This is a genomic window from Paenibacillus sp. W4I10, assembly GCF_030816325.1.
In the GTDB taxonomy this organism is placed as follows: Bacteria; Bacillota; Bacilli; order Paenibacillales; family Paenibacillaceae; genus Paenibacillus; species Paenibacillus amylolyticus_B.
In genome coordinates this window covers 5,363,448-5,421,118 of the sequence record NZ_JAUSXX010000001.1, presented here as the reverse complement: position 1 = coordinate 5,421,118, position 57,671 = coordinate 5,363,448, and the positions used below count along the sequence as shown (strand labels likewise).

Genomic DNA, 57,671 nt, shown 5'->3' with positions numbered 1-57,671 from the left:
CAGTGTAGACGTGATCACAGGATGTTCTACCGAAAATACAACTGTCCCGTTCTCTTTCAAAGTATTGTATATGTTGCGGAACAGGCTCTCCAGATCTTCAATATAGTGAACAGCCAGTCTTGATATAACCAGATCGTACACTTCGGCCGGGTAGGTCCAATCTTCCATGAACGCTTGCTCAATCCGGGCATTTAATCCTTTTACGGATTCGTTAGCCGCCTGAATCATATTCACAGAACCTTCAATTCCCGTATACGTCGCACCTTCGCGCTCCCGACTCAGCAATTCTGCGGCGAACCTTGCATCTCCACAACCAAGGTCCAGTATGTTCTTGCCGGCAACATCTCCAATTAACTCCAGTATCACCGGCTTCTCCAATGTATCATTGGCGTTCTCCTGCCACTTGCGACGTTCCATATACTTCTCGAAATTCGCCTCATCATCGTAAAAGTCTGATCCTCTGTCCTTCATTCGGTGACCCTCCATTTCGGGTAAGCATGATCCTCTTTACAGCCTGTATGAGTATACAGAATATGGATGTGTCTGGCTATAACAAAAAAAGCTGTTGTCTGGAGTTATCCAGCAAACAGCCTTTCTGCCTTACACTTCTACAATTTACGCCGCTTAGCCAAAACGTTCTGTTTTGTACCATTTGCTTTCGCGTTTCCGAATCTTGTCCATGATCAAGGAGTAAAATGCCTTGATCGAGATCAGGATGAACAGCTGTGCATACGTAAAGTAGGACACGCAGGCATAGATGAAATTACGGGTATTGCTCTGTCCAATATCTGCGGCAAGTGCCAGATTGATCTGTAACACGTAAATAAAGTACATTAGTGCCCAACCAATGACCAAGAACACATACGCATCGCCGGCAAACTGGAACGGTGAACTTACCTCTGGCTTAAATATAGCAATGACCTGATAGACCAGATTCACGAGAAATATAATATCCGATACAATGATCGCAAGCATAAACCAGAAATAACTGACGGCATAATAGATGACCAGCAACTTATTACGCCAACTGGAACGGTTAAACAGGTTATGAATATTATCCAGTACCACCTGGTAGTTCCCCTTGGCCCAGCGTTCGCGCTGCTTCATATATACACTAAGCTGTTCCGGCTCCTGCTGATAGGCTTCCGCTTGCGGCGCAAGTGCCACAAACTGTCCGCGATTCAAAATCTCGAATGACAATGCCGTATCTTCTGTAATGGCTGTCACATCCCAGCCACCAATCTCCCGAATCAATTTGGTTTTGATAATGTAATTCGTTCCCGGAATGGAACCGAGCTGAAACAATTCCCACAGGCCAGTGTGATACACACGTTGCGAAGTGATGATCTCCAGATTGATGCATTTGGAGAGGAAATTCTGACCTCTGTTGCGTGCTTTGTTTCTGCCAAAAACCACGCCATATTGTTCAGGGTTCTCAAGCGATTTTTGCGCCAAAAACATTAATGAATTCCGTTCAGGTGCGGCATCTGCATCGAAGATACAGATCCAATCGCCCATGGCTATTTCCAGTCCATCATTTAAAGCCCCGGACTTGCCACCTGTTCCTTTTCGCTCCATTACCGTCACATTGCGATGCATATAACTGGTCTGACTGAGGAACGATCTCAGCTTCTCTGCGGTATCATCTGTACAGTTATCCGCGATCACGATGACCTGAACTTTATCCTCCGGATAATTCAGGCGCAGGATGTGCTCTACCGTCGCAACAATGACCAGACCCTCGTTATGCGCAGGTACCATGACCGTGACTGTTGGATAATGATCCATATCTTCAGGGATCTGAATCCCTTTTTTGTCCTGTTTATTAATAAAACGAATCGCACCTGCCATAATAACAATTGACTCGAATACGGCAATCCAGATACTAAATATGGATAATATTAAAATAAAATCAGCCACTTACTTTCCTCCGATCATACTTGCGAATAACTTTCGACCGAAAGCGAAGGGTTGCAATTGTTAACCAAATCGTGAATACCGCAAATAAAGAACTGACGGCGATACAGATCGGGATGAACCAGGACATATAGTCCACAGCGCCTCTCTCCTTCCCGTTATATATATTCTCCGATGAGATCGGTCTCTGTGTTTCGTTCAAGGGCAGCAATAACCGCATCAATATCATCGTATTTGCTGAATTGCTCCTTCTGAAATACCAGAGCACCGGAGCGTATCACCGTTTGCAGCTCATTTCCCTTTTTATCAATAATTTGAAGATCCATAATGGCTTTTTTGATCCGTTGTGTAAGAAGTGGAAGATATTCCACATTCACCATTGGACATATGATGACAAAACGCCCACGATCCACGAAAAATTTGTAATCCTCATACCGAATCTGCTTCTGGATCGTACCCGAGATTTCAAGCAGAAACTGTGCATACCGGACAGAACCGAGAGATTCCATCACAAGTGGCAAGAATTCAATCTTGAACATGGCAATGCTGAATCCATACTTTTCGGAGTACCGACGAGCAAGATTACTGTGTTTGATTAACGTATCTGCCAGAGCTCCCTTATTACCAAGCGTAGTATCCAGATCGATTTCCGGGTTACGATCCTGCATATCCTGGAGACGTTCAACTACACGCGCACTGCGCAGCAGACTTGCCTTGATGAACGCAGCCACGGCAACGTTGGCAGGGATGAGCAACCACCAGGAGAATACAAGCACATTTGCATCAGCGTAAGTAACAAGCCACACAAAATAAGAGACCAGATATACAAACCCCGTCACGACGGATACGCCAACAGGCAGAAAAAGACCAAAAACCAATGCACCCAGCGACACGATACTAAAAATCATATCCCCTGTAGTGTAGCTCTGATTCATGTAAACTTTAAGATAAATCATCAGTTGCTGCATGAGGGCTAGTCCAATTAAAAGGGCATATCCCCATGCAATACGGCGGGTAGGTGCTTTATTCCTCATAGTTCCTTCTCTCCGTTGAATTTATAGTACTCTTGTTCATACTCACTTCTTTTATATTTCAACAATTTATGACATCATTAGACAAAACTATGCTACCACATTGAACAATTCATGAAATGACAAAATCCTTACTTTTTAATGCTTTTCTGTAAATTAACTTCTCCCAATAAAGGAAAAAGATTATCAAACAGATGTGTGTTACCATCAAATACATATCCACCTGGATAACGAGAGTCCTGACCACGCAACGTAGTCATATGGTTATACAACTGTTTGGCCCATTTTGGATCACCTGAATGAACAGCAAGTAAGATGGCGAGGCCATATACTGAGGAAGATTCATAAGAGACGGCAGGTGTGCGTGATTCTCGCTTATACTGTCCGGGCAGCTGATGCCGGGTGTTGAACTCCTTTTTCAAAAAAGAAATGAGCTTGTCCGGTTTGCGGTCGGTCACGGTTAGATGATTCGCCACAATCAACTGGTCGATCAGATTCACTGTATCATCATACGCATATTTTTTATGGACCACATCGAAGGTCTTCGGATAGAACAATCCATCGTCAGGCATCTTCTTCAGCAAAGCTTCGTACTTGGCATAGGTTCCCGGTTCCACCATCTGATGTTTATCCATCAATTGAAGAGACGGGAGATCAACATAAACCAGGCTTAATGTATCTGTGGAGTGACCACTCGCAAAATCGTGAAAATCCACATAATATCCTTTATTCTGAACCGATTGCGAAAGTGTACGGGATATTTCCGAAGCCGTTTCCAGTTTGGCTTCTCTTCCTTGTTTCCATTGATCTGCTGCCTTTAATAAAGCACCGACAATTCGAAAATCATCGCCAAGCGCGTTGGTAGTCACTTGAGATTCACCTTCGGCATCCAGCTTCCAGGCAATATATTTTTGCGGCATGAGGAAATAGGTGGTCAGCAGTTCATAGCTTTCTTCGAATAACGCCTGATCATTCTTGGCCACAGCATATTGCATCCAAAGACCAAGTGACTCAGATAAAGCCTCTCTGCCTGCTACGATATCCGCTCTCTTTGAGGTAGCATCTTGCAAATAGGTCGCAATTGTACCATTGGGATTAGTCATATGATCTTGAACAAAGGATACCGTAGGGGATGATTCATTCATCACAAACCGCTCCTTCACAAAAATAATTAACGCTGCCGTGATACTGACTGCCAATATGATCCACCACGTAAGCCTTTTCCTGTTTACCCGTTTCATGACTCCCTCCTGTACTGATGCTGCTCTGGCATAATGGCTCTTCTTCTTTGGATAGGTTCGGCTAGAGTCTGGGATGGAGGGGGCAAGGTTCGTTCCTCTGTTCATTCCGAAATATCCATGTAGGATCTTCGTCCACCCTTTTTGACAAATTTCCAGTCTACTTCAATGTTATGACGCATCCGTCTGAGAAGATGAATGGCTGTCTCGATCTCTTCCTCCGTCAGACCATCCAGAGTCACCTGATCCGAATGCACGCCCTCTTTACGAATGAATTCCCATGCTTCAAGCCCAGCTTCGGTGGGATACAACACCTTATTCTTCTTATTACCCATTGCTGGCTGTTTAATAATGAATCCATCGGATTCGAGTTTGCTAATAGCTCTGGCCGCCGTCGTGCGATCCACTTTGATCAGTTCAGCAAGCTGATTCGGAATAATGCCCGGATTCTCACAGATTCGATACAGATATAGATATTGTCCACGGGACAGGTTCAGATGCTGAAACTCGACATTACTGATTGAATCCAGACAGCGGGCAATCATACCAATTTCACGCAGCACTTCTTTTTTCTCAGTCAACACACTCACGCCCCTATAAAATTGTTGCATTCGCAACATAATTGATGGTATAAATACAGTTGAATTGGTTTTAATTTTAGCTATATAACTTAAAGCGTGTAAAAGAACGAGATTCGTTCCACATTCCTGTTATGTACCAGTTTATCACGTCAGGATAACATTACGATCACCCAAAGGAGAAACATTCATGAATACAACGATTGTTGAAGTTAATAATCAGGAATTGCTCGATGCCTGCTTCGCCATCCGTACCGCTATTTTCGTCGAAGAACAAGGCGTGCCCGCAACGGATGAATTCGATGCTTATGATACATTAGAAGCGGAGGCGCGCCACATTCTGCTCTACGTAGACGGTGTACCTGCTGCTTCCTCCAGACTGCGCATTGTGGAACAGGTCGCCAAATTGGAACGGATCTGTGTCATGCTTGATTACCGCAAACACGGCCTGGGCCGTGTTCTGATCGACAAGCTGGAGCAGATGGCTATTGCTGATGGTCTTGAGAAGGCCAAGCTGCACGCACAGGTACAAGCTTCCGGGTTCTACGAACGTCTCGGCTATGCACCCGCTTCGGAAGTATTTATGGAAGACGGCATTCCCCATCTGCTAATGACCAAAAAACTGAAATAATGACACTCCAAAAAACGCCTCCGTTATCACTTCTCAGTGATATACAGAGGCGTTTTGCATTCAGGCAACACATTCATGAGTGACTCAACAACGGTAAATGGCACCTACAAAGTACAGGCACTGATTATAACAACCAAGTATCCTAACTTACTTGCCAGATCCGCGTTGTATCTTATCCCAGTGCCAGACGGTCTGGCTCGGATTCGGCAGCGCTGTTCTTCATTTGTTTACTGCGCAACTGTCCGCAAGCAGCATCGATATCCGTACCATGTTCCATACGTACAGTGGAGTTGATGTGGTTCTTTTTGAGCGTATCATAGAAGCCCAGAATCGATTCTTCTGTACTCCGTTGATACTGACTGTGCTCATCCACCGGGTTGTATGGGATCAGATTCACACTGACCATACTTCTGCGACTGGACAACAGTTCAGCGAGCTCCGCGGCATGCTCACGTTGATCGTTAACATCACGTAACAGGATGTACTCAAACATGATGCGTTTGTTCGTTGTAGCCAAATAATAATCCACAGCATCCATCAATTGCTCGATTGGGAAAGCCCGGTTGATCTTCATGATGTGTGTACGCAGTTCATTATTAGGTGCATGCAGAGAGATCGCCAGGTTGACCTGCAGACTGCTGTCTGCAAATTCCTTGATTTTGTCCGGAAGGCCACTCGTGGATACAGTTATCCGTTTGGCGGCAAGTGCCAGTCCTTTGCGATCCTTAATGACTTCGATGAAATCACTCATGTGCTGGAAGTTATCGAATGGTTCACCAATACCCATCACAACCACGTTGGTTACCCGCTCGTCTTGACCCGCTGCATCCAGATGTCGCTGCACATGCATAATCTGTTCCACAATCTCTCCGGCGGTCAGGTCACGACTCTTCTTGATCAGACCGCTTGCACAGAAGCTACAGCCAATGTTACAACCCACTTGTGTGGTCACACAGACGGTAAGTCCATACTTTTGCCGCATCAATACCGTCTCAATCAGGTTGCCGTCCTGCATCCGAAGCAGAAACTTCACGGTACCATCTGCCGATTCCTGCTTCACATGTTCGCTCAGCGAGTTCATGGTGAAATGCTCGGAGAGAACGTCCAGACATTCCTGACGGACATCGGACATTGCGGGGAAATCGTGTACACGCTCTTGATATAACCATTCCCAGATCCGGGATGCACGGGATTTTTTCTGCCCGTGCTCCGGCAGCCAGGAACGTAATTGCTCTAATGTTAATCCATATATGGATGATTTGTTCATTGTATAATCCTCTTTTCGCAAGAAAGCATATGGCTTATCGGTCCTACCCAAAAAACCTCTACTCCGTATTGTCCCAAAATTGACGAGGGAAAACAAGGGCTTTTGCATTTCTTCCAAGAGGTTTTATCCATGGTAAATCTGCACAACAGACCATATTTAACCCTATCGGGCCTTCACCATTAGAAGTGAATGATACCGGATGTGTGCAGTAGAACCAGCAGAACCAGGATCGGAGCTACATAACGCAGCATGAACAGCCACACCCGGAACCATCCGGAACGCAGGCCGGAAGCTTCCGCAGCCGTTTTCCAGAAGTATCCGGCAAAAATCGTCACAAGCAGTCCACCGACAGGCAGCAGGATATTGGATGCTACAAAGTCCATCCAGTCGAACACACTCTTCGATCCAATCGTCCATTCAGGCAGCAAGCCGAGCGACAATACCGAAGGGAGCCCCACGATAAAGACCGCTAGTGAAATAACCCATACCGCACGACTGCGGCTCCAGGACAAACGTTCCATGAAATATTTCACCGGAACTTCCAGCAAGGATACTGCTGAAGTCAATGCCGCAATAGCTAACAGGATGAAGAACAGTCCACCAAACAAGAAGCCTAGTGGCATCGCCGAGAAAGCCGCCGGAAGTGCCACAAAGATCAGTGAAGGTCCTTGGTCCGGTGCAATACCAAACGAAAATGTTGTTGGGAAGATGATCAGACCTGCAATGAATGCATAGATCAGGTCACCTGCACCAACGGCGACGGTTGCCGCACCGAGGGATTGGTTTTTATCCACATACGAACCGTAGGTTACAAGAATACCCATCCCGAGTGACAGGGAGAAGAAGGCATGTCCAAGCGCTACCAGTGCGGATTCCGTTGTAAGCTGTGAGAAGTCCGGATTCAGGAAAAAGGAAACCCCAGCTCCTGCACCCGGCAATGTAACTGCACGAATCATCAGGATAATGAGCAGTACCAACATCGCTGGAATCAGTACCTTGTTGAACTTCTCGATTCCGTTAGATACCCCTTTGGCAACAATCCAGCCTGTAATCAGAACCGAAACCAGTTGCCACACGATCGGCATATACCCGCCTACAAAGGAGCCGAATTGTCCGGCATAATCCGGATTGTCAAACAACGTGCCGCTGAAAGACGTAATCGCATAATGCAATGTCCAGCCCGCAATAATGACATAAAAGGACAGGATGATAAATGGCGTTAATACTTGCAGCAACCCGGCCGCGAGCCATCCCTTATGTCCACCTGCTTTAATAAAAGCAGTAGCTGCACTACCTCGGCCACTGCGACCAATCGCAAGTTCAGCGAGAAGAACTGGCAAACCAATCAGCAGCAAACAGACGATAAAGAGCAGGAAAAACGCAGCCCCTCCGTTCTCACCCGTAATGTACGGGAATTTCCACATGTTCCCCAGACCAACCGAACTACCAATGGCCGCCAGGATAAATCCAGCTTGGGAGAAACGTTCTCCTTTGCCAGCGTTGTCTTGATCTAGATTAGGCTTACTAAAATTCATCGTATCTACTCCATCACTTTAAAGTTTTCCCGTAATTATATACTACTCACCTTGTCAGGTCATTCGAAATTCGAAATTTGTCGAAATGTTATTTTTTTACATATAAAATACACGTAAATCTTCATCTCATAAGTTCCTTAAACACAGTATGTGATAAAGTCCGTTAGTCCAACCGTATGAAGTTTCAACAAATCCATATTCCCAACCGTTCAAAGCCCAATCGAATCAAAAAGAGGTGTCCCCTCAGCCACTTGGATGACTGCGGAGCACCTCTCTTTTTGAATTACACTTTAATTTGAAGTAACTCGTACTTGATAACGCCCATCGGAGCATTGACATGAATGACGCTGCCCACTTCTTTGCCCATTATCTCTTTGCCCAGCGGGCTCTCGTACGAAATTTTATTATTCGCAACATCCGCCTCGGCAGGGCCAACCACTTTATATTCAATCTTCTCGGCGAACTCAATGTCATTAAGCAACACCGTCGATCCAATGCTCACTTTGTTGGAGTCTATATTGTCTGAAGTAATGACTCTTGCTTTTGTCAGCATCTTCTCCAAGATCAAAATTCGGGTCTCCATAAAGGCCTGATCATCTTTGGCTGAATGATACTCACTATTTTCCTTCAGGTCACCGTAACTGATCGCGAGTTTCAGACGAGCTGCCAATTCCTTACGCTTCACCGTCTTCAAATCCTTCAGTTCGTCCTCCAGCTTTTCCAAGCCTTCCTGTGTCAAAATCACTTCATCATTAGCCATTTTTCCATCTCCTAATCCTGCTATCTATCTATATTCTAACCTATATCCACTCCAAAGGGTTAGCATACCCCGGAAAAAGAAATAGCTCATCCATATATTGTATTTCAATGACATCAGAACCATGTCCATCTCTTGAGATGATTTTAAAGTTATCCTATGAATTGTACCGTTACAATCGGCTCAATTGATCATGTTGTTTTCACCCGTTGACTTTTACAATGGACTCAGGGCAGCAGAAGTTTTATAACCATCGCTTGCAGTCCACTATATGACGTGAGGTGATCTGAATGATTGAACTATTGAATACAGCTGAAATACAGGCCTATCTGAAACGGATCGGCATAGATGATATAAAGGAACCTACACTGGAATTCTTATTTGAACTCCAGCGAGCACATGTGCAATATTTATCCTGGCAAACGGTCGATATTTTTGCAGGTCGTCCTGCGGGAATCAGTCTTCAAGAATCGATTCAACTTATATTACAAGGCCGCAGCGGCTACTGTTTTCATCTAAATGGTGCATTTAGTGTTCTTCTCCGCTCGCTGGGTTATACGGTTGATTGGCATCGCGGGGGAGTACAGCCTCATGGGGAACAACCCCGTGTGAACTCATTTCATCTTGGTCTGTCTGTCCTTTTGCCGGATGCTGACCCGACAGTTGAACGCTGGATTGTGGATGTAGGTCTCGGCGGAATGCCCTTTGAACCTCTGCCACTTCGTTATGGAATCTATGGTTCAGCTCCATTCACCTACCAATTGATGCAATCATCTGTTGCTGCTGGGGGATGGCGGCTTGAGTACGAGCCGAATGGACCAAGTGAAGGAGTCGACTATGCTCCCGAGGTAGTCCACGATCTGGGGGAGTTCATTCCCAAACATGAATTCTACAGTCGGGCGGCCGAATCACCTTGGCATAACGCATTTTTGCTTCGTCAGCGAGATGAGATCCGCGGTCATGAACTACGTGGATGTATGCTTCGAACACATGATATCGAAGGAATCCGGAAAACGGAGATCCAGAGTTATACCGAATGGCGTAACGTATTAACTGAAATATTCCATGAACCATTGGTGAACTACAGCGAACTGGAATGCCAGGACATGTGGGAACGAGTACAGGCTGCGCATACGGAATGGAAACGAGTACAGGAAGCATGAAGAGGAGGATGAAGAACCTGAGGCCTTAACATTAAAAGCGAGACAACCGGCTTTCTTGTTAGGGGCATCCGTATAGTGATGATTTAGGAGGAAGAGTTGAGGGCCCGTTCCATATAAAGGAAAGTTATTGATCCACGCCGAATACGTACTCAGGTGATTAATGATGCTAACTATTCGTGTGCTCCAAGTTCCAGAAGTATTGCCCGAGGCGTACTGGAACCAATTGCTGTCGCAAGTTTCTGCCGAGCGTCGTGCCCAGGCTTCACGTTTTGTGCGTCAGGCTGACGCGTATCGCTCCGTGCTGGGAGAGATATTGACCCGTGTGACTTTGAGCAAGTTAACTGGACTGAGACCTGCTGAGCTTTCTTTTACCCGTAATTCCTACGGCAAACCTTCACTCAGTCACCATTCAGATGTACAATTCAACGTCTCCCATTCTGGTGATTGGATTGCTCTAATCTCTGGCAGTACAGATGAACTGGGCGTGGATGTGGAAAAAATAGCTCCAATTGACATGCAGATTGCAGAGCGTTTCTTCTCTCCTAAGGAGAGCCAGTTCTTGGCCGCCGAGCCTGACGATCTTCGGCTGGAAACCTTCTACCGTCTATGGACGCTGAAGGAAAGTTATATCAAGGCAGTAGGTATGGGCTTGTCCATACCTCTGGACTCCTTCGCCATCCTTCCCAATGAGCGGGAAGATTGGCATTGCGAGCAGGCCGGGGGCTATCGCTTTCACAGTCAGCGACTGGATGATGGACATATGCTTGCGGCATGTTCGGCTGGGGGAGAACTGCCGAACCAGCCCGAGATCATCACCTTGGAGGATCTGTATACAGCGTTAGTATAGAGTGGTGCTGGGCCTCAACGAATTGGAATCAGTTGAGTTTTGTAAGAGGCTTCCATTAGAAGAATCTTGCTAACGTTAATCAAAAAAGCTAACGACGTGAGTATCACGCGTTAGCTTTTTAGCTTTAAATTCACACTCCGTTTACGTCTATCTGACGTATTGAGTAGGACTAGTCCCGGCTCCGCAATTTGCCAAGCAGACGGATGATCTCAATGTACAGCCATACCAGTGTAACCATCAATCCAAATGCACCGTACCACTCCATGTACTTGGGCGCCCCACGTTCAGCACCACCCTCGATGAAATCGAAATCAAGGACCAGATTGAGGGCAGCCACAATGACGATAACGACCGAAATACCAATGCCGATCAAGCTGTTATCATGCAGATAAGGAATCGAAATTCCGAAGAAACTCAGTACAAAGCTCAGCAGATACATGATCATGATACCGCCGGTTGCAGCCACGACCCCAAGCTTGAAGTTCTCCGTAGCTTTAATCAATCTGGTTTTGTATGCCATCAGCAGGGCGATGAATACAGCCATGGTCAACAGGGCCGCCTGCAAGGTAATTCCGTTATACAGTGACTCATAGGTTGCTGAGAGTGCGCCCAGGAATAGCCCTTCTGCCACAGCATAGACCGGTACCAAATAAGGTGCCGCTACGGGTTTGAACGAAATCACAAGTGCCAGAATGAAACCAACGATTAATCCGCCATAAGCAAGCGGCATTACTTGTTGTCCGTTAAAGAACATCATCCAGGTTGCAAATGCACTGCCCAGTAGGATCACAAGCGTAATAAACGCTTTGTTCACCGTGCCGTTGATCGTCATGTAATTCTGATACCGATCTTCTCCATATCCTCTGTTTTCAAACGTGCTGTCTTTAAGTGTAGGGTTACCGCTACGACCGATCAACACAATCACCTCTTCATATGTATTTGATATATCTGTGATACTAAGCTTGGGTTTACTACGTTTCAAATTCTACAAGCTACTCCCTCAAAAAGATCGGGATGGCACCAGAAGGAATCGGATGTAATCCTTCGATTACATCCTTACCCACTGGCGCAACACTTAGGACATATGTCCCAGACATTTCATGTTCATGTGCTTTTTAAGCGTCTTATTTGTACAAGACTTTATCTACATTGTATTTCGCACGCATCGTGTTGATGATATACGTCTCGTAAATTTCACGATCTACCGGATCTTCAACCAGGCATACTTCAATCTTCGTTACTTCCTCGCGGTGATTCTTAATTGGTGATACCGTGTCTTCAAAATGCTTTTTGATACGTGGTCTTAATTTACGCGCTTTCCCGACAAATAACAACTCTCCAGCGGCATTGTAAAACATGAAAATCCCGCCTAGTTCCCGGGTAATCAGGTGAAAATCAGTAAATCCATAAATGTGGCTAAGCTGTGGATCAACCTGCTTTGTAATGGTTACATCCGGTGTTGGCACGGTAATATTAATCAATAGGCTCACTTCCTCATTATCTATAGGTTTACATCCTATCACATATTATAAACGGACACCATTTCATTCTATATGAAGTACAATTCACGCAATTTTCGCTATTACGACAAATATTTCAAAAAAAAGGTTAACTTCCCTGATTCAAAGTGGTACTATAGGGGTATGAGGAAGAAATTGGGCACTGAGACATACGTCTTTATATCTACCTCCGTCTATTGTACCCTATGATTGAAACTCTTTTTCATGCTGAATTCTGTTACGTGATCACGACAAGAGTACAGTTAGCAAGAACCCTAGCTTATAGATTGTGGATTCATCATCTAATCGACCCTTGCAGCAAGCAAACCTAGAAAGACCTAGATTCATGATTCACTGTAGATTTTAAGTATCACCTAGAAAGCCTGCAATTATAGTCGTACTGAAGTTAATAGACACACGTAGAAGGTCAGATAGCTATCGATCCTAGAGAGACTAGTCATGCAATACAACTGTAGAAATTATAGCAGCAGTACTATAGAAAATGGATCAAGTTTCACCACAAGGCCCCGGCATACTGCCAGGGCTTTTTTGCGTTTGTGCGAACAAGCAACCACACGCTCAGGGAAACAGAGGTATCGTGGTTCTTTCTGTTGGGTTTATAATATGGCAAGATACCAATAGAGGGAGTGATGGGATGTATTCCGATCTGCAACTGACGGAGGACCGCCCTGTATATATACAAGTCAAAGATTATATGAAGCGATTGATGCTCAAAGGCGGCCTGCAAGCCAAACAAAAGCTGCCCTCGACCCGTGAACTCAGTACACTCATGAAGGTTAGTCGCAGCACGGTCCTGCTCGCTTATGCCGAGCTTGAAGATGAAGGTCTGATCTATGCAGTCAAAGGCAAGGGCAATTACGTCAGTGCCTCCATCGAAACACCTGAGGCAGCAGCAAGCTGGAGACTGGACTGGACGACAGAGGTAAGCGAGTATGCCATTCAGGCAGAACAGTACGATCTGATGAAGCATGGCTCCGGAGCAGAGCGCGGCGAGATATCGTTTACCAGCATAGCACCGGATGAAAAGCTGTTTGATCTGCACAACGTGAAACGGGCTTTTCTGGATCGCATGTCACTTGAAGGCGAAGTACTGCTGAATTACGGATATGCGCAGGGATACAGACCGCTGATGAACTATTTACTACGTTATATGGAGAACAAAGGTGTCGATCTCCGTGGCAAGGACATCCTAATCACCAACGGATTCACGGAAGGTTTCGATCTGGTTCTTGGAGCGTTGCGCAAAAAAAGCGGAAAAGCGCTCTGCGAGAATCCAACGCACCACACTGCGATCAAAAATCTAAAATTACACCAGTTCCACCTGACCGGTGTGAATATGGAGCCGGATGGCCTGGACTTGAAGCAACTGGAACATGAACTTGAGGCAAGTCCATATGATCTGGCATATCTCGTGCCATCCTATCACAATCCAACCGGGATTGTGACGTCCCCTGCGAAACGGGTAGAGATCATCCGGTTGATGAACAAGTATCAGGTTCCCATCATTGAGGATGGATTCAACGAAGAATTGCGCTATTCCGGTTCCCACGTATCTCCCCTGATCGCCAGCATGGGCAAAGGCAATGGACTGGTGTATCTGGGCAGCTTCTCCAAAGTCCTGTTCCCAGGTCTGCGGGTAGGTTGGATTATTGCGGATGCGGCGCTGATTGATTATCTGGAGAGTATGAAACGGGCACGCAGCATCCATACCTCCACGCTGGACCAATCGTTATTGTATCAATATCTGAGCAACGGTAATTTCGAGAAATATTTGAAGCGTGCTCGCACAGAGTATAAGCGAAAATATGAATTGGTTGTGCGTTGCCTGAAGCAGCATCTGCCAATGTGCCGGATTTCCGGTGCGGGTGGTCTGCATCTGTTCGTGCAGTTCCCTTCCCAATACAGAACCCGTGATCTGCTGGCGGCCTGTAAAGGAAAAGGTGTAACGTTCACACCAGGGGATACCTTCTATCTGGAACCCGGTCAGGGTGTAAACACGATGCGTCTGGGTTTCTCCAGAGTGAGCGATGAGAATATACGTAAAGGCATTCGCATCATTGGCGAGACAGCAGCTCAAATGAGATAAGGAGGATTTCACATGAAAGTTGGCGTGATTATGGGCGGTACATCTTCAGAGCGGGATATTTCCCTGCTCACCGGACAGGAGATGATTGCAAACCTGAATAGAGACAAATACGAGGTTATACCCATTGAGCTGAATACCAAGCGCGATCTAATCGACAAGTCAGCGGGGATCGATGTGGCACTGCTTGCCCTGCATGGCAAATACGGCGAAGACGGTACTGTCCAGGGCACATTAGAATCTCTGGGTATTCCCTACACAGGCTGTGGTGTGCTGGCAAGCAGTGTATGCATGGATAAAGACATGTCCAAACAGCTCATGCAGCATGCGGGTGTACTTACTGGAGAATGGCTGCGAGTGAGCCATATGGAGGAACTATCCTCTATTGCTGTTCAACAATTAACGTACCCCGTGGTGGTCAAACCCAATTCAGGTGGTTCCAGCATTGGTACCCAAGTGGTGAAGGAAGCTTCCGCCCTACCGACTGCTGTAGAGGCTGCCCTCGCCTGGGATGATACAGTCATGATTGAACAGTATATCGAAGGTGAAGAGATTACCTGTGCCATTCTGGATGGTAAGATGCTGCCGGTGATCTCCATTCGTTCGAACGCGGAGTTTTTCGATTATTCTTCCAAATATGATGACCACGGGGCCGATGAGCAGGTTGTGCAATTGCCTCTGGACCTTCACCATCGCGTTGAAGCCGCGGCCTTGGCCTGTTATCAGGTGCTCAAATGCAGTGTCTACGCGCGCGTGGATATGATGATTCGGGAAGGCATGCCGTATGTGCTTGAAGTGAACACGCTGCCGGGTCTTACCCGTAACAGTCTGCTGCCCAAAAGTGCAGCTGCTGCAGGCATTTCTTTTGCAGAGCTGCTGGATACCATTATTGAACTTTCATTGAAGGAAAGACCCAAGGAGGATACAACATTATGAGCCTGGATGTGACGATTAGACATAGTTCCACTACCGATCTGCAAGATATGGTCATTCTGATGGACCAACTTGGTTATCCCACCACTTACGCCGAGATGGAAGAGCGCTATACCCATATCTCTGCGGACGCAAACTTTACTACACTGGTTGCTGAAGCACGCGGACGTGTAGTTGGACTGATCGGATTACAGACGTCTTTTCTATATGAAAAAAACGGAAGACACTGCCGTATCTTGGCATTGGTTGTACACGACCAGTTCAGAGGCTCAGGCATCGGCCGTCAGCTCATTCTTGAAGCTGAGCAATGGGCAGCCACGCATAACGTGGATTCTCTGTCTCTGAACAGTGCCAATAGCCCGGAACGTGAAGCTGCACATCAATTCTATCGCCAGATGGGCTTTACAGCCGGGAGCACCGGATTTAGCAAAAAGCTACAGATTCTACAGCACACTTAACCTCAGGATGATGTGCTATCTCAAATTTCACACCAAAAAGAACGCCCTACTCCGCACATTGGCGGAAACGGGCGTTCTTCAGTATATATCTATGTCGCATTGATGTGCTGTTGATGATTATGGGATCAATATTTGGCTGACTGCGCACCATCGATTGGAATAATAGCTCCATTGATAAACGGTGCTTCACCTGACAAGAGGAAAGCACGAGGCGCCTTTCAGGATTTCATAGCCTCATAAGCCGCAAGCAGCTTCTCTACCTCTACTCCGTTGATCTTCATCCCAGCCACTTGACACTGTTCCAACTGAACCCCAGATAGATCGCAATCGATAAAACGACTTCCCCCAAGATCACAATGTGCCCACTGCATAGGTACACGGTCAGATCCAAGGTGTGTGTCCTGGAAATGAACGCCATCCAAAGCACAGAATTCAATCTTGCTGTCGGTTAAGCGTAAATCAGCTAGCAATATATTGGTCATATTTAGATTGGTAAATTTGCTTCCACTCAGGTTGCAGTCGGTAATCCGACTATTCGTCAGATTACTGGTGCTGTAACGAACCGAGTCCAGATTAGCTTGAACATATTCAACCACCTTTGACTCACCCGAGTGCTTGGATAATGTCTCATCACATGTTGGATCAAAAGAATCAACGGACATGTTCTTCTCATATACAAACTCATCCTCAGATGCATAGATACAAACATATCCCATTTTTTCGTAAAAATGATGATTCTCCAGCTGCCGACCTGAGGTCTCCAACTTCCAGATTTCAATCTGCGGAAATTCAGCCTCAATAAACCTCATGACTTGAGTTCCCACGCCACGGCCCTGGCATACGGGATCAATATAGATCTTATCGATCCTGGCATGTTTTCGTCCAAGCACGTTAACACTCACTCCGCCAATAGCGCATCCATCTGATTCTACAACATAATAATCCCATTCACGGATCACGTAACGATGCATGCGAACTGACGAATAATCAGGCGGGCATAGATTGTTATCGATATCCTTCTCATTATCCGCCCAGACTTTTATGGCATGATCAAAAGCACGAGTGCAAATCTCTGTAAGTACAACAGCATCTTCTTGCTGCGCTCGTCGTAAGCGAATTTCAGAATGTACCTGCTTCGGTTGCACTGGTGCGGACTTTACTTTGAGCAGTTCAAAATAATCGTAGTTCTCCTGGTCCACAAGTTTCCTGCGAGAGACATAACGAAACCCCGCATGCTCCAGAACTTTGCGTGACGGCTGGTTGAACGGCTTCACAATGCCCACGATGCGATCCAACAAGGTATGCTCAAATAAATATGCTGTTAGGGCATGCACCGCCTCCGAGATATATCCTTTATTCCGGTAATCCCGGGAGATGGCGTAGGCCACCTCGCGGTCAGTACCATCCAGCATGTCATTTGGAAACACGCCACACCAACCGATGATGCGCTGATCTTCATTGTGTACAACGGCAAGCAGGATGTGTACATCTTCCGGGTTGAACTGTTCGTAACTGCCAACGACAAATTGTAAAAATTCGCGCAACTGCTCCTCGGTCATCTTCCAATCGGGCAGGATGTCTGTGATTTCAGGTTGTTGGGTTAATGCATACACGGCAGCCTGATCTTCAAGCGTAAATGGACGCAGCGTAATTGAGTTTGAATGGATGAATAATTGACTTTGCATATACAACACCTCTGGGGATTTATTTAGGATGATACAATCAGGACCACCCGTCCAACGGGTGGTTTGCTCTTGGGGTATAACCCCCTGTTGCCAAACTGCGCCTAAAGACGCTAGCCTGACAGCAGGGCTGTTCAGGCTCAGTGTTATTTGTCACTTTCACTTACCAGTTAAACTGGTCTTACTTCTTTTTGCTCCGATTACTGCTGAATGGATCTTCGTATTCTTTTACACTCAGCTTATCTAACGCTTGATCATGTGCTTCTTGCTCACGAATATACTTTCTTACCGTTGCTTCATTTAGACCCACTGTACTCACATAGTACCCTTCTGCCCAAAACTTTCGATTGCCGTATTTATACTTGAGCTGGGCATGCTTCTCGAAGATCATGAGCGAACTTTTTCCCTTTAGATATCCCATGAACGTTGAGACAGCTATTTTCGGTGGAATCGCTACCAACATGTGAACATGATCGGGCATCATATGACCTTCTATAATTTCTACTCCCTTGTACTTACATAGACGTCTAAAAATTTCGATTAAGTCTTTTCTCACTTGATTATAGATTTCTTTCCGTCTATACTTCGGGGTGAATACAATGTGGTATTTGCACATCCACTTTGTGTGAGCTAGGCTGTAGCTCTTGTTTGCCATTGAAGACCATTCCTTTCTTTGAGCCTGAACATCTCAATTTTATCGGAATGGTCTTGGTGGTCAAACCTCAGGTCCCTCCACCCGCATAGCGGGTGGTTTTTTGTTTCGCGCGTTACACGCACTCAACTGGCTAAAGCCATAAACAAAGAGGAGCACCTCTAATAGAGGCACTCCTCGATCCGTTTCCTCATTTCAGAAACGCCGAAGCTCCTCGTAATGGGTCAAAAGGACACACGTATCCCGTTCATGGTCTAACGGAATTTTTGCGGTGTTCTTTTCACGATCATTACGAGAAATCTGGCATACTCTGAAATCCCCTCTCATACTAAGGCTTACTTACAACGTCTCACTTAAGGACGGTCAATGTAAATCCAGCCTGTTTCTTGTTCCTTATCTACAGTAGCTCCAAGGGATTCAGCCACAAAGCGCAGCGGCACATACGTCTTGCCGTCCTTGCCTACATAAGCGGATTCCACCATGGTTACTTCTTTACCAGCAACGGTTGCCTTCTTGGAACCTACGGTCAGGACAATCTCATCACCAGTGATGTCGTCAATGACAACGATTTGGTTCGAGCCTTTGGTCCATTTCACTTCAGCATCCAATTCTTCAGACACGTAGCGAAGCGGAACAAATGTTGTGTTCTTAACGGTGATCGCCCCGGCGTATTCATCATCCGGGAAGAGCACTACACTTTTACTCGTGATCCCAGCTTCATCTTTCAGCAATTGGTATGCAAGTGAATTGGAATCAAAATTGCGCAGCATCTGTCCAGGCGTAATATCATCCTTCATCAGATCCATAACGCCGCCCGATACATCCACTTCATCAACTGCAACTGTGCCACCGATATTCCATTGTTCACTGTCTCCACTTACAGTTACGGAGTTCACCGGCAGATCCTCAGAAGCAGGCAGCGCTACTTTCAGTTCAAAGTTTTGCTTACGAATATCCAGCTTGCTGTCGAGATAAAAATCCATTTTCAGTTTGGTATCTGTGCCAAAGACCGTTTTGAATTCAGGGGTCTCATTCAACAGGTTGTTCAGCTCCTGATCATAATTGACCAGCATACTGTCCAGTCCTACTTTGATGATGGCAAACAGAGACGCAACGGCTTCATCTTTCGATTCAGGAACGATCGAATTCAGCGTTTCATCTCCCCCGCCTTCAACCTCATTCACAGCTTCAAGTACAGGGTAGAACACATCATACAGATCGCCAATCAGGTCTTTCAGTCCCTGCTCATCTTTCGAAATACTCGTCAGGAACGGTTTAACCATGGCAAGCATCTCTTCACCACTAACCTCCAGATGCAGCTTGGAGAGGCTAAGTGCTTCGCCATTCACGGTTTCCTGTACCGGTGTTACGGAGATGTTCTTCGGATTGGACAGATGCTTCAGGACAAAAGAGAACAGTTTCGGGGAAAGTTCCTCGAGTTGTTTCTCCAGAGCCTTCGTATCTACCATCGGAAGAGCCTGTGCATCCTGGAACGTATCCAGAGATATGTACAGCGGTTTCTGGGCTCCGTCCAGATCAATGACCAATTGGGACTCATTCATGGACATGTGGAAAGGTAACTTCGTTCCCTCCATGCTCAGTGTACCTTTGATCGATGCTGTCTTCGCATCTTTCATTTTGGCTTGATCAATATCCAGGGATATGGAATTAATGAGTTCGATCATTTCAAGGTCTTTTTCTGTAGCAAATTCCTTAGCCGGTTCTATGTTTATATTCATGGATTGTCTGGATTCACCGGACTTGATACTCGCGCCATTGGCCATTGCTTTGCCAACGTCTACTCCACCCACAGCCTGACATCCTGTAAGAACAACCATTAAGAGTACTAGTGGCACTGCCATCCATTGGACTAACTTCCGATTCGTAATATGAACTCCTCCTTAGAAAAATATGGTTCATTTCCATTATGAAGGTATAGGTAATTCTTGTAAACGGATACGCAAAAAAATAAACCAAAAGGCCGGAACATGTCCGACCTCTGGTCTATCTATATTTCAGCATATCGTATGTTTCGATAAAACATCCTGCTTCATTATGCAATGGTGGGAGTTATTCTTGCTCCTGATCTTCTGCGAGTTTCTCATCCGTTTCTTCATCTTCCGCAGTTGCGGGAGTCTCGAATTGATCCGGCTCGTCCTCTTGAATCGCTTTGTTCTCTTCGTTCTGATCCTGAGTCATATCGCATTCCCTCTCTTCTACCGGATTGTCATGTCATCAAGGCCTGAGCCTTGTGTCTATCAATAACCCGAATAGGCACAGTTCAAACCTGCCTCAGTGTCGGCCATAGAATTCCCATCATAATTTTAGTGCTCACTTAGAAAACATAAAAGATGATCCCGTTCCCACTTGCAGCCGTGGCCTGAAACAAGGCCTGGATATCATCCACGGTCTGAACGATCTCCTGAAATGTCTCTTCCGCATCCCAATCTTCCATAACTGGATAGACACCTTCAGCGATCATTTGGTCCAGACTATACCGCTCCTTTAATTCTTCCGGTGTGAGCTGCTCCAATGCCATGTAGGCTTCCAGCACCTGCTCGTTACTAAGCAAAAATAGATCCATGTCCGAATAGTTTCCCACGTATTGCTCACCTGCGAGAGGCACCACATATCCCAGGGGAGGCTCCCCTTCTAACAAGTTACCGTTCAGCGTGAATTGGATCATCTGCCACGTTTTATCAATATCCAGATCAACTGCACAATCATGCACACTAACCTCACCTGACTTGATGGATTCAACTAGCTCCTTCGTTACCACAAGATATCTGCCGGACATTCCCATACCGCTACCCCTCCTGTGTAATTCCTTCTATTGTTCCCCATTAACCTTGCTTGTTGGTTCAGAATCGGGGTAATCCCTATCAAGGAGGGTGTATACATGAAAAAATTTGATTACAGCCTCAATTATGATGAGTTGGATCTGCGCAAACATCCTGAGCTGTACACTGTAGGCCGGGGTGAGCAGGGTGTTCTCATGGTTGAGCCATACAAGGGCGAGATTCTGCCACACTGGCGATTCAAAACACCCGAGATTGCGACAGAGTCATCGGAGAAGATCTATGAGCTATTTTTGGAGTATAAGAAAAAGGGAGATTTCGTGGGTATGGATATGGCTCGTAAATTTCTCCAGATGGGCTATACACGGGCCAGACGGTATACAAATCACAAAGGAGGACGCAAATACTCGAAGGAGGATGGCTCAATTTTACCCTATCAGAATGATAAGGTGAAGGCCGAAGCCGCGGCAATATTCAAAGCACAATGGGAAATTGCCAAGACGGATCCAGACTATGTGAAGATGAAGAAGGAGCATCGGGAAAAGTACGAGTCTGATGAGGCGTAGGAACAACGGTAAAAAGATTGACTTATGGAAACATTTGTCTCAGAATCGATTTTGTTACTGTACATTTTCAACCATTATATTGGAGAAGAGAGGCGCATCCAATTATGACAGATTCGTTCATCCACTTAAACACAGGCCAGAATATCAGTATTAACGAATTCACCCAACTTCAGGTAACCATTCAATGTACATCATCTCCTTCTCCCTTGGATGTTAGCTGCTTTATGGTGAACGAAGAGGGAAAAGTCCCATCTGACGACTATTTTGTATTTTATAATCAGAAGGCCGATCCCCATCAAAGTGTGCTTCTGCAACAGGCAGAGGAACTGAAATCCTCTTTTGTACTGGATACAAATCAATTACGGCAGGCCCCTGTGGAAAAATGTGTGTTTACGGCTACTCTGGATGCGGGAGGCACATTCGCCGATGTTCAGGCATGTCAGGCGATTGTACAAGCGGGTTCCCAGCAGATCACCTATGAAATCACGCAGGTCACTGCGGAAACAGCTCTTATTTTTATTGAAATCTATAAGTATCGTGACGGGTTCAAAGTTCGTGCGATTGGACGAGGTTTCTTTGGTGGATTGCAGCCGCTGGCAGAGTCATTCGGTGTTGAAATTGAGAGTAACGACACCTCGGAAGCCGAACAGGTTCTTCTCACGGCACAAGCTGAAGTGGCAGCCGCCTCTCCAGAAGTCTTGGTACCTGATGCTGCACCAAACACGAATCATGCGCCGCTTAACCTGACCAAGATCGATCTCCTCAAGCGTAAAGTAACCCTGTCTCTGCAAAAGAAAAAGATCGAACCTATACAGGCACGTGTTGCCGTTGTATTTGATGCATCAGGCTCCATGTACCATCTGTATCGCAAAGGCATCGTGCAAGAAGCCTTCGAGCGTATCCTGGCGATTGCATCAGCGTTTGATGATAACGGAGAGTTGGACGTCTGGTTCTTCGCCAAAGACTTCTTGCGTGCACCTAGCGTCACCGCCAGGGGTTTCGAGAATTATATTGAACGCACATATACGCTGGGAAGCAAAGGCGGTACCAATAACGAACCTCCTGTGATGCAGGATGTCATTCGCAAATATACGATCGAGGAACCCGATGTGAAGATTCCAACGTATATTATCTTTTTTAGCGATGGCGGGGTCAGTCAAAAAGGGAAAATCATGCGGCTTATTACCGAAAGCTCAACCAAAAACCTATTCTGGCAATTCGTTGGCCTAGGACAAGCCAATTACGGTATCCTTGAGAAACTCGATGATATGACTGGACGTTTCATCGATAATGCTGACTTTTTTGCTCTCGACGACATCTCCAAGATCAGCGATGAAGAATTGTACGATCGTCTGCTCACTGAATTTCCAAGCTGGATAAAGGAAGCTCGGGCTAAAGGCATTTTGGCCTAAAGCTTTTACCCTATACCACTAATCAGGCTTGTATTTTTTCTGCTTTACCATCCTTGGAACGTGGACGGAGCATACTTCCTACAATTCGCAACATCAACTTGCGTGGCACGAGGCGGGTGAACTGCGCTGTCCAGTAATTACCGGCCCCCGGCACAGCATAAGGTTTGCCTGACTCGAGTGCTCTCATGGCCACCGCCACGACATGCTCAGGTGTATCACGTTTACCCACCGAGGCTTCATCAGCGCCCACCACATCAAAGAACGAAGTCTCGGTTGAGCCTGGGCATAGTGCCAAAAACTGAACGCCACGCTTCCTGTTTTCTTCGTATAATGCCTCTGTAAAAGAAAGTACAAATGCCTTCGTTGCTCCATACACAGCCATATACGGATCAGGTTGAAAGGCAGCCGTCGAAGAGACATTAATGACAGCACCATTACGCTTCTGTAACATGCCTGGCAAGAAAAGATGTGTCATGTTTGTCAAGGCGAGCACGTTCAACATAATTTCCTCCTGCTGCCGGGAACCATCTACCTGTTCAAATAATCCATGAGTAGCAAATCCCGCATTGTTGATCAGCATATCGATGTGTATTCCCCGATTCTGACATTCCTCATATACCCTCTGAGGTGCATCGACTTGAGACAAATCCGATACGATTACCTCAGCCCTTACTTGATATGCACGTTCTATACGTTCTGCCAATTGATTCAGTTTGGATTCTGTTCTGGCCACCAGCACAATATTTTTACCCTTGGAAGCCATTTCGAGTGCAAAAACTTCCCCAATACCTGAAGAAGCACCTGTAATAAGTACCCATTGACGCTGTTCCTTTATCATCTCTCATCCATCCTCTATGAATAATTTGAACACTTGTTTTCACTTGGAAACATTGTTTCTTCATGGAATCATCGTAACCAAAATTCATGATGCTGTCAAATACATTTGTTAAATTTGAATCTAGAACGGGTTCTTACTTATTAAATTCGGATTAAATTGACGTCATCCGGCGTAAAACAGTAGAATGACCTTAAGAAAAGGAAACGTAGTTTCTGTTCAACAACAATACGGTTACGAGGATGAAATCAATGAAGGATCTTAATTCGGGTTCCACAGAATCTGCACATACGGTAACAACCTTTCAGGAAGCCAGACTCCAGCACTCGGATAATCTGCGGCAAAATATTGTGCATGCTGCTGCCGCTTTACTGCAAGAGCATGGACCAGAAGCCGTCACGGTACGCCGTGTAGCTGAACGCATGGAGTGCTCCACCAAAATCATATATAACCTTTTTGGCAAAAAAGAAGGGTTAGCCAAACATCTATATCTAGAGGGATGCTCCCTTATGGCCCAGCGATTTGAAACTATACCCCGGCAGGCATCGTTCGAACAATATTTCCGTGATCTGGCCTACGTCTACTGGGACTTCGGCATTTCTCAATCCAGCTTCTATCAGCTGATGTTTGGAGGATCTTTTTCCGAGTTCAAACCAGATGGAGAGACCTTACAAGGAACAGCTACTGCACTGAAGCAAGTGTCTGCTTTGGTGGAGATAGCGATTGAACAGGGAATGCTTCAGGTGCAAGATCCCCTGCTTGCGGTACGAATGATCTGGGCCCCCTTACACGGTGTTATTCATCTGTACCTGGGAGGGCATATTGAGAGCGAAGAAGCTGCCAAAACCCTCTATGATCATACGTTGTCGATGGTTATACACTCCCTTGTGAGTACATCTGCGAATGGATAAGCATTAAATCTGTGCTGTTTTAGATACCTTTAGAAGATAAACGAAAAAAGGAGCAGACCCATTGGCGTAATACGCCTAGGTCATGCTCCTTTATTTGGTTGACTCTATCTAGTTCCGTAACGGTTTCAGTCGATTAACGTGCCTCTTCGTTCTCAGCTTCCCAACGTGCAATTTCCTTGCGCACGATTGGAGCAACTTCTTTACCGAGCAATTCGATCGCTCTCATCACCTCGTTATGCGGCATGGTGCCGAGAGGGGTATGCAACATGAAGCGTGTAATCCCGACTTCTTTGCGCAGGTAAATAATTTTCTGAGCTACCGTCTCCACATCACCCACGTACAAAGCACCCTCAAGGCTACGCGCCGCATCAAATGTTGCACGGCTGTAGTGTCCCCATCCACGTTCACGGCCCAGTATGTTCATGACCGCTTGCGCTGGCGGGAAGAATTTCTCCACCGCTTCGTCTGTTGTATCGGCAATGAAGCCGTGAGAGTGAGAAGCAACGGTCAGCTTGGAAGCATCATGTCCTGCATGTGCAGCTGCTTTCTTGTACAGTTCCACCAGTGGTGCGAATTGCACCGGACGGCCACCAATAATGGCAAGCACCAGTGGCAAACCAAGCAGTCCTGCACGAACAACCGATTCCTGATTACCACCACTGCCAATCCATACCGGAAGTTTTTCCTGTACCGGGCGCGGGTAGATGCCCAGATTGTTAAAGGAAGGGCGGTGTTTGCCTTCCCAGGTTACTTTTTCCGAATCACGCAGCTTGAGCAGTAAATCCAGTTTCTCGTCGAATAACTCATCGTAGTCGTTCAGATCATAGCCGAACAGTGGGAACGATTCGATAAATGATCCCCGCCCTGCCATAATCTCTGCACGCCCGTTCGAAATACCGTCCAGTGTAGCAAAATCTTGATATACCCGTACCGGATCATGCGACGACAGCACGGTTACCGCACTCGTCAAGCGAATATTCTTGGTCTGTGAAGCTGCAGCAGCCAGAATGACAGCTGGTGATGAAGCAGCGTAGTCAGCACGATGATGTTCTCCCACGCCGTATACATCCAGACCCACCTGATCTGCCAAAACAATCTCTTCAACAACATCGCGAATGCGCTGCGCATGACTGATAAGTTCTCCTGTTTTTACATCCGGGTTTGTCTCCACAAATGTACTAATTCCGATTTCCATTGTCTGTTCCTCCCTGGTATGAAGCGATCCGTTGTTCATCTAACCTATTGTAAGTAGATCACCTTTTGTTATATCTTAATATTGAACTATTTTGATGAAAAACACAAGTACCCCTTGTTTCCAGGGGGTACTTATATGATTATTTCTTCCTCCCGATGTACAGCAAATGAGACGAGATTCCCAATATGGATGGGTCTTTGGCGGCTTCAATCATATATTGCATGAGTTCATCATACTCGCCACGCTCTTTCCAGTATTGCTGCTGCTCGTCCGTGAGCATCGCTCTAAGGCTGGATGAACCAATCAAATCAACGGTTTCAAATCCATGTTGCTCCATGAAGGGCGTAACGTCCTGAATATTAAAATAGTATGCTCCCGTAAATCGTCCTTGATCCTGATGATCGAATATGCCCTTTTCCACAAAAGAACGGATTGCTGCCATGTTATCATTCGGTTTCCAGTGCTGCGGGGATTGCAGCGAATTGATACTCATGCGCATTCGGCTCTGCATGGCTACAAACACCACGCCCCCTCGCTTGGTCACACGGTACAACTCCCGTACAGCAGCCGTGCGCTCTTCGTTTGTCTGCAGATGATACAAAGGCCCCAGCATGAGGGACGCATCATAAGTCTCGTCAGCCACACCGGAGAGAGAAGTGGCATCGAGAACATGGAACCCATCGAATTGCTGTGCCAAACCAAACTCCTGAGCCTTTTGCCTCGCAGTATCCACGGAGGAAGGTGTCAGATCCGATAAAGTGACCTGATACCCCAGCTTCGCAAGCTCCATGGCATACTTTCCTGGTCCTGCGCCATTATCCAGAATACAACCAGTAGCGGGGAGATGTTCCCTGATGTAATGCATGTTAATGATGAATTCAATCGGTTCCCGTTCCAGTCTCCCCCACTCATCAAACCCGGAATAATATTTAATAATATGATCTTTAATAATATGATCTCTCTTCATCGCTCTGACACCTGCCCTTTCTTATATGTAGACCACCTAACCATGTTCAAAATTAAATTCCAACCAGTATATATCTACTAAATATTTCCTGTCAAACAAAAAAACGTTCAATTCCCATTGAATGCGGAACTGAACGTTTCTCAATCTGATCTTATATCTTTTTCACAAACTCAGACTTCAACTTCATTGCACCCAAGCTGTCGATCTTGCAATCAATATCATGATCCCCATCAATCAGGCGGATATTCTTCACCTTCGTGCCCTGTTTGACCACGAGCGAGCTACCCTTAACCTTCAGATCTTTAATGACGGTAACGGTATCCCCATCACTTAGCACATTTCCGTTGGCATCACGGATTACTTTTGCATCCTCTGCACTCTCATTTTCCCCTTCTGGAGACCATTCATGCGCGCACTCCGGGCAAACCAACAGGTTACCATCCTCGTACGTGTACTCAGAATTACATTTCGGGCAGTTAGGCAAATTAGACATATGTATTAAACTCTCCATTCTACGATTGGCTTTCCCGCAAGTATACGGGATTTCGGCGGCATGTTCCATACGCTTGCTCACTGCATGAATGGATTTAAACCAAATTTAAGGTTCAGGCATCCCTCACTTTAAGGGTAACTACTTATGATGTAACTATTAGATACGCACTACAAATGCATGAATTCTGGTGAAATTCACAATATTTTTTGATATCAAAGGAGTGCCTACTCATGTCCTCATATGTTTTCCCTGTGCAAACGGCTTTTTTTATCTTTGTTGTTGCGGCCATGTTTTTGCTGGTGCCGTGGTTAATCTATGGGTATCGTAAAGACGGCTTCTTCAGCTGGTCGCGGTTTGGCATCAGCTTTTCGTTTATCTTTTATATTCTGGCCGCCTATTGCCTCGTCATTCTCCCTTTTCCGACTACGCGAGATACCTGTGCGCAGCAAGCCGCTGACACGATCTACTACAATCTGGTTCCATTCACTTTTGTCAAAGACATCATGAAGGAAACACCTGTTGTATGGTCTCAGCCTTCCAGCTATCTCAGCATGATTCAGGGCAGAGCCTTTCTGCAAGTTCTATTTAACGTCCTGCTTCTCATGCCGCTGGGTGTATATATCCGTTATTTTTTTCAAAAGAGATCATTCTGGAAGTACGCCCTGCTTGGTGGATTAGGGCTTTCCCTATTCTTCGAAATCACTCAAATCACCGGATTCTACGGGTATTACAATTGTCCTTACCGCCTGTTCGATGTAGATGATCTGTTATTGAATACTTCGGGAGCAGTCATTGGATTCTTCACAGCGCCCATCCTGCTTGCTTTATTCCCATCACGTGCAAGCATTCAGGCGAAGAGTGAACAGATCGTGGAGCAAAACCGAGTGTATGCTATGCCTCAATTGCTCGCGTTAATTATTGATGGAATCATTGTTGTCTTCCTTTCGAATCTAATCTCCATCTTTACAGCGTCTGATGTGATCAGTGATGCGCTAAGTACATCCATTGCTATGGTCATTGTGCTGTTCTTCATCCCTTGGGTGCGAAATGGGGTAACTCCAGGCTCGGCCATCTTGCGATTCCGCTATGTGAATCGTCAGACCGGCACACCTACCAGTGAATCGTTATTCAAAAGATTTGTCGCACTTTACACGCCTTGGTTCGTGATTACAATCATCCGCTGGGTCAATGATTATGCCTTCACCAGTAATGAGGATGTTATGCTCCGGCCTTATCAAATATTGCTTTCCCTAGGAACAGTCGGTGTCTATATGTTGGTCTATGCCGTGCTCTTTATTCATATTTTGATCGTGCTTTTCTCCCGTGGAAAACGTTCCTTCTACTTCGATGAGGTGTCCCGCACACGTGCCTCTCGTAAATAATATTGGAGGATAACAAGGTATAATGTACCTCTAATTAGTGCTTACGTTCTGCTTACTATTCTGCCCGATCAAAAGAGGACGTTCATTCTGAGAATGAACGTCCTCTTTTGATCGGGCTCATAGCAGTTTTTCAGAGTATTCATACACAATAACCCACCTGGATTATAACCCTAACAGCTCTCGCTTGGCTGCATCCGGATCATGTACGATCTCAATCTCATGGTTGAAAATTAGTGTCGCACGATCCTGCTCATATTCAGGCCAGTTCACACCTGCAACTTCAGGTTTGCCGTTCTTGGCAAAGGAAATCCAGGCATCCTGTACCTTGAGAGCAAGTGCCGCCGCAGCTTCGTCGGGCTCCGCATTCATGAATTTGAGGACATGTAGTGTATTAAACACAAAGAACATTTCGATACTGTGAATCGCTCTTTTTAACAAGGGATGTTCCGGCATCACCCAATCAAATCGATACATCCACACCGGGGCATATTTCTGTTGTGCAGCAGCATATTGCAGCGCTGACCGCCAGAAGAACATATCGGTCATGACTTGGGCTTGTCCATCCGCCGTTTTTGGATAACTATCCGCGATGGCTACCCGGTTCTCCAGATCTGGCGTCATAAAGTCTACGCCCTGAACCATATCGATCTCTTTTGAATAAGGCACATGTGGCTGGATGAACAATGCACCCTCGTGCAATGTCGTACCAATCAGCACCGGAATATCCTGCGCTGAGCCTTCGCTCACCGCCTGAAGTGGCACCTGTGGTAATGTATGCCCATCCAATACAGGTTGGAACAATAATGCCATCCCTGCCCCGCTCTGCTGTTTGACCGTTTCACCCGCTGCAATAATCTGCTCTACAGGAATTGTATTTAACTTCTGCAGGTTGTCCCGGTCCACCCCAAGAATCTTTAACATCCCTTCCCGCAACGCTGAAGCTTGCTCTGCCGGCATGAACTGGGATGCACCACTCTCCATAATGGCACGTTGGAACAGTCCCTTGGCCGCTGGCATCGCCATCAGTGCTGCAATACTCATGCTGCCTGCTGATTCGCCGAACACCGTAACTTGATCCGGGTTACCACCAAAAGCAGAGATATTATCCTTCACCCACTGTAATGCCGCAACCTGATCCAGCAGACCCGCATTGGATACATATGAATCACCTAATGGAGCCATATGAAGGAATCCCAAAGCTCCTAATCGGTAGTTGATCGTCACAACGATGACGTCCCCCCGAGCCGCTAACTGTGTACCATCATACATCGGCTGGTTACCTGAACCTGATACAAAGGAGCCGCCGTGAATCCATACCATGACCGGCATTGGTGTTGTCCCTTTTTCCTTAGGTGCCCAGATGTTCAGATATAAACTATCTTCTGACTCATTCGGAATTTCTGTCTGGCCTTCTGGTTGATGATTTCGAGGTTGTATATTCTCAGGTCCAAATTGAGTGGCCTGTCTGATTCCATCCCATGACTCGGGCTGTACCGGAGCCTTGAAACGCAGCTCACCTACCGGGGGTTTCGCATAGGGAATGCCTTTCCATACGCTTGCATCGTGCAAAAGTTCGCCTTGAACGGTACCATATGTCGTTTGAACCTGAAGTTCTCTCATGCCGCTTCTACTTCCTCTCCGTAAATAGGTTGAATTAACGAGTAAGTGCATATCATGTGTACTTATTTGAGTATAGTTTGTTGTCATACCTATTTACAACTTTACCCAACTCTAGCCTCCCCTGCTACGTTTCACGTGGAACTTTATCGGTGGATGATCTGATACATACCTTTAAGATGGACACCAAAAAGGCCACCCATTGAGTAATATCATCAAGTCTAACTTATCTTAATGACATTGACCCTTAGCATGACCCTTTCCCGTTAACTATCCAAATAACTACCCTTTTACAGGATAACGCACCGTAAACTCAACACCCTCAATCCATTCACCCCTGACAAAGTCCCGTCCCTTCACAACAACTCGATCCTTATAAACCTCCACATGAAGTCCTTCACTGCCCTCCAGATGCTCATCCTGATCTGTCCAGAGATAACCTACAGACGACGCATTGAACATCGTTGGCATCTGGCCTGCACCATCGTACATCGTATGCTGCGCCTCCAGTTGCCAATGAGTGTGACCCGAGAAGAGGATCGCTTGCGGATATTTGGCCAGAACGGCCTTCAGTTCTGCATCCTGATTCACACCATACCAGCCTTGTTCCTTCATCGATCCTGCCACCGTATCCATAAGCGGCTGGTGCAAGAAAATGAAGATGGGATGTTCTGGCGTTGCACGCTCAGACAATTTGGCATCCAGCCACTCCAATTGTTCAGCCGACATATCACAATCCTTCGGATGAGGTTGCTCGGTGCCCAGGAAAATATAATGATACCCATCAATCCAGTGATCGTGGTATGCGCCCTTCATACCTGTTGTCCCTTCAAAATCACTTAATCGACGCTGCCATAACCCTGCGACTGTAATGGGGTCCACTCCTGAAGAGATCCGTCCCCCATCCTGACCCTCCTGCTCCGAAGGTGCAGCAGACAACGTATAGGTTCCGCCGGATAGTTTCTCAATTAGTGCAGCTGATTCAGCAGCGGTTTGTTTAGTGACCAGCTCCATATCTGCTTCCTGCTCCAACAACTCGGCTACTTCATCCTCTTTCATCTCAAGCAAAACGATCGGCGGATCTTGCCATACCACAGCTCCAATATCATGATTACCTACCGTGTACCGAATGTCTGGCAAGTTCTCCGCATGTTGCTTCCATATGCGTTGCAACTCACGATATTCACTCGGCAACCCCCGATCCGTCACATCGCCCACATGCATAATTCCGCTGCTTCCCTGACTGAACGTAGCTATATCGGCTAATGCTTGGTCCAGATGCCGGTTATGAATATGGTCTGCCTCATCTCGCACATGTGTGTCCGTAATGACCTGGAAGCTGGCAATAGGTTGCTCCGGTGTATGTTCATTTCCCATCAAGAATCACTCCATTTCAGTCCAATAATGCCAATCAGAATAAAACCGATCCAGACCATTGACGTGAGCCGCAGACGTTCACCAAAAAAGTAATGCCCCACAACGCCAATGAGCGTAATGCCCACGCCAGACCAGATCGCATAGGCTACAGCCAGCGGCATATACTTCACTGCAAAGTTGAGAAACGTAAAGCTTGCGCCATAACAGACAAACATCAATACCGAAGACCATAACCGTGAGAACCCATCCGATACTTTTAGCAAAATGGTAGCACTAAGCTCCAGCCCGATGGCCAGTGCCAACAGTACCCAGCCCAAGTAGGCGTGACTGTTCGTCATCGATTTAGCCCACCATTCAACAATTCATGGAAGGATTGAATCGTTCTGTCCGCCAAGCGGATTCGTCCAGGTTCCCCAATGCCAATCCTGTGCCCTGCACCAGCGGCTCGTGCCATCTCCATATCTCCGTCCGTATCTCCAATGACCACCGTATGCTGTACCGATACACCCAACCGTTCACAAGCAAGCAGAAGCATATCGGGAAAAGGTTTCCCCCGCTCCACCAGATCGGTACCAATCACCACGTCAAAAAAGGAATCCAGCCCCATCCACTGCAAGTGCTTGACTGCACTAGGTGTATCATCTGCCGTCACGACACCCATAACCACGCCTTCGCGACGGCACTGTTCAAGGAATTCACGAACGCATGGTAACGGATGTGCTGGACGATGCTGCTCCATCTCTTCCTCCGCTCGCGCCAAACACTCTCGAACCATAATCTTGGCTTCAGCCCAACTGAGACCTGCACGATATCCATGCCATGTTAACACGGCGTACACTTCATCCATAGTTCCCATTGCAAGCGGCCCTCGCACGTCATACCCATTCATTCGGCCTTGGTCATCATGGAATGTACCCCAGATCTGTGGAAGTTCCTCTGTATTGATACGCAGTCCCCGGGTAGCTAGCTGGTCTCTGAAGCCCCCCAAAACACAATCGGTCCAGAACCCCCACATGCCCGTAAAATCAAGTAATGTCCCGTCCTTGTCGAACAAAACGGCTTCAATCTGATTTGGTAATCCATCCACATACGTTTCATCTTGCATTGGTCAAACTCCTTGTCTGCGATCTTTATGAACGGAAAGGACGGTACAGCATGTACCGCCCCTTTCGCTTAATTCACGTGCCTGTATACGTTTCTTATTTCGTTACACGATCCAGTTCCTTCTGCGCCTTCTCTTTCGCTTCCTTCAGCGCTTGTTCCGCTGGCATATTATTGATCTGCACCTGATCAGCTGCATCTTTCAATGCATCATTGATCTTGCCACCCGTTGGATCCTGGAATGGAGCCGAAGCGTGAGCTGCCTGTTGCAGTGGTACGGTGATCTGTGGATTTTCCTCACTGAATTTCATGAACTCTGGATCTTGTTGAGCCGATTGACGAACTGCAATATATCCGGTGTTCATGGACCATGAAGCTGTATTTGAAGTCTCAGAGAAATACGTAAGCCATTTGTATGCTGCCTGTTGTTGTTCAGGCGTTGCAGCTGACGGAATACCTGCCGAAATGGCACTTGCTACCGGTTTTCCTTCACCAATACCTTCCCAGCCTGGTTGTTGCATTGCAGCGACTACGCTAAAGTCCAAGTCACCTTGGTCACCACTAGATCCGGTATAACCTGCTGCTTTATTTTTCATCACATCATCAATCGTTTTGTACCAATACTCCCAGCCCTGACCTCCATAATGAATGCCCATAATCTTGTCTTCGTTAATCCATTTACGGAACAGTTCCCATGTCTCGATCCATTCCGGGGAATCAATCATGACGGTTTTGCCATCTTCGCTAAGAATCTGTCCGCCCTTACCCAGCACGGCATCAATCATATTGTCACTACCCCACATCGGTTCCCAACCGTAGAAGGTGGTCTTTCCATTTTCTTGTTTGCTCATCTTCGCTGCCGCCTCAGCCAGCTTCTCCCAAGTCGTCAGACTCGCTGGGTCGATTCCGTTCTCCTTGAACGTATCCATGCGGTAATACATGATCTGAGTTGTACCGTACATTGGCAAAAAGTATTGCTTTCCATCCACCTGTCCCTGGTTCAGGAATGTCTGAATGAAATCGTCTTTCTTAAAATTTGGATCAGCAGCAATCATCTCATCCATGGGTGCATAATATCCTTTGCGTGCCCAGTCTATATTGGAGCTAAGTACCGCGGCGGGAACATTCTTGGAAGCAATCGCTGCTTGCAGCTTCTGTTCCGTCTCCGTGTAATCTGCCTGTACAATTCCTTTTACAACGACTTCGTTCTGCGAGGCGTTGAATGCATCAATCGTCTTTTTCATGTTATCGCCCAGATTACCACCCAGACCATACCAGAACTCGATCTCAACCGGATCTTTGGCCTGAACTTCGGTTCCACTGGCAGCCGCCGTCGTGCCTGATTCTGCGGGTGCTTGTGTTCCACAAGCGGTCAGTAGCGCAAAGCTGGTCGCGAGTACCAGCGACATGCCACCCTTCCAGTTCAACCTCAATCTCTTTTTCCATGTCATGCTTGCTTGACTCCAGTTCATTGTCGTTCCTCCCGTTTTAGGTGAAATGGTAGTTTGCATAAATTGAACTAAAGAATATTTACACTAGCCACTCCAATGACAGAACAACCCTCCGATCGCTGTTATCCCCAGATTTTCTTGATTCCTTTTTATAAAGGTAAAATCCGGGGATAAAGGCGAGCGCTTCGCTTCTTCAGATTATTTCTGTCCTCTCCGTTTTGTGTAAATGTTTATTTCAATTTATATAGCAAGGTAGTTAATATCAGTTCTTGTTCACACCTGCCGTAATATTCACGCTTTGCATGATGGTCTTCTGGGTGAACAGGAAGAGAATAAATAGGGGTGCGATGGTAAAGGCACTTGCAGCCATAATCTGTGGCCAAGCCAGTCCATATGCCCCGCCTTCTACAAAGAAACTGCGCAGACCCGCCGATACCAGCTGCAAGTCAGGGTCTTTGGTGATGAGCATAGGCCAGAAATAGTTGTTGTACTGTTCAATAAACGTAATCAGAACCATCACGGCAAAACTTGAGCGAACAAGCGGCGTGATAATTGTCCAGAGAATCCGGAAGTGGGATGCACCGTCCAGCTGTCCGGCTTCCACCAATTCATGAGATACCTGCATGAACGCCTGCCGGATCAGGAAGATCGAGAACACGCTGACACAGTTGGATACAATCAAGCCTGTGTAGGAATCCAGCAGGTTAAGCTCGCTAAGTACCAGGTAACTAGGCAGATACACGGCCGTACTCGGTATCATATAACCCACTAGAATCAGGGATGTCAGTACACCTTTGAGACGGAATTTCATATGTGTCAGGGCGTACGCCATCATACTGGAGTTGACGATCTGAAATAGACAGATGGCTAAGGCCACCCCGGTACTGTTCAGAATGTAACGGGCAAAGGGTGCCGCATTCCAGGCATCCACATAGTTGCTCCACAGGAACGTCTCCGGCCAGAAGGTCGGCGGGAACTGCCAGATCTCATCATTGGTTTTGAACCCGCTAATGACCATCCAATAGAAGGGAAAAGCTGTACCCAGCGCGATAGCGGCTAACAGGAGGTAGCGGATCACTTTACTTATTTTAAAATTCGGTTGTGACACGTTCTGCAACTCCTTGCGCTTCATCCGTTTAGACTTTTTGTTAGGCAATGTCATTGTCATTAGTAGTGCACCAGACGTCTGCCAAGCAGGAAGGATACGCCCGACAGCAACACGCAGATCAGAATGATCACAACGGCGATAGACGAAGCTTCACCTACATTAAAGGATTCGAATGCAGACTGGTAATACATGTACAGCAACGTTCTCGTTGATCCCGCCGGTCCACCCTGCGTCATGACATTGATCTGGTCATAGGCTTGCAAGGACTGGATGGTAAGAATAATCGATAGAAAAAACGTCGTTGGTGAGATCAGCGGCAGTGTGATACTTCTGAACTTGTCCCAACCGTTGGCTCCATCGATTGAAGCTGCTTCGAGCAGATCGGACGGTAGATTTCGTAGCGCAACGAGATAAAATACCATTGCCCATCCAATCGACTTCCAGAGGGTGACGATCAGAACGGCAACCAGTGCCCAGTCCGCGTCACGCAACCATCCGATCGGAGATACGCCTACCCAGCCGAGCATGAGATTGGCAAGTCCCACTTCTGGCTCGAAGATCCACGACCATGCAATGGACACCGCCACTGTCGGGGTGACCCAAGGGGAGAAGAGTAATGTCCGGAAGATGCCGGATGATTTGATCTTGCTATTCATAAGCATGGCAAGCGCCAATCCGCCCACAATGGTTGGGATTACACTTCCCAGTCCGAATAACAAAGTGACTTTCAGTGATCGATAGAATTCAGAGTTTGTCAGCAGATAACTGTAATTGTCCAACCCGACGAACAGCTTGTCCGGGCTCATGAAGTCCCAGTCGGTGAAACTGAGATAAACGATATATCCCAGAGGTCCCAGCCAGAAGATCAGCAACGGGATTAGAGCTGGCAGCGTGAATAGGACCGCCTCAGACTCCCTCCATAGTTTTAAACGCAAATCTCCCACTCCTTACTGTCCAATTTTTCTTTAATGATTGGGAATTTTTGAGTATAATCAGCTTTATATTTATTCTGTACAAAATTGATTGTACACTCGTATTGAAAATTCTAATTCCGGCTTATGTTAAAATTGGAGCAAGTCATGTAAAATATGAGGCAGCTAGTGGGAACGCTATCATAAACCAGAGGTGACATTGTGGGAAAAGAAACCGCCGGGAACCCGAATCTTTCTTCGTTACCTGATCGGCATGCGCTGAGGGAGAGAGTCATTGAGGCCATCGCCAATACGATGGATCTGTATGGGGTGAATCATACGTTTGGCAAATTATACGGCATCATGTATTTTGAAGATAGACCGATGACACTTGAAGAGATGAAGACCTCGATGAATATGAGCAAAAGCAACATGAGCTATGCGGTTCGGTCACTTACGGAGTCACAGATGATCTATAAACTGGAGGAAAAGAAGGAGCGCCAGGATCAGTATCTGGCTGAGACCGACTTTTATCGTACGTTCCAGAATTTCTTCGGGGCCAAGCTCCAACGGGAAGTAGATGTCATGTTAGAAGGCATTCGTGAGGTCATTCCTGACCTGTCGGCAATGATCCTTTCGGAACATACCTCTTCCAAAGACCGAGATGATGCACTGCGTGACCTGCACAAACTCCAACATGCGGAGCAGTATTACGTTTGGCTACAAGGATTCGTGGATCAGTTGCGGGATGGTAAGTTTTACGAGAATGCTGCACACACGCCCGATAAAGAGTAGTACAACTGCGTAAACAGAATAACTAATGGGTGACCCAAGCGCTAACGAACCTAGACGATCTGACGTACCATTGTTGAGTCACACTAAACCGCAAAAAGGAGCTGTTCCTAGCCAATGTATGGCTTTTGGAACAGCTCTTTTTTTTATTCTATCTATTGTATTGTCATATCCCATCCGTTATTAGGGGTTCTCTTTTCCATATGCTACTGCATTAATGGTCTCTGCTCTTCCTTGGTTTACCTTGATCAGACTACCTGGCGCCTAAGCTTCAACCATCAAAACCCTTTTTGTGTTGTGCCGCAACTTCAATATCTGCATCACACAACGAGAAGCTCCAGGTTCATTCATTTCCCAGCGTATAATCCCTTAATTTCCCTTCATAGATCAGTTGCAATCGTTCACTCTGGCGAAAATCATCCGGTGTCACCAGCGCCGGCAGCTTATTCCACAGTTTGATTCCCGAACGCTGTAGAATCTCGGCTACAAATTGGGAACAGAAGTAGGAGTTGCTGAACTCCACCGGTTCCTTGAGCGTAATGCCGATCACGCCGAGCAGATTGTACATATATTTCTGGCGGCTGCGGATGAAGATGTGCAGCACACGTTTCATCTTTTCCACTTCACGATCCGTCACCTGAAGCTTGTATATGACACATGTGGTATTGGGATACTTGCTGTATGTACCTGTCTGTATATCTTCCTTCACAAACCCGCCATTCAGCGGATTGCTCGGATGCTTGCGGCCGAAGCTGTACAGCTCGGTTAACTCCCGGTCAAATGAGATCGATGCGTGATTATATGGCGCTCGGGTGTAACTCTGAATAACCTTGGTAAACAGCGTTCCTGTATTTGTAAGCAGGATATAGATGGAGCGTTCATCTGTCATAACAAAATTTCCCCTTATCAAGTTGGCACTATTTCTTCATAATAACATAGGTACCCTATAATGGAATCTTACTTTGAATAAGCAGGTGATCGGTACGTGAGCAGTTCACTCTTTACACTAACGTTAATCTTCACAGCTTTACTTGTGATACATATCGTCTACAAAGTTATTGCAAAGCTTCAGCCAAGCAAAGACTATTCAGGCATCGGCCAAAAAATCAAAACCTGGTGGGGTATGTTTGTGATCTTCTGCCTCGCCACCCTTTTTAACCCCATCGTGTCCCTGATCTCCCTCATGGTGCTTGCATTCTTCTCACTCAAAGAATACTTCTCCATGATTCGCAGTACACGCAAAGCCGACCGCAGGTTGTTCCTATGGGCGTATCTGGCGATTCCGGTTCAGTTCTACTGGATCTACATTGGATGGTATGGCATGTTTATCGTGTTTATTCCCCTATATGTGTTCCTAGTGCTGCCCCTGCCACGCCTGATCAACAAAGGTACAGTCGGCTTCCTGCGCAGTGTCAGCTCCACACAATGGGGACTAATGCTGATGGTGTTTGGACTGAGCCACCTGGCCTATTTTCCATTTGCCACACCGGAGTACGGGTCCAAGCTGGTGTTGTTCTTGGTCGTGTTAACACAGCTTAATGATGTGGTGCACTATCTGGTCTCTCTCTATCTGGGCAAACGAAAAGTGGTGCCTACCGCCAATCCTTTTGTCACCTGGGAAGGGTTCGCGTGTGCATTTATTGTAACGACAGCAGCGTCTTATTTTATCCATCCCTACCTGACGCCATTTGATTGGAAATTCTCGCTGTTCATCGGAGTGTTGATCAGTCTGGCCGGATTCTTCGGTAGTCTGACGGTGTCTGTACTGAAGCGCGATCTGTTAATTGGAGATGACAACAAGTTCGATTCGCTCAAAAAAAGCTACCTGAGCCGGGTCGACAGCCTGACTTACACCTCTCCGGTTATGTTCCACGTGGTCCGTTATTTCTTTGACTTTATGTAGCAACAGATAGATCGGCGATCTTGTAATGTATGTCAAAAAAAGCAGCCCAAGTGGCTGCTTTTCCTGTTCAACAGGCTATAGATGGTGCCTTCATGTTGTGCCTGCGCTACTTCAACGTAATTTCCTTTTCGGACATGATTTCGTTCCCCTCATCATTCGTGAAGACAAATGTCGCTTTCCCCCGCTCGCCCTTCATCTCATCCGAATAGATAAAGCCGGAGAATTGTCCATTGCCGCTAAAGTAAAACCCCTCTTCACCATTTCCACCATGTTCGATGGCTTCCTGTAGTGAATTCACAATCGTCACCGTGTTAGACGTCCATCGCATCTCCGTTAGTGTATAGCCCTTCGGAACCTGTTTAATTCCAAAATCAAAGCTGTTACCCTCGCTCGGTTTCTCCGACTGGTCAATGACGATATCAATCTGCTCAGACGGTTCAGTGGATTCCGATTGAGCTGTAGGCTTGCCCTCTTCACCACTGGCACTGCCTTTGTCATTGTTATTCTTCGCATCCGCATTCGGAACAGAGTTTTCTCCAGCTTCCTCTACGGGTTGCTTCGACTGCGGATAGGCATGTTCCTGAACGGATTCATTATTATTCTTGGCGCCACAGGCACTGACGAATAGCAAAATACAGAGCACAGACATGCAAATTGCAGATTTCTTTATATTTATTTTCATCATCTACTTCTCCCTTCATCCATCTACAGCACATATATCTATATCAGTTGAACTTATCATTTACACGATAACGGAGAGGACAGAAAAAACCTGAAAAAGCGAAGCGTTCGCCTTTATCCCCGGATTTTCCCTTTAAGAAAGGGGAATCAAAAAATCTGGGGATAACAGCGATTGGAAGGTTATTCTGTCATCGTAGTGTCAGTGTAAATATTCTTTAGTTCAACTTATATAGCACACCACTTACTAATCACTACACCATATCGTCCCACATGAAGCTCCATTATATGTAAATGATTAATAAATTCAGTATGTAACTGTACCTCGATGAGGAAAAAAAGAACTCTGTTCATGACGTCATGCACCGTTTATTTTATCGATCAAACCCTGGAAAAACTAACACTTCTCCAATCCGGATGGCGTTCTGCTCAAGTTTGTTCACTTTCTTAAGGGCTTCTACATACACACGAGTGTCCATCTGCTGAGGTTTATGTGCCAATGAAATGCCCCACAGTGTATCTCCCTGAGATACAACGATCTGGTCCCCCGATAATAATTGCTCATCCCCTGCAAATGCAGTGAATACAGCACTACACCCTATGATTATAATTAGAGTTATGATGACGATCTTCACTAGCCAGGTTGGCGTCTTCACACGCTGCATGAATTGATCTTTAACATACATGGTGCGAGACTCGGACGTTTTGGTATAAACGGATTCATAAATACTTTTGTACGTAGAATATCTCATTCCAGTCGACCTCCAGACTTTCAGTCCGCTAATCTTTAATTTCATGTTTACCTATGTATTATTTTCCTATAACAATGAATGATCAATAATTCACTTTTTCACTATATAGGTATCTTTGCCTAATTCGCCCTACCCTGATAGGTCTATACTACCAGTTCACTCTAAACAAATTCTGAACAACCAAATTTCAATGTTATATCCGATTTAATCTATCCAATATTCATGCCTGATTTTCGGCGATGCTTGCTGCAACGTTTTTCTATAATAGGTATAGATAAAGATTCTAATGAAGTAAGGACGTGCCCCCATGATTTCTGCTGATCTGAAGGAACAATATTACAAGGCGCTTGTGGCCAAGGATTCGGAATACGAGGGTTTATTCTATGTTGGGGTCCGAACCACAGGTGTGTTCTGTCGTCCCACATGCCCTGCGCGAAAACCAAAATTCGAAAACTGCGAATTCTATGAGACGGCTCAGCAGGCACTTCTGGCCTCTTATCGCCCTTGCCAGCGCTGTCGCCCGCTCTCTCACCCCAACCAAGTATCCGATGTCGTTCGCATATTAGTGGAAGCTGTGGAGAAACATCCGGAGAAACGCTGGAAAGGACAGGATTTCAAAGCCCTCTCCATCGACGAATCCACTGCTCGCCGTCAGTTCAAGAAGCGGTTCGGCATGACCTTTGTCGAATATGCTCGTGCTCGCCGCATGGGACTTGCCCTGAAAAATATTCGCTCCGGCCGCACCGTTATTGATAGCCAATTAACTACTGGATATGAATCAAGCAGCGGCTTCCGCGATGCCTTTTCACGGATCATGGGTGCCGCCCCTACACAAGTCGATGAAGGACATATCCTGAAAGCGTCCTGGATTGACACCCGCCTCGGCCCAATGATGGCCATTGCAGATGAAGAGGCGCTATATTTACTGGAATTTGTGGACCGCAGAGGTCTGGAACGCGAAGTTGAGCGTCTGCGCAAACGAACCAAATCAGCGATTGTACCCGGCACTACAGCTCCCATCCAGTCCATTGAGCGTGAACTAAACGAGTACTTTCAAGGTATTCGGACAGCATTCGACACACCGTTGTTCTGTTTAGGAACACCATTTCAAAAGCGTGTGTGGGAACAGCTAAGGGCCATTCCGGCTGGTGAAACGAGGTCATATCAGGATATCGCAAATGCACTGGGAAAACCGACTGCTTGCCGAGCCGTGGCACAAGCAAATGGGGCCAACCAGCTTGCGATTGTGATCCCATGTCACCGTGTAATCAATGCCAGTGGTGAGCTGGGCGGATACGGCGGAGGATTAACTCGCAAAAACTGGCTTCTGACTCACGAGAAACAGGAACAGAGTAGCTGAATAACGGAATCAAGTAATGAAGTACGTATCAAATGTCCAAAGGAATACATGATATAACAAAGGAGAGCCAACATAATATGAGTACCTTAGAGGAGAAAGCGACGTTATTCCAACAATACCATGTGAAAGGAAAACCACTTGTTCTCGTTAATGTGTGGGATGCCGGAAGCGCACAAGCCATCCAATCCACTGGAGCAACGGCCATTGCGACCGGAAGCTGGTCCGTTGCTGCGGCCCACGGTGAACAAGATGGTGAAGCCATGCCATTCCATCTGGTGCTTGCCAATCTTGCACGGATTACAGCAAGCGTGGATCTGCCTGTAACGATCGATATAGAGGGAGGGTATGGGAGGTCTATGTCAGAAGTGAAAAAAATATCCTGCAAGTCATCGACCATGGTGCTGTGGGAATCAACATGGAAGATCAACTTCCCGCTGGCTTGGGATTGTACACTGTGGAGGAGCAATGTCCGAGATTGTCCGCCGCCCGGGAAGCTGCGGAGCAAGCAGGCATACCGTTGTTCATTAACGCCCGCACAGATATTTTTCTGCAACATGCACCTGAACACCATAACCAATCTCTCCTAGAGGAAGCACTTATACGTTCGAGCCATTATGCAGATGCAGGAGCCAGTGGTCTGTTTGTACCCGGTTTGCATGATCACCAACTGATTCAGGAATTGTGTGAGCGTTCATCGCTGCCAATTAACGTTATGGTTACGTCTCCTGAGCCTTCACCAAAACAGCTTGCCACACTGGGTGTAGCACGCGTAAGCTATGGACCTTATCCTTATCTGCAAGCTATGGAACACCTGAAAGAACTGGGGAGAAGTATTTTATCGGGAAATTAACTGGAGGGCATGTTATAATCACCTCTATTGAACATTTACAGGAGGCAATTATGCTTAACGTGGAACAAAAGCTTGAAGTGCTACAATCGTATCCCCAACTACAACGCAAAGATGTTTCTCTCGGTCGTGTTAATTTCCACTACGAGGATAGTGCGTATGATAAAAAGATTGTTGCTCTCCATATTCACCCTAACGGTAACGGTTATATCTATGCAGGTCTACTGCCTGACTATGAGACCGATGCTAAAGGATTCGTTAATATTCGTGATTACTCCGAAACAGATCTGCGCACCTTGTTAGATGAAACGATCCAAGCAATGTCTCACAATCCCAACGCAGTTGAATTTAAAGAACCAGAACAAGTAAAAGCTGCTCCTGTATTGTCTACAACCTCTACGGGTGGCGGAACGTGGATTGATGAAGATGGACATACGCTGACTTTAAAATACGAAGATGACATGTGGTATGTGTATTCCGGTGTTAATCTGGATATGGCTTTTGAAACGCGTAGCGAAGCCGGCGAGTACCTCAAAGACGAAGGATTCAAACCACAAGCTCAGGCTTAAGGGATACACCTTCAGTTTAGATTGCACAAAGATTGCCGAATAGGTATATTCCGTGATTTAGGATGATACCAAAAACACGAGGCGTGGTTCGCACTCGTGTTTTTTGGTTTACAGAAAATTTCGCATAGATTTATTGCCCCGGTTCCTTTATATAACCGTTTCCTGTCAGTCTTTTTTGGATTTCATGGTTAGCGGCGCATTCTTCATCATCGGGTACGTAGATAGAAGTAGCGCACCACCAATGCATCCCAGAACGGTGAACAATGTCATGCGATTGATCCTAGCAATCCACAACATAAACTCACCAAGATCGCCCAATGTAATGATTAGCGTAAAGACCAAGCCAACCCCAAAGAACATAATGAAGAAGTTACGCATCCCCAAGCGCATCCAACAAACCGTTGGGAAGACAGAGATTCCCAGTACGAGAAAGCCGCACATCAGATCGATCCACAGATAGGATAAGAAATGATATTCGCTTGAATACAACATGCCCGGTTGATAAAGGGTTACGCCAACAATTCCTTTTTCCTGAAGCAGGTGTATGAGAAAATACGCCACATGCAGAATGACCATGGTGCCTGCAACCATCCATACCGAGTTCATATAGAAAGATTTCATGAATTGAATTCGTGTACTCCCCATACCGATCGCAACCGGAAACAGTGTGATGATTCCCCCGATTGCAAACGTACATATCCCTCCGTACATTGGGCCAAACAGTTGCGTAGTATACGAGACATCAAATATGAAGCCAATGGCCAGATATACAACGGCGAGCATTAGAGCGATGGATGAAAATATGCTCAGAAACAAACGCATATCATCGCGAATCAGTCGGTTCGTACCTTTTACTGCGTTCATGGTTTAACCCCCTCTTGATTACGGGTCCTGTTAACCAAATAATCTTGTAATGTCGCTTTCTCAATGGAAAGCCCCTGTGAATGAGCGATATCCTTCCATATTTTCGAGTAGGGCTCATCAATCATCACTTTCACAGTCGATCCCATCTGGGAAGACTCTATAACTTTAACACCTGCTGTGACTCGGTTGATATCGTCAATTACCCCTGTTAGAAGAACTCCTTTTTCGCGCATCTCTTCCATCGGTTGATTTAACAACACCTCTCCAGCTTGCAAAACGATAAGGGACTCACACAAAGGCTGAATCTCCTCAATATGATGGCTGGATATCAGAATCAGACGTGGGTTATCTTCATAACTTTCCAGTAGCGCATTGTAGAAGAACTTACGCTTCTCAGCATCGAGCCCATTGGTGGGTTCATCCAGAATGGTTATCTTTGCATTACTGGCAAGACCTAATATAATCTGGGTGGCAGTCTTCATGCCTTTCGAAAATTTAATGATTTTCTTCTTCTCCGGTAGTTCGAACACATTGATTAAACGTTCCGCCAAATCCTGATTCCACTGCGGATGAAAATATTGCCCCATTTGGACCATGTCACTAACCGTCCAGTTTTTCCCCAGGGGATGATTCTCCTGGATGTAGCACAGATGCTCTTGGGCAGCCAGGTTATTATAGGGGTCTTGACCCATGATCTGAACGGTTCCACTGTCCGGGCGGTTATGCCCTGCCAGTAAACTCATCATGGTTGTTTTGCCCGCTCCATTCCTTCCCCAGATTGCACTAATGATTGGCTCACTCTCATGTAGCGTAACCTGGTTCAGAACGGGCGTCTTCTGGTAGCTGTAGTTGACCTGCTCCATATGAATCATAACTCACTCTCCTTATCCTTCTTGCCGCGAATCAGATCAATAATCATGTCTTCATTCATGTGAATCCGTCTGGCTTCTTCAAGTAAAGGCTTGATGTATTCTTCATAAAAATCTTGCTTCCGTTCAACGAGCAATGCTTCTCTTGCTCCCTTTGCAACAAACATTCCAACACCTCGCTGTTTGTATATAATCCCCTTGTCCACGAGTTCCTGCAGTCCTTTGCGGGCTGTAGCCGGATTGATATTGTAGAAGCGCGACAGTTCATTGGTTGAGGGAACCTGTTCTTCCACCTTCAATCTGCCTTCCACAATATCGTCCATAATCATCGTAGCAATCTGATGAAAAATAGGCTGAGATTCATCCAAAGTCGATTTCATGTGCCTCCAACTTTCATACGTATTCATTAGCGAGTTAGTCGGTTAGTTACTCATGTAACTAACTATAGTATACAAAGACGCAAATGTAAATAGGCGAACTTAATTCATCGCCTTTCCTACCTTGACTCTATTGTATTGATTAATAAGCCCGTCCAGGACTACGGATTGCTGGATCACTTCCGGATGAAGCAGACTACCGTATTCCATATGCATGCGATATAACAACTGTCTGGCATCTTCGATCCGTGATATCAAATCCAGGCGATCCATAGTATCCCTCCTTTTTGTCATATTTTAGTGTATTATGCCAATCATAAGCGCATGTGAGATACGACATACTTATTCTTCCACTTTGATACACAAAAAAAGAACGCTTCTGAAATGAATTCAGAAGCGTCCATTGGTTCAGGCTTATGTCCCTAAACCGTGATCATTCGTTCGGTAAATTGAAGGGTCTGGATTCTCCACAGTCGGGACAGGTCCAGTAACAGGAGCTACAATGCTCACCACTATACTACATGTAACTATCAGCAAAGCCAGCTTTCTCTTCATTGAGTTTCTGCACCTCACCAATCAAGATTTTGTACTGCTGTATAGCTGTGTCAGACGCATATTCCCTGTATTGCTCAAACAGTCCGACACTTCTAAGCATACCTCGTCCATCGCTAATTTCAATAGAAAACCTCAAGCTGTTCAGTACAAAATCTAATCCCTCCGCAAACCTGTCTTTTTTAAGACAATACGTGCCTAATCCAGCTAAAAGACGAACGTAGCGATCATCGGTTACCTGCTTGCTTACTTTCCCAATCCGATTTCTCTGTTCATGATAAGTGAAGTATGGCTCATATTGATTGAGTACATGATCTATGTTCATATCATAACGGTTAGCAGCCGTTACAATATCACAAAGTGCTGGAAATATCTCATTTTCCTTCGTTGAGATATACGCGAGGTAGTCAGGTAATACTTCAAACTGCCCAGCCATTAATTGATATATATAACGATTACCCTCAGCCCATTCCTGAAACTGATGAATAACCACTTTTTCTTCAGGTTCAGGCTCTTTCACCCAACTGTAATCGGAGTATAATGCAACATACTTCAATGCCATTTCATAGTTGTTCAAGTGGAAGTGGGCACTTCCACAGGCTAAATACGCATACATAATATAAAAAACGATAGGTCGTTTGGTCTCTTCTTGTTTTCTTCGGCCATTCATCTCATAATGGATGGCTGCTTTCACCTTCAGCTTTTCAGATAGTTCCTGAACTTTGCTCCATCTGTGAAGTGATGCAAATGCATTAATTAGTTCGTTAAGCGCATCCAATTGATAGCGCTCATCCAGCCGATCCACATAGTATTCGAACCGAGCTGCAATAATCAGATTCCGGTGCTGATCATTGGTCAGTCCCAACCGGAACAGTCGGTACTGACAGAGTGCAAGCCGCTCGGAATGTTGCATTTTCTCGCTTTCAGCAATGTTTTCATATAGAAGAATGGCCGGTTTGAATTTACCCGCTTGGTAGAATTCTTCAGCCACATCAAATAACAAAGGAATATAGGATAGATTATCCATCATCAGACGAATAACCTCTTCAATACAGTCCAACTTGTCCAACTCGGCACAGCGATGAAGGAAAGGTCCCAGTCTTCGCCAGTCCGGGGTCGCGTGTACAAAACACTCGTCTATGTATAACTCATAGAAGTAACCTTCTTCCAGTCTCATGGCGGAAGTAATCCGATCCAACTGCTGCATGGCAATAGGCCGATTTTTATTCAAAATGTTGCTGAGCGTACCCGAATTAATCCCTGACGTTTCCGAAAAATGACTAATGGACATCTGTTCACGCCTCAGATAACTCTCCAAGTGATCGCGTATCGTGGTTGTCGACTCCAAACGAACACCACCCTCCAAAATAAAAAACATAAACGGGATTATCGGTATGCAAATGTAATTATATGTAATTAGAAAGTATCGGTCAATATAATAATTTCAACTAATTTGTATTAATTACATTTTAATCCTTTAATTGAAACACAGATCTCTATCTTTATTTTATATCGAAAACGCTCCTCACATCAAACCTGAAAATAGACAAAAAACACGAGCCATCCACGGGCTCGTGTTCTCAACTGACTCATTAGTCAGTATGCTCACTATAACTTGGATTTAAGGCAGTATATTACCTGCCGCACGATAAATTTCATACCACTCTGGACGAGTGAGATGAACATCTCCTGCTTTCACACAGTCTTGCAGACGTTCAATATTCATTGTGCCTGTCACAGGCTGCATATGCGCAGGGTGACGAAGCAACCAAGCGATTGCAATCGTTGTATTGCTCACGTTATACTTCGCAGCAATCTCATCAATCTTTGCATTCAATTCCGGGAACTTGTCGCTGCCCAGGAATACACCTTCGAAGAATCCGTACTGGAACGGAGACCATGGTTGAATGGTGATATCATGCAAACGACAATAATCAAGGATACTGCCGTCACGGTTAACCGCAGCGTCGTTCTCCATGTTCACGTTGATTCCACTGTCAATCATCGTGGTATTGGTAATACTCATCTGCAACTGGTTGGCTACCAGTGGCTGTTTCACGTATTTTTTCAACAATTCGATCTGGTTCGGATTCTGGTTGGACACCCCGAAGTGACGCACTTTGCCTTCGCGCTCCAGTTGATCAAAGGCTTCAGCCACTTCCTCTGGCTCAACCAATGCATCAGGACGGTGCAGAAGTAGAACGTCAAGATATTCCGTCTTCAAACGTTGCAGGATGCCATCGACTGAATTCAGGATGTGCTCTTTGGAGAAATCAAACATGCCTTTGCGAATACCGCATTTGGATTGAAGAATCATATTTTCACGAACTTGGGGATTCATCTGTACCGCTTCGGCGAAGATCTCCTCACATGTTCCTGTACCATAAATGTCGGCATGGTCAAAGAAATTTGCGCCAACCTCCATTGCAGAACGGACAAAATGTTCGGCTTCCTTACCGTCTAGTGAATTAATCCGCATGCAGCCCACCGCGACTACAGGTACTTCTAGTGCACTGCTGCCCAATTTAATCGTTCTCAAGATGTTTTCCCTCCATATTCGAATATTATCGTGTATCTTACCTTTGATTGTGACATATATCTGCAATCGGTTTCAATAGCTTTATCCTACATTCATATGGAGAAATGATAGGTTCTTCATTCCAGCCTATAGATCCAAAAGAATAAATTATACTTCTTCCGGTATGATAACCTCAATGTGCCTTGGCAGGACACCGATATGAATCGGTAGGGCAGGACCTTCTTCCCCATCTACATTGGTGCGAATGACTTCGTCTGAGCAAACATGAACTTCTCTGGCTGTAAAATAGTCAACGTCCTTATGGTCTTTCAGACTACCAAAGAAAAGGGAAGTGCCAAGCGTCAGACTGTTGAACACACTAATATTACGAACAACAAAACAATGTATCAGACCATCGTCCACCTCTGCATCCGGGGACAACTTCTCGAATCCTCCGACCGAGTTGGTCAGCGCCGCCAGAAAAAGTGGCGATTCCCCCTCCCAGAACTGTCCGTCATATTCGATGGTTAGATGATTGGCTGGTGTATTCACCAGTTCTTTCAAGCCTTCTTTGAGATATGCGAATGATCCCAACTTCGACTTCTCTTCCGAGGATACGGAGAACAAAGCTTCTGCCAAAGAACCCGCAGCCACAACGTTGGCAAACAGGCGATCATTGATTTTCCCCAAATCCACGATATGGGTCTGATTCGAACGTAACTGCCTAATGGCTTCTTCCGGGTCAAGCGAGATATTCAGCGCACGTGCAAAATCATTCACCGTACCTAGCGGTATAACGCCTAATCGGGGACGATGATCCTGATCCATCATGCCGTTAATCGTCTCATGCAGTGTACCGTCGCCTCCGATGGAGATGACCAGATCACAGCCGTCTTTGCAGGCGCTCAGACAGTAGTTGGTGGCATCACCTTCCCCAGCCGTCTCATTAATAACCACCTCATACTGCTGTGACTCCAGAATTTCTCTGACTTGGGACACATACTGCTCGGCCTCTTCCTTACCTGACGATGGATTACTAATGATCATGGCTTGGCGCATACTCACATCTTCCCCTCCAAAATGGCATCTTTACTTCATCTTTACCCGTTTCAAGGGTGGGTTGAATAGGGTCTGCGGGAGATGTTCTATTTTTTTTGATAAACATGTCTCTGAAGAGTGCAGAGCAGGGTTTGTTTCATATAGAATAGAAGTAGAGAAATACCCATCACGAAATTTCTTGTTCCTTTTTCCTGTTGACGGGTTAATAACTATAGATGTGCATTGAGCCGAACCTACATATCTTAAACTCTTCAATTCACACTGAACACTCCGTGGGCAGAACAACCTTCCGGTTGCTGTTATCGTGTAAATACTATACTTATCTAACTCAATCTGTTCGGATTATTTTATAATTCTAAAAATCGGAGGGAATGCATGCAATGAGAAGAATGACGCTACTATTTCTAGTATTCATCCTGAGTCTCGGGGCATCGGGGCAAGCCATGGCTTACACCACTACAGACTTGGGCGAGGGAATCATTGAAGATCCCGCTTTGGAGGACGGACTGAAGCTAATCCTGAACAAACCTCTGGACATTCCATTAACTTCAACGGATCTGGAGCAGCTTGAGGTGGTGGATCTGAGCAATGCAGGTATTCACAGCCTCTCCGGTCTCGAATATGCAACCAATCTGACTCACCTCCGATTATATGGAAATGAGATTGAGGATCTCACACCGCTGGAGCACCTAACCCAGCTTCGGGAAATCGATGTTCGCAATAATTACATTACATCCATAGACGCACTTACTGAATTGAAAGACTTGGGACGGCTGTATATCAGCAACAATTCCATTTCTTCCATAGAGGTTGTACGTGGATTCAACCGATTACATACGTTCCACGCCAGCGGTAACCAGATTGCCAGTCTTGCGGCTCTCTCGGATGCGGATGCACTGAGGTGGCTTGAGATCTCGAACAATACGATTAACGATCTGACACCGCTCATGGGTAAAACCCGGCTCCAACAACTCAATGTAGCAAACAACCAGGTTCAGACGCTGGACGCACTGGCTGAACTGCCAAATACACTGCGGAATCTGAATGTGGCAGGCAACCAAATCACGGATCTGACACCACTGGAGCACATGACACGCCTTCGGACACTTGATATCTCTGGTAACCAAGTACAGCATCTCAAGGGGCTTGAGGGGCTGACTGGGCTAACAGAGCTGAATGCAGAATCCAATCAGATCTATGATCTGGAACCTTTACGGCAGCTTTCCAGCCTGGACGTATTAAAATTATCCAACAACCGGGTGTGGGATCTGACACCAATCGCAGGTTTTACGTTTACCCGTGATCAGTCAGCGACAAATGCTATACAGGATATCTCGGCGTCTACCTCGTTATCCTCCGGTATTCAGACTTCTGTCTCAGAGGTTGAGCCTGCCGGACTCACGGTGCAGAACAATTATCTGGATGTTGTGAGTGGCAGTCATACGATGCAGCTTATGAACCGGATGAATGTGCGGGAGCAGAAACGAACGCCGCAGGGTAGCTTCCAGCGTCTGATTGAAGGGTCTACCACCGCCTATGTCGGGGACCGTGCTTATGCACTGGATGCTGCACCTTTTATCGATGAAGGCCGGACCTATGTGCCTCTGCGTTTTGTCTCGGAGCAGTTAAACGCCCGTGTGAACTGGAACAGCGGTACGCGCGAAGCTGTGATCACACAGAATGACAAGACCATCCGCTGGAGCGTGGGTAACAAACAAGTTGTCGTGAATGATACGCTTGCGATTAATGATGCTCCTCTTCTGATGAAAGATGGTAAAGCTTTTGTACCGGTTCGCTTCATCTCGGAGCAATTTAATACCTCTGTTGGTTACATCGGAAGCAGTAAAACGATTCTGATTTTTGAAAATAAACAGCTTGGTGAGAGTGTGCAGCCTTAAGAAAAACATAGCGAAAGTCCCCGTCTGAACAATCAGCGGGGATTTTGTTGTGCCATGACAGTTTATTATGATATTGGATAATGGTATATGGACATAGCCGATCACAAGCAAATACAGCATACGATCTGTCTATGCGAATACGAACTCGTGATGCTTTATCTTGGATTAGGGTAAATTTCACACGGTTTAGCACATCTTCTTTTACCGCGGCAGTTGTTATACTGAACGTAATATATATGACAACTGAGGTTCAATCGAGGAGGAAATTCATATGACACTCATGCTCACTGGTTATTCCACAACCCAAGACAGCCCGTGGAGAGAGCTATCTTTTGTGCCGACCAATGAAAGCGCTAACTTAAAACTAACGGGTGAACAGCACCAACTTGTGGAAGGGTTTGGTGGCTGTTTTAACGAGCTTGGTTATATTGCTTTGTCCCACTTGAATGAGGAGCAGCGCCATGAGGTATTTCACTCTCTCTTCCATCCAGAGGGTGAGCACAAGTTTAACATCTGTCGCCTGCCGATCGGCGCAAGTGATTATGCAGAGCAGTGGTATAGTCACAACGAGGTGGACGGCGACGTGGCCATGGAACATTTTTCGATCAAACGTGATTTCAAATATCTGATTCCTTACATCAAGGAAGCTCTGACTTATAACCCGAATCTGCAATTCTTCGCCTCCCCATGGAGTCCGCCAACGTGGATGAAATCGCCGAAAGCCTATAACTATGGGACACTGCGCTGGGAGAAAGATATTCTGGAGGCCTACGCCCTGTATTTTGTAAAATTTGTACAGGCTTACCGTGACGCAGGCATTACCATCCATCAGGTGCATGTGCAGAACGAAGTGATTGCAGATCAGAAATTCCCTTCTTGCATGTGGACAGGCGAGCAGCTTCGTGAGTTTATCGCCGATTATCTGGGCCCGGCTTTTGACCAACACGGCCTGGATGCGGAAATCTGGCTGGGGACAATCAACGCTCCTGACCCATGGGAGGAATTGATTAAGAAAAAAACAAATGACTTCGACGAGTATGCCGGGCTTGTCCTGAGTGATCCAAAGGCCTATTCCTATATCAAAGGTGTTGGGTATCAATGGGCAGGCAAAAATGCCATTCAACGTACCTCGGCGAGTTATCCTGAGCTGCGTTATATGCAGACCGAGAACGAATGCGGTGATGGCAACAACTCATGGAACTACGCCAAATATGTATATAATCTCTACCAGCATTACTTCAGCAACGGAGTGAACGCGTACATCTACTGGAACATGGTTCTGGAACCCAAAGGCCGCAGCACATGGGGCTGGGAGCAGAACTCCATGATCACTGTAGATCCGGACAATAAGGAGGTTACTCGAAACCCGGAGTATTATGTGATGAAACACTTCGCTCATCATATTGTTCCTGGTGCTCGAAGAGTCGGCTTGTCTGGCGCCTGGAGCGGTAAATCCGTCGCTTTCCGCAACCCGGATAACAGTCTCATCATTGTCATTAATAATCCATTCCAGGACCGTCGTGACCTGTATCTAACCCTTGAAGAAGGACAGACCCTACACATGAAGTTGGAAGCCGATTCATTCAACAGCATGGTTATCCAACCGAAATAACTAATCCAACACATCGTTAAAAACGCGGACATCAATAGCGTTGGGCTCAGGAATTCCTTGAGCCGGCGCTATTTTTTATGGGACAGACCATGCTTATTGTCACCATGATTACTCCTGTAGAACACAAGCCGAAGACGACTTAAAGATATGACGTTTCACCTTTTATATTTACAAATCTATAAATCTAGATATAATGTAACCCAGAGAACTTACTCTCATGTCCATCATATTATAGGAGGCAAGGCAGGCTCATTTCAGCATGTTATATCTACTTTTCTGTATATTTAAATTAATTGGAGGTACGCTTTACATGAAATCACAACAGGTCAACCCGCTCCTAATCCTGGTTCTGGCACTCGGTGTATTCGGAATTATTACAACAGAAATGGGAGTTGTGGGGGTACTGCCTCAGGTTGCGAATAAATTCAACATTACAGCTGCACAGGCAGGTTGGCTGGTCAGTATATTTGCGCTGGTTGTAGCCATTGCAGGCCCTTTTCTCACCTTACTGGCGTCCGGGATGAATCGCAAAATCATCCTTTTAACCGCTGTGCTGATGTTTGCCATTTCGAATGTCGTCTATGCCTACGCCACAACATTTGATACTATGCTTATCTTCCGTATCATTCCCGCGCTATTCCATCCCGTCTTCTTTTCCGTAGCCCTGGTCACCAGTGCCCAACTCGTTCCGGCAGAGAAAAGCAGCCAGGCCGTCGCCAAAGTATTTACCGGAGTTACCGCGGGCTTTGCCTTTGGCGTGCCACTGACATCGTATCTTGCTGAACGCCTATCCCTCGAAATCGCCTTCCTGTTTGGAGCGATGGTCAGTGTGGTCGCTTTGATCGGCATATGGATCTGGTTACCCTCGATGCCCGTGAAGGAAAAGATGTCCTATGGCAAGCAGCTCGGTATTCTGCGCAAACCTGGATTATGGCTGAATGTTGCCGCAGTCATTTTTATATTCGCCGCCATGTTCTCTGTATACAGCTATTTCGCTGAGTATCTTGGACAGGTCACTCAAATGAGCGGATCATGGATCAGCGTCATGCTGACCGTCTTTGGTGTCGTCATGATCATCGGAAATTTGGGGTTTGGACAGTTTCTGCGTAAGAGTGTGGTCCGCACTGTCCTCATGTTCCCCCTGCTGTATGCAGCAGCCTACGCACTCGTCTATTGGGCCGGTCCCCACTTCATGTGGATGGTTTTTGCAGTCATCATCTGGGCATCCATTCACTCGGGAGGATTGATTGTAAGCCAAACCTGGTTAACCACTGAAGCGCAGGATGCGCCTGAATTTGGCAACAGCTTGTATGTATCCTTTTCCAACCTTGGTATTACCTTGGGTACTGCCATCGGCGGCTGGTTCATCGCGAACCTGGGAATACATCAACTGATCTGGAGCGGAATGATCTTTGCGCTGATCGCTTTTGTCTTGGTTTGGATTAAAATTAAATGTTTCCCTACACCATAAATTCCCAAACACTGTTGAGAGAAAGCACTAACACAAATAGCGCCATATTCCCATGCTTAACATGTAGAACAGGCGCCATTTGGTGTTATATGATACCCGATTTACAAAGGAAGCTCAGATTCGTGCAAACGCACGCTTAAGGATTGTTCGCCAGGTAATTTCTCAGCCATTGCATAGCCGGACGTTCTGTACCATTGCTATTGACCAAGTGGGAGCCAGCCTGCCAGGTTTGATTCTGGTTGTAACCCCACAGCGTCACACCTTTAACAGCAGAGTGTTTCCACAGCACAGGGAATTTCTGCTGATAACGTTGCAATTGTGTATTATCGTCACCTGTCATATCCAGCTCGGATACATAGATCGGCAACCCTGTCGCTGCAAGCTTGTTCAATACCGTGTTCATCGTGCTCACAGAAACGTTGTCCATATTGAAGTAATGCGCTTGGATTCCAATACCATCAACTAGACCTCTGTTTTTCAAAAGGTTGATAATCTGGATATATTGGTCCGCTTTAGCAGGATCACCGATAATACCATATTCATTAATTAACAATTTGGAGTTAGGGAAGGCTTGTCTCGCCTGTTGGAATGACCAGATAACCCAATCCCAACCCGTTGCCCCATCTCCACCAATGGCATTGCGATAGGATGGTTTTGCATGCAGAGGTTCATTCACCACATCAACGAAGGCAGACTTCGAATACCGCTGTCCTGCGGCTTTAATCCATTGTGTCACTTCAGCCTTCTGATCTGCGGCTGAGAGACTGTTAATCCAATTTGGCTGTTGATTTCCCCATACGAGCGTATGGAATTTGAACGGAAATCCGTTGTTGTTAGCATAGTTGTAGGCCATGTCCGCCTGGCCCCAATTCATTACGTTGCGTGTGCCTTCCACAGCATCCCACTTGGTGGAATTCTCTGGAGTTACCTGGTTCCAATATGGGCTAAAATTCGAAGGAACCTGGTTGGCAATAATATTGCCCAGAAATTTGCTACCTTTCGCCAAACCAGCACTCACACTACCAACCGCAACAGAAGCAGCAAGAATCCCTACCAATGCCAATGAGCCGACTGTTTTGAACCACTTAGACTTAATCAATGATTTTCCTCCTTAATATTCTTTTTTTGTTAAGCGCTTACAAACATCATTTTACTGGATAATTTTGGTTTTTAACACCTGTCAAATTATAGTATTTTATTGTAAAAAAATAGAATTCAGTGCCTTTTCTGGAGCTATTTATAGATTCACTCTCTTAAATCCAACATAACTCTTACATTGGAGTTTACATTCACCACATGTTTATCTAGTATGAAATGATACATATCTTTACACACACTAGATAACAAGGGAGATTACAACATGCGCAAAATTTCAACGAAACGTTTCGCCGGATGGCCCTTATCATTCCTCTTATGTGCCTCCATTTTGTTAGCCCCTTTTGCTTCCACTCCGGTTCAGGCTGCTGAGGCAGACAAGGAGACCAAGATCACGTTGCTGGGTACATCGGATATACATGGTCGATTTATGCCGTGGGACTATGCTCTGGACGGTCCAAATCCAACTGGTAGCATGACACAGCTCTACACGATAGTGAAAAAAGTGCGTGCGGAGAATCCCAATACGATTCTGCTCGATGCAGGCGACATGATTCAGGATAACTCGGCTGAGTTGTTCAATGATCAACCTCAATCTCCCATGATGGTTGCAATGAACGAGATGAAATATGACGCATGGGTTATGGGTAACCATGAGTTTAACTTTGGACTGGACGTACTGGAGAAGATCTCTTCCCAATTCAAAGGACAGCCTCTCGTGGGTAACATCTTCAAAGAAAACGGCGACCGCTACATGCCTGCCTATACGATTATTGAGAAAGACGGAATCAAAGTGGGTGTTATCGGAATGAACACACCTATGATTACCGAGTTTGAAAAAGGGACGGGTCATCTGGACGGCATCATCGTCAAAGATCCTGTGGAAGAGACCAAGAAGGCCGTTGCTGAGCTGAAAGGCAAAGTCGATGTCATGGTTGGACTCATGCATATGGGGCTGGACAACGAGAACGGAAATCCGGGAACCGGAGTGACGGATATCGCCAACGCCAACCCGGAGCTGGCTGCCATTTTTGCCGGACACATGCATACCTTGATTGAATCCCAAACGGTTAACGGCGTATTGATTTCCGAACCGAATAAATATGGCTCACATATCTCTCGAATTGACCTTACATTTGAAAAAGACGGCGACAAAGTTGTGCTGAAAAGCAAGGAAGCTCAAGCTCTCGCTGTGAAAGCAGCAGATGGAACATATGAAGTCTCTGATCCTGCGTTGGAAGAGACCTTGCACCCGTTCCACGAGTTCGCTCGTGCCGATGCCAACATTGAAGTGGCTGAACTGAAAGGCACGAACCTGGTCCCTGCTGATGAGATTAAGGGTATCCCTGCTGTGCAGATCCAGGAGACTCCACTCTCAGACTTCTTCACCGAAGTTATGCTGCATTATAGCGATGCCGATGTGGTCGCGCACCAGATAGATAACGACAAGGCCAAACTGGATGTAGGCCCGATCAAGAAGAAGGATATTGCGTTCAACTACCAGTACACCTTCGGTGAAGTAACCGTATATGAAGTGACCGGACGTGATCTGATGGATTACATGGAGTGGTCTGCGGGGTACTTCAACTCTACACGCCCTGGTGATGTGACCATTAGTTTCGATCCGAAACGACGTGCTTCCAAATACAGCACCGATGATTTCTTCGGCGGCGTAACGTATGAGATTGACCTGACCAAACCATACGGCAGTCGGATTACAAATCTCAAGTACAGTAACGGTACGACAGTAAAAGAAGACGATACGTTGAAACTTGGCATGAACGCCTATCGAATGGAAGCCCTGATTGCCAAAGGTGGCGCCATGGAAGGTCGCAAGTTCAAGCAGCTCTGGTCCTCCAAGGATGCCTCGGCATTTGGTGAGATTCAAGGCACAATTCGCAACCTGTCCATCGCCTATCTGAAAGATGTTATGAAAGGTGTCTACGAACCGAAGATTCAACATAACTGGAAAATCACCGGCGTAGACCTGACTGCACCAGAACGTGCAGATGTGGTGGAGTTAGTTAACGATGGCATCA

At 46.1% G+C, this 57,671-nt stretch carries 55 protein-coding genes and 1 pseudogene (2 of these 56 cut by a window edge); 19 read left to right on the top strand and 37 right to left on the bottom strand.

Features of this window, described 5'->3' with window-relative positions; genetic code table 11:
* The 5 genes from QF049_RS24410 to QF049_RS24390 all read right to left on the bottom strand — a co-directional run.
* Positions 1–471 carry the 5' portion of a class I SAM-dependent methyltransferase gene (locus QF049_RS24410; protein WP_307541238.1) on the bottom strand. Its footprint begins 258 nt before the window's first position, so 471 of the gene's 729 nt are visible here — the first part of the coding sequence; its start codon is at positions 469–471; its stop codon lies beyond the left edge, outside the window.
* Between the two features lie 153 nt (positions 472–624).
* Positions 625–1,920 (bottom strand): glycosyltransferase family 2 protein, encoded by a 1,296-nt coding sequence (locus QF049_RS24405; protein WP_307541236.1) that lies wholly within the window; start codon positions 1,918–1,920, stop codon positions 625–627.
* 155 nt (positions 1,921–2,075) lie between these two features.
* The gene (locus QF049_RS24400; RefSeq protein ID WP_307541233.1) at positions 2,076–2,951 is read right to left on the bottom strand and encodes a diguanylate cyclase domain-containing protein; all 876 of its coding nucleotides are present in this window, start codon (positions 2,949–2,951) and stop codon (positions 2,076–2,078) included.
* Positions 2,952–3,079: 128 nt separating this feature from the next.
* A complete protein-coding gene (locus QF049_RS24395; protein WP_307541231.1) occupies positions 3,080–4,189 on the bottom strand; it encodes a glycosyl hydrolase family 8 in 1,110 nt (369 codons plus the stop codon).
* 101 nt (positions 4,190–4,290) lie between these two features.
* Positions 4,291–4,797 (bottom strand): MarR family winged helix-turn-helix transcriptional regulator, encoded by a 507-nt coding sequence (locus QF049_RS24390; protein WP_307541229.1) that lies wholly within the window; start codon positions 4,795–4,797, stop codon positions 4,291–4,293.
* Between the two features lie 157 nt (positions 4,798–4,954).
* Between QF049_RS24390 and QF049_RS24385 the strand changes: the two genes are divergently transcribed.
* On the top strand, positions 4,955–5,395 hold the full coding sequence (locus tag QF049_RS24385) for a GNAT family N-acetyltransferase (RefSeq protein ID WP_124116790.1): 441 nt from the start codon (positions 4,955–4,957) through the stop codon (positions 5,393–5,395).
* Positions 5,396–5,567: 172 nt separating this feature from the next.
* Here the strand turns inward: QF049_RS24385 and rlmN are convergent, their stop codons facing one another.
* The 3 genes from rlmN to greA form a co-directional block, all read right to left on the bottom strand.
* On the bottom strand, positions 5,568–6,662 hold the full coding sequence (rlmN, locus tag QF049_RS24380) for a dual-specificity RNA methyltransferase RlmN (protein WP_307541226.1): 1,095 nt from the start codon (positions 6,660–6,662) through the stop codon (positions 5,568–5,570).
* A gap of 179 nt (positions 6,663–6,841) precedes the next feature.
* Positions 6,842–8,197, bottom strand: a complete 1,356-nt coding sequence (locus QF049_RS24375) for a sodium-dependent transporter (RefSeq protein ID WP_124116792.1) — start codon at positions 8,195–8,197, stop codon at positions 6,842–6,844.
* Between the two features lie 283 nt (positions 8,198–8,480).
* Positions 8,481–8,957, bottom strand: coding sequence for a transcription elongation factor GreA (gene greA, locus QF049_RS24370; protein ID WP_307541220.1), 477 nt, complete (start codon positions 8,955–8,957; stop codon positions 8,481–8,483).
* A gap of 290 nt (positions 8,958–9,247) precedes the next feature.
* Here greA and QF049_RS24365 point away from each other — a divergent pair, with 290 nt between their 5' ends.
* Together QF049_RS24365 and QF049_RS24360 are read left to right on the top strand one after the other, a co-directional pair.
* Positions 9,248–10,117, top strand: coding sequence for an arylamine N-acetyltransferase family protein (locus QF049_RS24365; RefSeq protein WP_373428364.1), 870 nt, complete (start codon positions 9,248–9,250; stop codon positions 10,115–10,117).
* A gap of 160 nt (positions 10,118–10,277) precedes the next feature.
* Positions 10,278–10,964 carry a 4'-phosphopantetheinyl transferase family protein gene (locus tag QF049_RS24360; RefSeq protein WP_307541216.1) on the top strand — a complete coding sequence of 229 codons (687 nt, stop codon included), beginning with the start codon at positions 10,278–10,280 and terminating at the stop codon, positions 10,962–10,964.
* A gap of 169 nt (positions 10,965–11,133) precedes the next feature.
* Here the strand turns inward: QF049_RS24360 and QF049_RS24355 are convergent, their stop codons facing one another.
* Together QF049_RS24355 and QF049_RS24350 are read right to left on the bottom strand one after the other, a co-directional pair.
* On the bottom strand, positions 11,134–11,880 hold the full coding sequence (locus QF049_RS24355; protein WP_091036514.1) for a Bax inhibitor-1/YccA family protein: 747 nt from the start codon (positions 11,878–11,880) through the stop codon (positions 11,134–11,136).
* 208 nt (positions 11,881–12,088) lie between these two features.
* Complete coding sequence (locus tag QF049_RS24350; protein WP_076213814.1) at positions 12,089–12,445, bottom strand: nucleotide excision repair endonuclease; 357 nt, start codon at positions 12,443–12,445, stop codon at positions 12,089–12,091.
* Between the two features lie 673 nt (positions 12,446–13,118).
* Between QF049_RS24350 and pdxR the strand changes: the two genes are divergently transcribed.
* From pdxR to QF049_RS24335, 3 genes are read left to right on the top strand one after another with little or no spacing between them, the layout of a single operon-like run.
* Complete coding sequence (pdxR, locus tag QF049_RS24345; protein ID WP_307541212.1) at positions 13,119–14,570, top strand: MocR-like pyridoxine biosynthesis transcription factor PdxR; 1,452 nt, start codon at positions 13,119–13,121, stop codon at positions 14,568–14,570.
* A gap of 12 nt (positions 14,571–14,582) precedes the next feature.
* A complete protein-coding gene (locus QF049_RS24340) occupies positions 14,583–15,503 on the top strand; it encodes a D-alanine--D-alanine ligase (protein ID WP_307541210.1) in 921 nt (306 codons plus the stop codon).
* Entirely contained in the window at positions 15,500–15,958 is a 459-nt protein-coding gene (locus QF049_RS24335) for a GNAT family N-acetyltransferase (RefSeq protein WP_307541208.1), read from the top strand. Before QF049_RS24340 ends, QF049_RS24335 begins: the two co-directional genes overlap by 4 nt.
* 218 nt (positions 15,959–16,176) lie before the next feature.
* On the opposite strand, the gene QF049_RS24330 is transcribed toward QF049_RS24335, so the two are convergent.
* The 5 genes from QF049_RS24330 to QF049_RS24310 form a co-directional block, all read right to left on the bottom strand.
* Complete coding sequence (locus QF049_RS24330; RefSeq protein ID WP_307541206.1) at positions 16,177–17,643, bottom strand: GNAT family N-acetyltransferase; 1,467 nt, start codon at positions 17,641–17,643, stop codon at positions 16,177–16,179.
* A 178-nt stretch (positions 17,644–17,821) separates the two neighbouring features.
* Positions 17,822–18,295 (bottom strand): IS200/IS605 family transposase, encoded by a 474-nt coding sequence (tnpA, locus tag QF049_RS24325; RefSeq protein WP_307536646.1) that lies wholly within the window; start codon positions 18,293–18,295, stop codon positions 17,822–17,824.
* Positions 18,296–18,645: 350 nt separating this feature from the next.
* Positions 18,646–20,154, bottom strand: a complete 1,509-nt coding sequence (locus tag QF049_RS24320) for a copper amine oxidase N-terminal domain-containing protein (RefSeq protein ID WP_307541204.1) — start codon at positions 20,152–20,154, stop codon at positions 18,646–18,648.
* A gap of 208 nt (positions 20,155–20,362) precedes the next feature.
* Positions 20,363–20,491, bottom strand: coding sequence for a hypothetical protein (locus tag QF049_RS24315; RefSeq protein ID WP_017691584.1), 129 nt, complete (start codon positions 20,489–20,491; stop codon positions 20,363–20,365).
* A 136-nt stretch (positions 20,492–20,627) separates the two neighbouring features.
* Positions 20,628–21,095 carry a YfbM family protein gene (locus QF049_RS24310; protein ID WP_307541202.1) on the bottom strand — a complete coding sequence of 156 codons (468 nt, stop codon included), beginning with the start codon at positions 21,093–21,095 and terminating at the stop codon, positions 20,628–20,630.
* Positions 21,096–21,191: 96 nt separating this feature from the next.
* Here QF049_RS24310 and QF049_RS24305 point away from each other — a divergent pair, with 96 nt between their 5' ends.
* Together QF049_RS24305 and QF049_RS24300 are read left to right on the top strand one after the other, a co-directional pair.
* Positions 21,192–21,656, top strand: a complete 465-nt coding sequence (locus tag QF049_RS24305) for a DUF4385 domain-containing protein (protein WP_047840920.1) — start codon at positions 21,192–21,194, stop codon at positions 21,654–21,656.
* Between the two features lie 104 nt (positions 21,657–21,760).
* Positions 21,761–23,068, top strand: a complete 1,308-nt coding sequence (locus tag QF049_RS24300; protein ID WP_307541200.1) for a VWA domain-containing protein — start codon at positions 21,761–21,763, stop codon at positions 23,066–23,068.
* A gap of 22 nt (positions 23,069–23,090) precedes the next feature.
* Here QF049_RS24300 and QF049_RS24295 read toward each other — a convergent pair whose 3' ends face one another.
* A complete protein-coding gene (locus QF049_RS24295; protein WP_307541198.1) occupies positions 23,091–23,906 on the bottom strand; it encodes an SDR family NAD(P)-dependent oxidoreductase in 816 nt (271 codons plus the stop codon).
* Between the two features lie 248 nt (positions 23,907–24,154).
* Between QF049_RS24295 and QF049_RS24290 the strand changes: the two genes are divergently transcribed.
* Entirely contained in the window at positions 24,155–24,814 is a 660-nt protein-coding gene (locus QF049_RS24290) for a TetR/AcrR family transcriptional regulator (protein ID WP_210109417.1), read from the top strand.
* Between the two features lie 133 nt (positions 24,815–24,947).
* Here the strand turns inward: QF049_RS24290 and QF049_RS24285 are convergent, their stop codons facing one another.
* The 3 genes from QF049_RS24285 to QF049_RS24275 form a co-directional block, all read right to left on the bottom strand.
* Positions 24,948–26,009 (bottom strand): LLM class flavin-dependent oxidoreductase, encoded by a 1,062-nt coding sequence (locus QF049_RS24285; RefSeq protein WP_036612299.1) that lies wholly within the window; start codon positions 26,007–26,009, stop codon positions 24,948–24,950.
* A 139-nt stretch (positions 26,010–26,148) separates the two neighbouring features.
* Positions 26,149–26,976: a class I SAM-dependent methyltransferase gene (locus QF049_RS24280; RefSeq protein ID WP_307541195.1), complete on the bottom strand. Its 828-nt coding sequence runs from the start codon at positions 26,974–26,976 to the stop codon at positions 26,149–26,151.
* 151 nt (positions 26,977–27,127) lie between these two features.
* Complete coding sequence (locus QF049_RS24275; RefSeq protein ID WP_307541193.1) at positions 27,128–27,469, bottom strand: zinc ribbon domain-containing protein YjdM; 342 nt, start codon at positions 27,467–27,469, stop codon at positions 27,128–27,130.
* 230 nt (positions 27,470–27,699) lie between these two features.
* Between QF049_RS24275 and QF049_RS24270 the strand changes: the two genes are divergently transcribed.
* Entirely contained in the window at positions 27,700–28,851 is a 1,152-nt protein-coding gene (locus QF049_RS24270) for a VanZ family protein (protein WP_307541191.1), read from the top strand.
* Positions 28,852–29,013: 162 nt separating this feature from the next.
* Here the strand turns inward: QF049_RS24270 and QF049_RS24265 are convergent, their stop codons facing one another.
* The 7 genes from QF049_RS24265 to QF049_RS24235 form a co-directional block, all read right to left on the bottom strand.
* Positions 29,014–30,471: a carboxylesterase/lipase family protein gene (locus tag QF049_RS24265; RefSeq protein WP_307541189.1), complete on the bottom strand. Its 1,458-nt coding sequence runs from the start codon at positions 30,469–30,471 to the stop codon at positions 29,014–29,016.
* 279 nt (positions 30,472–30,750) lie between these two features.
* Positions 30,751–31,845, bottom strand: a complete 1,095-nt coding sequence (locus tag QF049_RS24260) for a metallophosphoesterase family protein (protein WP_307541187.1) — start codon at positions 31,843–31,845, stop codon at positions 30,751–30,753.
* Positions 31,845–32,183 carry a DMT family transporter gene (locus QF049_RS24255; protein WP_307541185.1) on the bottom strand — a complete coding sequence of 113 codons (339 nt, stop codon included), beginning with the start codon at positions 32,181–32,183 and terminating at the stop codon, positions 31,845–31,847. The genes QF049_RS24260 and QF049_RS24255 overlap by 1 nt, the downstream gene beginning before the upstream one ends.
* Positions 32,180–32,950, bottom strand: coding sequence for an HAD family hydrolase (locus tag QF049_RS24250; protein ID WP_307541183.1), 771 nt, complete (start codon positions 32,948–32,950; stop codon positions 32,180–32,182). Before QF049_RS24250 ends, QF049_RS24255 begins: the two co-directional genes overlap by 4 nt.
* Positions 32,951–33,044: 94 nt before the next feature.
* A complete protein-coding gene (locus QF049_RS24245) occupies positions 33,045–34,418 on the bottom strand; it encodes an ABC transporter substrate-binding protein (protein WP_307541181.1) in 1,374 nt (457 codons plus the stop codon).
* Between the two features lie 241 nt (positions 34,419–34,659).
* A complete protein-coding gene (locus QF049_RS24240; RefSeq protein ID WP_307541179.1) occupies positions 34,660–35,505 on the bottom strand; it encodes a carbohydrate ABC transporter permease in 846 nt (281 codons plus the stop codon).
* A 59-nt stretch (positions 35,506–35,564) separates the two neighbouring features.
* Positions 35,565–36,440, bottom strand: a complete 876-nt coding sequence (locus QF049_RS24235; protein WP_036671737.1) for a carbohydrate ABC transporter permease — start codon at positions 36,438–36,440, stop codon at positions 35,565–35,567.
* Between the two features lie 198 nt (positions 36,441–36,638).
* Between QF049_RS24235 and QF049_RS24230 the strand changes: the two genes are divergently transcribed.
* Positions 36,639–37,211 carry a GbsR/MarR family transcriptional regulator gene (locus QF049_RS24230; RefSeq protein ID WP_307541176.1) on the top strand — a complete coding sequence of 191 codons (573 nt, stop codon included), beginning with the start codon at positions 36,639–36,641 and terminating at the stop codon, positions 37,209–37,211.
* Between the two features lie 340 nt (positions 37,212–37,551).
* Here the strand turns inward: QF049_RS24230 and QF049_RS24225 are convergent, their stop codons facing one another.
* Entirely contained in the window at positions 37,552–38,097 is a 546-nt protein-coding gene (locus tag QF049_RS24225) for a hypothetical protein (RefSeq protein ID WP_307541175.1), read from the bottom strand.
* A gap of 96 nt (positions 38,098–38,193) precedes the next feature.
* Between QF049_RS24225 and QF049_RS24220 the strand changes: the two genes are divergently transcribed.
* The gene (locus tag QF049_RS24220) at positions 38,194–39,111 is read left to right on the top strand and encodes a phosphatidate cytidylyltransferase (RefSeq protein ID WP_307541173.1); all 918 of its coding nucleotides are present in this window, start codon (positions 38,194–38,196) and stop codon (positions 39,109–39,111) included.
* Positions 39,112–39,217: 106 nt separating this feature from the next.
* Here the strand turns inward: QF049_RS24220 and QF049_RS24215 are convergent, their stop codons facing one another.
* Together QF049_RS24215 and QF049_RS24210 are read right to left on the bottom strand one after the other, a co-directional pair.
* Positions 39,218–39,796 carry a hypothetical protein gene (locus QF049_RS24215; protein WP_307541171.1) on the bottom strand — a complete coding sequence of 193 codons (579 nt, stop codon included), beginning with the start codon at positions 39,794–39,796 and terminating at the stop codon, positions 39,218–39,220.
* Positions 39,797–40,163: 367 nt separating this feature from the next.
* Complete coding sequence (locus QF049_RS24210) at positions 40,164–40,541, bottom strand: LysM peptidoglycan-binding domain-containing protein (RefSeq protein WP_307541169.1); 378 nt, start codon at positions 40,539–40,541, stop codon at positions 40,164–40,166.
* A 307-nt stretch (positions 40,542–40,848) separates the two neighbouring features.
* On the opposite strand from QF049_RS24210, the gene QF049_RS24205 reads away from it, so the two are divergent.
* From QF049_RS24205 to QF049_RS24190, 3 genes and pseudogenes are all read left to right on the top strand, one after another.
* The gene (locus QF049_RS24205; RefSeq protein WP_307541167.1) at positions 40,849–41,901 is read left to right on the top strand and encodes a bifunctional transcriptional activator/DNA repair enzyme AdaA; all 1,053 of its coding nucleotides are present in this window, start codon (positions 40,849–40,851) and stop codon (positions 41,899–41,901) included.
* 32 nt (positions 41,902–41,933) lie between these two features.
* Positions 41,934–42,751 (top strand): annotated as a pseudogene (locus QF049_RS31430) (isocitrate lyase/PEP mutase family protein).
* 50 nt (positions 42,752–42,801) lie between these two features.
* Positions 42,802–43,317, top strand: a complete 516-nt coding sequence (locus tag QF049_RS24190) for a hypothetical protein (RefSeq protein WP_307541163.1) — start codon at positions 42,802–42,804, stop codon at positions 43,315–43,317.
* A 165-nt stretch (positions 43,318–43,482) separates the two neighbouring features.
* Here QF049_RS24190 and QF049_RS24185 read toward each other — a convergent pair whose 3' ends face one another.
* The 7 genes from QF049_RS24185 to QF049_RS24155 all read right to left on the bottom strand — a co-directional run bounded on the left by QF049_RS24185 (position 43,483) and on the right by QF049_RS24155 (position 49,556).
* Positions 43,483–44,181 (bottom strand): hypothetical protein, encoded by a 699-nt coding sequence (locus QF049_RS24185; protein WP_307541161.1) that lies wholly within the window; start codon positions 44,179–44,181, stop codon positions 43,483–43,485.
* Positions 44,178–45,053, bottom strand: a complete 876-nt coding sequence (locus QF049_RS24180; RefSeq protein ID WP_307541159.1) for an ATP-binding cassette domain-containing protein — start codon at positions 45,051–45,053, stop codon at positions 44,178–44,180. The genes QF049_RS24185 and QF049_RS24180 overlap by 4 nt, the downstream gene beginning before the upstream one ends.
* Positions 45,050–45,430, bottom strand: coding sequence for a GntR family transcriptional regulator (locus tag QF049_RS24175; RefSeq protein ID WP_036611682.1), 381 nt, complete (start codon positions 45,428–45,430; stop codon positions 45,050–45,052). The genes QF049_RS24180 and QF049_RS24175 overlap by 4 nt, the downstream gene beginning before the upstream one ends.
* A gap of 99 nt (positions 45,431–45,529) precedes the next feature.
* Positions 45,530–45,700, bottom strand: a complete 171-nt coding sequence (locus QF049_RS24170; protein WP_074092797.1) for an aspartyl-phosphate phosphatase Spo0E family protein — start codon at positions 45,698–45,700, stop codon at positions 45,530–45,532.
* A 244-nt stretch (positions 45,701–45,944) separates the two neighbouring features.
* A complete protein-coding gene (locus QF049_RS24165) occupies positions 45,945–47,327 on the bottom strand; it encodes a transcriptional regulator (RefSeq protein WP_307541155.1) in 1,383 nt (460 codons plus the stop codon).
* Positions 47,328–47,600: 273 nt separating this feature from the next.
* Positions 47,601–48,518, bottom strand: a complete 918-nt coding sequence (locus QF049_RS24160) for an aldo/keto reductase (protein WP_307541153.1) — start codon at positions 48,516–48,518, stop codon at positions 47,601–47,603.
* Between the two features lie 147 nt (positions 48,519–48,665).
* On the bottom strand, positions 48,666–49,556 hold the full coding sequence (locus QF049_RS24155) for a diacylglycerol/lipid kinase family protein (RefSeq protein ID WP_307543401.1): 891 nt from the start codon (positions 49,554–49,556) through the stop codon (positions 48,666–48,668).
* A 380-nt stretch (positions 49,557–49,936) separates the two neighbouring features.
* Here QF049_RS24155 and QF049_RS24150 point away from each other — a divergent pair, with 380 nt between their 5' ends.
* The 3 genes from QF049_RS24150 (at position 49,937) to QF049_RS24140 (ending at position 54,537) form a co-directional block, all read left to right on the top strand.
* A complete protein-coding gene (locus QF049_RS24150) occupies positions 49,937–51,454 on the top strand; it encodes a leucine-rich repeat domain-containing protein (RefSeq protein WP_307541151.1) in 1,518 nt (505 codons plus the stop codon).
* 280 nt (positions 51,455–51,734) lie between these two features.
* Entirely contained in the window at positions 51,735–53,066 is a 1,332-nt protein-coding gene (locus QF049_RS24145) for a glycoside hydrolase family 30 protein (protein ID WP_307543399.1), read from the top strand.
* A gap of 310 nt (positions 53,067–53,376) precedes the next feature.
* Positions 53,377–54,537, top strand: a complete 1,161-nt coding sequence (locus QF049_RS24140; protein WP_307541149.1) for an MFS transporter — start codon at positions 53,377–53,379, stop codon at positions 54,535–54,537.
* A gap of 136 nt (positions 54,538–54,673) precedes the next feature.
* On the opposite strand, the gene QF049_RS24135 is transcribed toward QF049_RS24140, so the two are convergent.
* Entirely contained in the window at positions 54,674–55,636 is a 963-nt protein-coding gene (locus QF049_RS24135; RefSeq protein WP_133386336.1) for an endo-1,4-beta-xylanase, read from the bottom strand.
* Between the two features lie 261 nt (positions 55,637–55,897).
* On the opposite strand from QF049_RS24135, the gene QF049_RS24130 reads away from it, so the two are divergent.
* Positions 55,898–57,671, top strand: the 5' portion of a protein-coding gene (locus QF049_RS24130; RefSeq protein ID WP_307541146.1) for a 5'-nucleotidase C-terminal domain-containing protein. It continues 524 nt past the right edge of the window; the window shows 1,774 of its 2,298 coding nt (coding positions 1–1,774); it begins with the start codon at positions 55,898–55,900; its stop codon lies beyond the right edge, outside the window.

Excerpts from the sequence above, each read along its gene's own strand:
- QF049_RS24400 (WP_307541233.1), bottom strand. The coding sequence starts at position 2,951 with ATGAGGAATAAAGCACCTACCCGCCGTATTGCATGGGGATATGCCCTT.
- QF049_RS24395 (WP_307541231.1), bottom strand. The coding sequence starts at position 4,189 with ATGAAACGGGTAAACAGGAAAAGGCTTACGTGGTGGATCATATTGGCA.
- QF049_RS24390 (WP_307541229.1), bottom strand. The coding sequence starts at position 4,797 with ATGCAACAATTTTATAGGGGCGTGAGTGTGTTGACTGAGAAAAAAGAA.
- QF049_RS24385 (WP_124116790.1), top strand. The coding sequence starts at position 4,955 with ATGAATACAACGATTGTTGAAGTTAATAATCAGGAATTGCTCGATGCC.
- rlmN (WP_307541226.1), bottom strand. The coding sequence starts at position 6,662 with ATGAACAAATCATCCATATATGGATTAACATTAGAGCAATTACGTTCC.
- QF049_RS24375 (WP_124116792.1), bottom strand. The coding sequence starts at position 8,197 with ATGAATTTTAGTAAGCCTAATCTAGATCAAGACAACGCTGGCAAAGGA.
- greA (WP_307541220.1), bottom strand. The coding sequence starts at position 8,957 with ATGGCTAATGATGAAGTGATTTTGACACAGGAAGGCTTGGAAAAGCTG.
- QF049_RS24360 (WP_307541216.1), top strand. The coding sequence starts at position 10,278 with ATGATGCTAACTATTCGTGTGCTCCAAGTTCCAGAAGTATTGCCCGAG.
- pdxR (WP_307541212.1), top strand. The coding sequence starts at position 13,119 with ATGTATTCCGATCTGCAACTGACGGAGGACCGCCCTGTATATATACAA.
- QF049_RS24340 (WP_307541210.1), top strand. The coding sequence starts at position 14,583 with ATGAAAGTTGGCGTGATTATGGGCGGTACATCTTCAGAGCGGGATATT.
- QF049_RS24335 (WP_307541208.1), top strand. The coding sequence starts at position 15,500 with ATGAGCCTGGATGTGACGATTAGACATAGTTCCACTACCGATCTGCAA.
- QF049_RS24330 (WP_307541206.1), bottom strand. The coding sequence starts at position 17,643 with ATGCAAAGTCAATTATTCATCCATTCAAACTCAATTACGCTGCGTCCA.
- tnpA (WP_307536646.1), bottom strand. The coding sequence starts at position 18,295 with ATGGCAAACAAGAGCTACAGCCTAGCTCACACAAAGTGGATGTGCAAA.
- QF049_RS24320 (WP_307541204.1), bottom strand. The coding sequence starts at position 20,154 with ATGGCAGTGCCACTAGTACTCTTAATGGTTGTTCTTACAGGATGTCAG.
- QF049_RS24315 (WP_017691584.1), bottom strand. The coding sequence starts at position 20,491 with ATGACTCAGGATCAGAACGAAGAGAACAAAGCGATTCAAGAGGACGAG.
- QF049_RS24310 (WP_307541202.1), bottom strand. The coding sequence starts at position 21,095 with ATGGGAATGTCCGGCAGATATCTTGTGGTAACGAAGGAGCTAGTTGAA.
- QF049_RS24305 (WP_047840920.1), top strand. The coding sequence starts at position 21,192 with ATGAAAAAATTTGATTACAGCCTCAATTATGATGAGTTGGATCTGCGC.
- QF049_RS24300 (WP_307541200.1), top strand. The coding sequence starts at position 21,761 with ATGACAGATTCGTTCATCCACTTAAACACAGGCCAGAATATCAGTATT.
- QF049_RS24295 (WP_307541198.1), bottom strand. The coding sequence starts at position 23,906 with ATGATAAAGGAACAGCGTCAATGGGTACTTATTACAGGTGCTTCTTCA.
- QF049_RS24290 (WP_210109417.1), top strand. The coding sequence starts at position 24,155 with ATGAAGGATCTTAATTCGGGTTCCACAGAATCTGCACATACGGTAACA.
- QF049_RS24285 (WP_036612299.1), bottom strand. The coding sequence starts at position 26,009 with ATGGAAATCGGAATTAGTACATTTGTGGAGACAAACCCGGATGTAAAA.
- QF049_RS24280 (WP_307541195.1), bottom strand. The coding sequence starts at position 26,976 with ATGAAGAGAGATCATATTATTAAAGATCATATTATTAAATATTATTCC.
- QF049_RS24275 (WP_307541193.1), bottom strand. The coding sequence starts at position 27,469 with ATGTCTAATTTGCCTAACTGCCCGAAATGTAATTCTGAGTACACGTAC.
- QF049_RS24270 (WP_307541191.1), top strand. The coding sequence starts at position 27,700 with ATGTCCTCATATGTTTTCCCTGTGCAAACGGCTTTTTTTATCTTTGTT.
- QF049_RS24265 (WP_307541189.1), bottom strand. The coding sequence starts at position 30,471 with ATGAGAGAACTTCAGGTTCAAACGACATATGGTACCGTTCAAGGCGAA.
- QF049_RS24260 (WP_307541187.1), bottom strand. The coding sequence starts at position 31,845 with ATGGGAAATGAACATACACCGGAGCAACCTATTGCCAGCTTCCAGGTC.
- QF049_RS24255 (WP_307541185.1), bottom strand. The coding sequence starts at position 32,183 with ATGACGAACAGTCACGCCTACTTGGGCTGGGTACTGTTGGCACTGGCC.
- QF049_RS24250 (WP_307541183.1), bottom strand. The coding sequence starts at position 32,950 with ATGCAAGATGAAACGTATGTGGATGGATTACCAAATCAGATTGAAGCC.
- QF049_RS24245 (WP_307541181.1), bottom strand. The coding sequence starts at position 34,418 with ATGAACTGGAGTCAAGCAAGCATGACATGGAAAAAGAGATTGAGGTTG.
- QF049_RS24225 (WP_307541175.1), bottom strand. The coding sequence starts at position 38,097 with ATGACAGATGAACGCTCCATCTATATCCTGCTTACAAATACAGGAACG.
- QF049_RS24215 (WP_307541171.1), bottom strand. The coding sequence starts at position 39,796 with ATGATGAAAATAAATATAAAGAAATCTGCAATTTGCATGTCTGTGCTC.
- QF049_RS24210 (WP_307541169.1), bottom strand. The coding sequence starts at position 40,541 with ATGAGATATTCTACGTACAAAAGTATTTATGAATCCGTTTATACCAAA.
- QF049_RS24205 (WP_307541167.1), top strand. The coding sequence starts at position 40,849 with ATGATTTCTGCTGATCTGAAGGAACAATATTACAAGGCGCTTGTGGCC.
- QF049_RS24190 (WP_307541163.1), top strand. The coding sequence starts at position 42,802 with ATGCTTAACGTGGAACAAAAGCTTGAAGTGCTACAATCGTATCCCCAA.
- QF049_RS24185 (WP_307541161.1), bottom strand. The coding sequence starts at position 44,181 with ATGAACGCAGTAAAAGGTACGAACCGACTGATTCGCGATGATATGCGT.
- QF049_RS24180 (WP_307541159.1), bottom strand. The coding sequence starts at position 45,053 with ATGATTCATATGGAGCAGGTCAACTACAGCTACCAGAAGACGCCCGTT.
- QF049_RS24175 (WP_036611682.1), bottom strand. The coding sequence starts at position 45,430 with ATGAAATCGACTTTGGATGAATCTCAGCCTATTTTTCATCAGATTGCT.
- QF049_RS24170 (WP_074092797.1), bottom strand. The coding sequence starts at position 45,700 with ATGGATCGCCTGGATTTGATATCACGGATCGAAGATGCCAGACAGTTG.
- QF049_RS24155 (WP_307543401.1), bottom strand. The coding sequence starts at position 49,556 with ATGCGCCAAGCCATGATCATTAGTAATCCATCGTCAGGTAAGGAAGAG.
- QF049_RS24150 (WP_307541151.1), top strand. The coding sequence starts at position 49,937 with ATGAGAAGAATGACGCTACTATTTCTAGTATTCATCCTGAGTCTCGGG.
- QF049_RS24145 (WP_307543399.1), top strand. The coding sequence starts at position 51,735 with ATGCTCACTGGTTATTCCACAACCCAAGACAGCCCGTGGAGAGAGCTA.
- QF049_RS24140 (WP_307541149.1), top strand. The coding sequence starts at position 53,377 with ATGAAATCACAACAGGTCAACCCGCTCCTAATCCTGGTTCTGGCACTC.